Annotated in this window: 44 protein-coding genes; 23 read left to right on the top strand and 21 right to left on the bottom strand. The window is 39.9% G+C overall.

Translation table 11 applies throughout. The features are described from left to right. The 4 genes from FTT72_RS13700 to FTT72_RS13685 form a co-directional block, all read right to left on the bottom strand. Positions 1-140, bottom strand: a 140-nt coding sequence (locus FTT72_RS13700; RefSeq protein ID WP_151760684.1) for a transposase, incomplete at its 3' end; no start/stop codon positions are given. Between the two features lie 309 nt (positions 141-449). Then, complete coding sequence (locus tag FTT72_RS13695) at positions 450-2,315, bottom strand: SurA N-terminal domain-containing protein (protein ID WP_180090032.1); 1,866 nt, start codon at positions 2,313-2,315, stop codon at positions 450-452. A gap of 132 nt (positions 2,316-2,447) precedes the next feature. Next, entirely contained in the window at positions 2,448-2,720 is a 273-nt protein-coding gene (locus FTT72_RS13690) for an HU family DNA-binding protein (protein ID WP_078188662.1), read from the bottom strand. A 166-nt stretch (positions 2,721-2,886) separates the two neighbouring features. Continuing rightward, complete coding sequence (locus FTT72_RS13685) at positions 2,887-3,357, bottom strand: phasin family protein (protein ID WP_180178549.1); 471 nt, start codon at positions 3,355-3,357, stop codon at positions 2,887-2,889. A 207-nt stretch (positions 3,358-3,564) separates the two neighbouring features. Between FTT72_RS13685 and FTT72_RS13680 the strand changes: the two genes are divergently transcribed. From FTT72_RS13680 to fdx, 8 genes are all read left to right on the top strand, one after another. Continuing rightward, complete coding sequence (locus FTT72_RS13680; protein WP_180178548.1) at positions 3,565-4,212, top strand: hypothetical protein; 648 nt, start codon at positions 3,565-3,567, stop codon at positions 4,210-4,212. Positions 4,213-4,324: 112 nt separating this feature from the next. Beyond that, positions 4,325-4,798: an Rrf2 family transcriptional regulator gene (locus FTT72_RS13675; protein ID WP_180178547.1), complete on the top strand. Its 474-nt coding sequence runs from the start codon at positions 4,325-4,327 to the stop codon at positions 4,796-4,798. 1 nt (position 4,799) lies between these two features. Then, positions 4,800-6,017, top strand: a complete 1,218-nt coding sequence (locus FTT72_RS13670) for an IscS subfamily cysteine desulfurase (RefSeq protein ID WP_078188666.1) — start codon at positions 4,800-4,802, stop codon at positions 6,015-6,017. 104 nt (positions 6,018-6,121) lie between these two features. Then, the gene (gene iscU, locus FTT72_RS13665) at positions 6,122-6,508 is read left to right on the top strand and encodes a Fe-S cluster assembly scaffold IscU (RefSeq protein ID WP_078188667.1); all 387 of its coding nucleotides are present in this window, start codon (positions 6,122-6,124) and stop codon (positions 6,506-6,508) included. A gap of 37 nt (positions 6,509-6,545) precedes the next feature. Next, positions 6,546-6,866, top strand: a complete 321-nt coding sequence (gene iscA, locus FTT72_RS13660) for an iron-sulfur cluster assembly protein IscA (protein WP_078188668.1) — start codon at positions 6,546-6,548, stop codon at positions 6,864-6,866. A gap of 104 nt (positions 6,867-6,970) precedes the next feature. Next, positions 6,971-7,486, top strand: coding sequence for a Fe-S protein assembly co-chaperone HscB (gene hscB, locus FTT72_RS13655; RefSeq protein WP_078188669.1), 516 nt, complete (start codon positions 6,971-6,973; stop codon positions 7,484-7,486). Between the two features lie 39 nt (positions 7,487-7,525). Then, on the top strand, positions 7,526-9,385 hold the full coding sequence (gene hscA, locus FTT72_RS13650; protein WP_180178546.1) for a Fe-S protein assembly chaperone HscA: 1,860 nt from the start codon (positions 7,526-7,528) through the stop codon (positions 9,383-9,385). A gap of 16 nt (positions 9,386-9,401) precedes the next feature. Continuing rightward, positions 9,402-9,740, top strand: a complete 339-nt coding sequence (gene fdx, locus FTT72_RS13645; protein WP_078193483.1) for an ISC system 2Fe-2S type ferredoxin — start codon at positions 9,402-9,404, stop codon at positions 9,738-9,740. A gap of 174 nt (positions 9,741-9,914) precedes the next feature. Here fdx and FTT72_RS13640 read toward each other — a convergent pair whose 3' ends face one another. The 5 genes from FTT72_RS13640 to aspA all read right to left on the bottom strand — a co-directional run bounded on the left by FTT72_RS13640 (position 9,915) and on the right by aspA (position 17,888). Beyond that, positions 9,915-11,381 (bottom strand): adenylate/guanylate cyclase domain-containing protein, encoded by a 1,467-nt coding sequence (locus FTT72_RS13640; RefSeq protein WP_180073614.1) that lies wholly within the window; start codon positions 11,379-11,381, stop codon positions 9,915-9,917. A gap of 61 nt (positions 11,382-11,442) precedes the next feature. Beyond that, complete coding sequence (locus FTT72_RS13635; RefSeq protein WP_067762788.1) at positions 11,443-11,877, bottom strand: HIT domain-containing protein; 435 nt, start codon at positions 11,875-11,877, stop codon at positions 11,443-11,445. 223 nt (positions 11,878-12,100) lie between these two features. After that, complete coding sequence (gene mfd, locus FTT72_RS13630; protein WP_180178551.1) at positions 12,101-15,568, bottom strand: transcription-repair coupling factor; 3,468 nt, start codon at positions 15,566-15,568, stop codon at positions 12,101-12,103. Between the two features lie 179 nt (positions 15,569-15,747). Further along, entirely contained in the window at positions 15,748-16,104 is a 357-nt protein-coding gene (locus FTT72_RS13625) for a hypothetical protein (protein WP_180007827.1), read from the bottom strand. 335 nt (positions 16,105-16,439) lie between these two features. Continuing rightward, positions 16,440-17,888, bottom strand: a complete 1,449-nt coding sequence (aspA, locus tag FTT72_RS13620; protein WP_180178545.1) for an aspartate ammonia-lyase — start codon at positions 17,886-17,888, stop codon at positions 16,440-16,442. Between the two features lie 423 nt (positions 17,889-18,311). Here aspA and putP point away from each other — a divergent pair, with 423 nt between their 5' ends. Then, positions 18,312-19,814, top strand: a complete 1,503-nt coding sequence (gene putP / locus FTT72_RS13615; protein ID WP_180178544.1) for a sodium/proline symporter PutP — start codon at positions 18,312-18,314, stop codon at positions 19,812-19,814. Positions 19,815-19,875: 61 nt separating this feature from the next. On the opposite strand, the gene FTT72_RS13610 is transcribed toward putP, so the two are convergent. Continuing rightward, the gene (locus tag FTT72_RS13610) at positions 19,876-20,370 is read right to left on the bottom strand and encodes an Lrp/AsnC ligand binding domain-containing protein (protein ID WP_180063832.1); all 495 of its coding nucleotides are present in this window, start codon (positions 20,368-20,370) and stop codon (positions 19,876-19,878) included. Between the two features lie 133 nt (positions 20,371-20,503). Between FTT72_RS13610 and putA the strand changes: the two genes are divergently transcribed. From putA to FTT72_RS13590, 4 genes are all read left to right on the top strand, one after another. Then, the gene (putA, locus tag FTT72_RS13605) at positions 20,504-24,235 is read left to right on the top strand and encodes a trifunctional transcriptional regulator/proline dehydrogenase/L-glutamate gamma-semialdehyde dehydrogenase (protein WP_180178543.1); all 3,732 of its coding nucleotides are present in this window, start codon (positions 20,504-20,506) and stop codon (positions 24,233-24,235) included. Between the two features lie 230 nt (positions 24,236-24,465). Continuing rightward, positions 24,466-25,548 (top strand): tRNA (uridine(54)-C5)-methyltransferase TrmA, encoded by a 1,083-nt coding sequence (trmA, locus tag FTT72_RS13600; RefSeq protein ID WP_078193491.1) that lies wholly within the window; start codon positions 24,466-24,468, stop codon positions 25,546-25,548. Positions 25,549-25,800: 252 nt separating this feature from the next. Continuing rightward, positions 25,801-26,025, top strand: a complete 225-nt coding sequence (locus FTT72_RS13595) for a hypothetical protein (protein WP_168378613.1) — start codon at positions 25,801-25,803, stop codon at positions 26,023-26,025. A 263-nt stretch (positions 26,026-26,288) separates the two neighbouring features. Next, entirely contained in the window at positions 26,289-26,537 is a 249-nt protein-coding gene (locus FTT72_RS13590; protein ID WP_180041590.1) for a hypothetical protein, read from the top strand. A gap of 56 nt (positions 26,538-26,593) precedes the next feature. On the opposite strand, the gene FTT72_RS13585 is transcribed toward FTT72_RS13590, so the two are convergent. Continuing rightward, complete coding sequence (locus FTT72_RS13585) at positions 26,594-27,370, bottom strand: phosphodiester glycosidase family protein (RefSeq protein ID WP_257233437.1); 777 nt, start codon at positions 27,368-27,370, stop codon at positions 26,594-26,596. Positions 27,371-27,505: 135 nt separating this feature from the next. Between FTT72_RS13585 and FTT72_RS13580 the strand changes: the two genes are divergently transcribed. Further along, the gene (locus tag FTT72_RS13580) at positions 27,506-28,042 is read left to right on the top strand and encodes a lecithin retinol acyltransferase family protein (protein ID WP_111883727.1); all 537 of its coding nucleotides are present in this window, start codon (positions 27,506-27,508) and stop codon (positions 28,040-28,042) included. 139 nt (positions 28,043-28,181) lie between these two features. Here FTT72_RS13580 and FTT72_RS13575 read toward each other — a convergent pair whose 3' ends face one another. Both FTT72_RS13575 and FTT72_RS13570 read right to left on the bottom strand, forming a co-directional pair. Further along, on the bottom strand, positions 28,182-28,640 hold the full coding sequence (locus FTT72_RS13575) for an SRPBCC domain-containing protein (protein ID WP_372491103.1): 459 nt from the start codon (positions 28,638-28,640) through the stop codon (positions 28,182-28,184). Between the two features lie 83 nt (positions 28,641-28,723). Continuing rightward, the gene (locus FTT72_RS13570) at positions 28,724-29,785 is read right to left on the bottom strand and encodes an aldo/keto reductase (RefSeq protein WP_180178542.1); all 1,062 of its coding nucleotides are present in this window, start codon (positions 29,783-29,785) and stop codon (positions 28,724-28,726) included. Between the two features lie 95 nt (positions 29,786-29,880). Between FTT72_RS13570 and FTT72_RS13565 the strand changes: the two genes are divergently transcribed. Continuing rightward, positions 29,881-30,804 carry a LysR family transcriptional regulator gene (locus tag FTT72_RS13565; protein ID WP_180178541.1) on the top strand — a complete coding sequence of 308 codons (924 nt, stop codon included), beginning with the start codon at positions 29,881-29,883 and terminating at the stop codon, positions 30,802-30,804. 8 nt (positions 30,805-30,812) lie between these two features. Here the strand turns inward: FTT72_RS13565 and FTT72_RS13560 are convergent, their stop codons facing one another. Both FTT72_RS13560 and FTT72_RS13555 read right to left on the bottom strand, forming a co-directional pair. Beyond that, positions 30,813-31,724 (bottom strand): bestrophin family protein, encoded by a 912-nt coding sequence (locus FTT72_RS13560; protein ID WP_180022134.1) that lies wholly within the window; start codon positions 31,722-31,724, stop codon positions 30,813-30,815. 135 nt (positions 31,725-31,859) lie between these two features. Continuing rightward, positions 31,860-33,587: a glutamine--tRNA ligase/YqeY domain fusion protein gene (locus tag FTT72_RS13555; protein WP_180004641.1), complete on the bottom strand. Its 1,728-nt coding sequence runs from the start codon at positions 33,585-33,587 to the stop codon at positions 31,860-31,862. A 168-nt stretch (positions 33,588-33,755) separates the two neighbouring features. Between FTT72_RS13555 and FTT72_RS13550 the strand changes: the two genes are divergently transcribed. Together FTT72_RS13550 and FTT72_RS13545 are read left to right on the top strand one after the other, a co-directional pair. Next, on the top strand, positions 33,756-34,265 hold the full coding sequence (locus FTT72_RS13550; RefSeq protein ID WP_078193500.1) for a peptidylprolyl isomerase: 510 nt from the start codon (positions 33,756-33,758) through the stop codon (positions 34,263-34,265). Between the two features lie 87 nt (positions 34,266-34,352). Further along, positions 34,353-35,072, top strand: coding sequence for a UDP-2,3-diacylglucosamine diphosphatase (locus FTT72_RS13545; protein WP_180178540.1), 720 nt, complete (start codon positions 34,353-34,355; stop codon positions 35,070-35,072). A gap of 133 nt (positions 35,073-35,205) precedes the next feature. Here FTT72_RS13545 and FTT72_RS13540 read toward each other — a convergent pair whose 3' ends face one another. Then, a complete protein-coding gene (locus tag FTT72_RS13540; protein WP_111883736.1) occupies positions 35,206-35,424 on the bottom strand; it encodes a transposase in 219 nt (72 codons plus the stop codon). A gap of 329 nt (positions 35,425-35,753) precedes the next feature. Then, the gene (gene hpaI / locus FTT72_RS13535; protein ID WP_168379673.1) at positions 35,754-36,548 is read right to left on the bottom strand and encodes a 4-hydroxy-2-oxoheptanedioate aldolase; all 795 of its coding nucleotides are present in this window, start codon (positions 36,546-36,548) and stop codon (positions 35,754-35,756) included. A gap of 252 nt (positions 36,549-36,800) precedes the next feature. On the opposite strand from hpaI, the gene nfsB reads away from it, so the two are divergent. Next, entirely contained in the window at positions 36,801-37,454 is a 654-nt protein-coding gene (gene nfsB, locus FTT72_RS13530; RefSeq protein WP_180023792.1) for an oxygen-insensitive NAD(P)H nitroreductase, read from the top strand. A 115-nt stretch (positions 37,455-37,569) separates the two neighbouring features. Next, positions 37,570-37,803 (top strand): hypothetical protein, encoded by a 234-nt coding sequence (locus FTT72_RS13525; protein ID WP_078188692.1) that lies wholly within the window; start codon positions 37,570-37,572, stop codon positions 37,801-37,803. A gap of 337 nt (positions 37,804-38,140) precedes the next feature. On the opposite strand, the gene FTT72_RS13520 is transcribed toward FTT72_RS13525, so the two are convergent. The 4 genes from FTT72_RS13520 to FTT72_RS13505 form a co-directional block, all read right to left on the bottom strand. Next, entirely contained in the window at positions 38,141-38,995 is an 855-nt protein-coding gene (locus tag FTT72_RS13520) for an EamA family transporter (RefSeq protein WP_078193508.1), read from the bottom strand. 111 nt (positions 38,996-39,106) lie between these two features. After that, entirely contained in the window at positions 39,107-40,144 is a 1,038-nt protein-coding gene (fba, locus tag FTT72_RS13515) for a class II fructose-bisphosphate aldolase (RefSeq protein WP_078193509.1), read from the bottom strand. 122 nt (positions 40,145-40,266) lie between these two features. Continuing rightward, entirely contained in the window at positions 40,267-40,542 is a 276-nt protein-coding gene (locus tag FTT72_RS13510) for a hypothetical protein (protein WP_078193510.1), read from the bottom strand. 151 nt (positions 40,543-40,693) lie between these two features. After that, on the bottom strand, positions 40,694-41,881 hold the full coding sequence (locus tag FTT72_RS13505; RefSeq protein ID WP_180133083.1) for a phosphoglycerate kinase: 1,188 nt from the start codon (positions 41,879-41,881) through the stop codon (positions 40,694-40,696). Positions 41,882-42,021: 140 nt separating this feature from the next. On the opposite strand from FTT72_RS13505, the gene FTT72_RS13500 reads away from it, so the two are divergent. From FTT72_RS13500 to FTT72_RS13485, 4 genes are all read left to right on the top strand, one after another. Then, entirely contained in the window at positions 42,022-42,405 is a 384-nt protein-coding gene (locus FTT72_RS13500; protein WP_078193708.1) for a DUF2237 family protein, read from the top strand. After that, the gene (locus tag FTT72_RS13495; RefSeq protein ID WP_078193512.1) at positions 42,405-42,998 is read left to right on the top strand and encodes a nucleoside triphosphate pyrophosphatase; all 594 of its coding nucleotides are present in this window, start codon (positions 42,405-42,407) and stop codon (positions 42,996-42,998) included. The genes FTT72_RS13500 and FTT72_RS13495 overlap by 1 nt, the downstream gene beginning before the upstream one ends. A gap of 106 nt (positions 42,999-43,104) precedes the next feature. Next, entirely contained in the window at positions 43,105-43,650 is a 546-nt protein-coding gene (locus FTT72_RS13490; RefSeq protein WP_162689708.1) for a hypothetical protein, read from the top strand. 96 nt (positions 43,651-43,746) lie between these two features. Beyond that, entirely contained in the window at positions 43,747-44,913 is a 1,167-nt protein-coding gene (locus tag FTT72_RS13485) for a cupin domain-containing protein (RefSeq protein WP_180178539.1), read from the top strand. The last annotated feature ends 152 nt before the right edge of the window (positions 44,914-45,065 follow it).

The raw sequence follows: 45,065 nt of genomic DNA, 5'->3' as shown, positions 1-45,065 counted from the left end.
AATCCATGTTGCAAAGCGACTGAAGCAATTGAAACGTCCGGTGCTTTACAAGCCTGAACGATCTGCTGTTTAAATTCAGCACTGTATGTTCTTCGTTTTTTCGCAAGAGATGCGATGGATGTCTGATGATTTGTAGTCATAAATTTAAGTCCCCACTTGTTTCTAAGTGGGGACTAAATTAAGGCTTATAGGATGAATTCAGAAGGTGTGTTCAGCGGACGCTTACTTTTTAAAATACCGTTTAAATGATTCATCTTTTGCATAACACCCTCAAATCACATCATTATATTTTTTAGGAAACTGCCTTCCCAAACTCAATTTAAGAGAATTATTCAAATAGTCAATTTTATTTAATCTTTGTTTTTAAAAGTTTTTCTTAAAGTGTGATGCATTAAACTTAAACATAAAAAAACCAGCTCAAAAGCTGGTTTTTTTTAAAGCTGCCTAAATTATTTAATTTTGGCATGATCTTTTAGATAACGTGTGTAGTCATCAAATTCTTGTTGACCACGAAGCTGTTGATAAAGTTTTGTTAACTCATCTAACTGCTCACCCGTTAATGCCGCATCAGATTGTTTGTTCACTGCAGTCACAGCAACCACAACCAATTCATTTGGTAGATTAGTCGTAGTAACAGACCAATGACCTGCTTTCGGCGCTTTTACACTAAATGCAGCACGTTGAATTTCGCGTTTCAACAAGCCATCCGCACGAGTGAAGGTACCCGCATTTTCAAAGTTTAAACTGCCTTTCGCAACTGAAGCAGCAGGTTTTGCAGCAAACTCTTTTAATGTCGCTTGAATTTGGGCTTTTGCAGCATCAGACGCTTTCTTTTCAATCAGCTGAGTTTTCACATGCGCTTTCGCTTCAGCTAAAGTTTGAACACCCGCAGCATGATAGTTACGCACTTTCACCCAAACCACATCACCGTTTTTCAACTGAATGCTCGATGAAACATTACGTTCACCATTTTTAACATCATCGTTAAACAATTTAACTTTGACGTTTGCATCACTTAAAACTGGATGTTGCGATGCTAATGTTAAGCCATTCAATGATTGTACTTTTACGCCTTTCACTTCTTGACCCACGACATCAAGGGCATCACTGCTCACGACCATGTCATTGAGGCTGTTTACAGTGTCAGAAAAAACATTGGCTTTTTTCGAAGCAGCGACTTCTGCTTGTAGACGTGCCTTTTCCTGTTCAAATGAAGCCACTTTTACAGCTGGCGCCACTTTTTCGATCAAGTGATAACCACTGTCTGTTTTCACTGGAGCAGTCACTTGACCAGCTAGAGCACCTTCAACTGCAGCATCAAACGCATCACCAAACACACCTTTTTCATAAGCAACCAGTTCACCACCTTTTGCTTTAGATTCCGGATCTTCAGAGAATTGCGCTGCAGCTTGGTCAAAGCTTAAACCCGCTTTAATTTTAGCTTGAACACTTTCAGCCAGTTTTTTAGCTTCGGCATCTGAACGACTGTCTGCAGTGATCATGATGTGCTTAACGAGTGGTTTAACTGACTTCTGTGCATTCTCAACAAAGCTGTTATACGCTTCTTTCAATTCAGCATCAGTTGCAGCTTCTACAGGTGCAGTAATATTGGCAGGTGTTAATACGACAAAATCTGCATCAATACTGGTTGCTTGCTTAAATTTGTTTTTATGCTGCTCATAATAAGCGGCAATTTCGGCATCAGATACTTTTACATTTTTCTTGTAATTTTCAAGATTAATGCTCGCCAACTGAATACTACGTTGTTCCGTTTGTAAGTTCGCAATTTGCAAGATATCAAGCTTACTCACCAATGCATATTCCATAAATGTTGTAGACAACATTTTTAAAGCATGGTCTTTACGTAAGTTATCAATGAATGTGCGGTTCGTCATACCAATCGATTCGAGGTATCTCCCAAACGCTTCATCTGAAAATTGACCATTGACTTGGAAGCTTGGCTGCTGATGAATCATTTGCACAATTTGTGCATCACTCAAGCTAATGCCTAATTTATCAGCTTGTTGCAATAACAATTGGCGTGAAACCAAAGTATCCATCGCTTTATTGCTAATGAAATTTTGATTCAATAATGTTTCATCACCCTGAGCATATGCCAGATATTGTTCTTTTAATGAGTTCGTCAGTGCTTCGAGTTCTTTTTGCGAAATTTCAGTACCGTTTACAGTCTTTGCTGCATCTTTAGATCCACCACTAAAATATCCTTCAATACCTACAAGTGCTAAAGGGGTCAAAAACAAAACGAGCAAGACCTTGCCCAGCCAACCCTTAATGACTTTACGAAACGATTCCATAAGTATTCCAATATTTTATTTGCGGTGAATTTTAACCGAAAACCCGAGATGAATGAATGCGATATATCAATTAATCACATTTACCAATAAAAAACGCGCCAAATAATGGCGCGTCTCATGTGCTTAATAAGATTAAGCTACAGAATCTTTCAAGCCTTTACCAGCTTTGAAGCTAGGAACTTTGCTTGCTTTGATTTCTAAAGTCGCACCAGTTTGTGGGTTACGACCAGTACGTGCAGCGCGTTCTTTAACGCTGAAAGTACCAAAACCAACTAAAGTAACTGTATCACCAGCTTTCAATGCATTGGTAACTGCAGCAATTGTAGCATCTAAAGCTTTACCGGCATCGGCCTTAGATAATCCCCCATTTTCGGCAATTGCATCAATTAATTCTGATTTATTCATGAAAATTAAGTCCTCTTAATATCGTTTATTTAAGGTTCAAAAATTTGTATAAAACGCCATAACGCCTTTATAGCAATGCTTTAGGGTTAAACGCAATACTCCTCAACCTCTTTTTATAGAATTTTTTGACGAAAAAAACCTTGAAAATTCGATAATAGTAAAAAAGTTAGTGTTTTTTTAGTATTTCGGCCCTCAGTTGGGCATTTTCTTCGGCTAATTGGTCAACTTTAGTATGTAATTGAAGTATAAGCCTTTCTAAGTGCTGTAAATCCTTTACAGTCACCAATCCTAAACGGTTTAAAGAATGATTAACACTATTATCTAAAATTTTTTCTACTTTATCTTTCGTATCGGTTACAGATTCTTTGGCTTTTTCTGAAACCTTTTCTACAGTTTGATCTGCAATATCAATCGTTTTGGACTCAAGCTCCTCTCCAACTTTGACTAAAGAGTCAAAAAGCTTATTTCCTTCGCCTTCTGCACGTGAAAAAGCACCTAATCCAGCCAACCAAATCTGTTTGGTATATTTGCGAAAATCCATTTTAGAGCGGCGATCAGAATGACTACGTACCCGAGGTTTAACCTGCTTTCCTGATGTTTCCTGCACATCGTCAATTATGCTTTCTGTATTTTCCATAATCCGCACTTCTCCTGATTATTTTATGTGCACAGCAACATGTGATTCTTCATTTTAATAGCATAATAGCAAACATATGACTTGATAGATTGATTAAACTGTTCTACAAAGCTGGTGAATTACCAACTTTTTGGTATATTCTAAGTTCCTCTAGAGCAGGATGCTCAATTTCCAGTGCTTTCAGATTTTAACAAGGACATTTTTTTTATGAGTGATACGCAACAAACACAAGCTCAACCACATTTGTTGCTTACTATGACCCTGATTGTTTTAGAAACGATTTTTACTTTCATTTTAAAACATGACCGCGTTGTAGCATTACAAGCTAAAAAATTTGTTGATCAAAAAGTCGCACTTAAGATAAATAGCTATATCCCTTATTTTGATTTTTATGTTCAGTTTACTGAACACGGTATTCTTTTCGACACGAAATCTCCAGATAAAGCCATCGACCTTGATGTCCGCACGACACTAATAGATTTGGTAAAAATTTTTGTATTTGGTAATCGTAAAAGCATCAAAACCATGCGTATCGATGGTGATGTGGTTCTAAAAGATGAATTTCGTGATCTGGTTTCATTATTTAGTGTGCCCAAAATTTTATCTGACTGGAAACACTGGCTGTCTGAACCTGTCGAAGAAAACGATATCGTTGCGTCAAAAAAACGTATTGCCCCACTTTTAGAAAAAATCGAACAGCAACGCTCTAGAATCAACACACTGCAAGTTGAAGTTAAACAATATAAAAACCGTATTAAGCGTATCGAACGTCGTCAAAAGCGGATTAATATCGCTTTTAGTCTAATATCTGTTCTTTTAATAACGTTATTAGTGTATAATGTGTGGTTCGAATAAATACATAATTTTTCAGACAAAATAAAACAAATAAACAATCTCAAAAAAACTTGACTATTTTAGTCAGGATTCATAAAATCTGCACATCTAGACTTAACATGTGTATCGAATCATGCGCTTAACAACTCGCGGTCGCTACGCAGTGACTGCTCTACTTGATCTAGCTTTGCAGCCAACTGACCAAACGATCACTCTTGCAGAAATTGCAGCTCGTCAAACCATTTCAGTGGCCTATCTTGAGCAGTTATTTGCAAAATTAAAGCGTCACGGCTTAGTTTCCAGCATCCGTGGAGCAAACGGTGGTTATCACCTTGCTCGTAGTGCTGAAGACATCACTGTTTTGGAAATTATTGAAGCTGTAAATGAAACAGTTGATGCAACCCGTTGTGACCACAAAGGTAACTGCCAAAATGGTGCAATGTGCTTGACTCATGATTTATGGCAGGAACTCTCCCACCACATTGCCGATTATCTTGCAAAAATCACCCTTGCTGACCTTGTAGCACGCGATAACGTTCAAACCGTATCTATTCGTCAAAATTCAGCAAACTTTGATTCAGCCCTTTTATCGGTTACAGGTATTTGACATGAAGCGTCCTATTTATCTTGACTATGCAGCAACTACACCTGTAGACCCTCAAGTCGCAGAACGTATGATGGAATGTCTAACGTTTGACGGTACTTTTGGTAATGCAGCTTCTCGTTCTCATGCTTACGGCTGGCAGGCAGAAGAAAAAGTAGAATATGCACGTGAACAAGTTGCTAATCTAGTAAAAGCTGATCCACGCGAAATCGTTTGGACTTCTGGTGCAACTGAATCTGACAACCTTGCGCTTAAAGGTATTGCTCAGTTCTATGCATCTAAAGGCAAGCACATTATTACAAGTAAAATTGAACATAAAGCAATTCTTGATACTTGCCGCGAGCTTGAAGAAGAAGGCTTCGAAATTACTTATCTTGAGCCAGAAGCAAAAACAGGTTTAATTACACCTGAAATGGTTCAAGCTGCCCTTCGTCCAGATACGATTCTTGTATCTTTGATGATGGTGAACAATGAAATCGGTACAACTACAGATGTAGCTGCAATCGGTGAATTGACTCGTGCAAACAAAACTTATTTCCATGTAGATGCTGCGCAAGCTGCTGGTAAAGTAGAAATTGATCTTTCAACAATGAAAGTTGATTTGATGAGTTTCTCTGGCCACAAAATCTATGGCCCTAAAGGTATTGGTGCTCTTTATGTACGTCGTCAACCACGTGTACGTATTAAAGCGCAAATGCACGGTGGCGGTCATGAACGTGGTATGCGTTCAGGTACGCTAGCGACTCACCAAATCGTGGGTATGGGCGAAGCGTTCGAACTTGCAGGCAAAAACTTACATGCCGAACAAACTCGTATTCGTGTACTTCGTGACAAACTTTGGAATGGCTTGCAAGGTCTTGAACAAGTCTTCCTGAACGGTCACCCAGAATACAACGTTGCAAACTATCTAAACGTCAGCTTTAACTTCGTTGAAGGTGAATCGTTAATGATGGCACTTAAAGATTGCGCAGTATCTTCTGGTTCTGCATGTACATCAGCAACTTTAGAACCATCCTATGTACTTCGTGCATTGGGTCTTTCAGATGAATTGGCTCATAGCTCGATTCGTTTCAGCTTTGGTAAATACACCACTGAAGCCGATATTGACCATGTACTTGAAATTACCAAAGCAGCAGTTGAAAAACTACGTGATCTTTCACCGCTTTGGGATATGTACAAAGAAGGTATCGACCTTAATTCTGTAGAATGGGCTGAACACTAATTCATCCCGGTGAGATAGCTTTTATTTTAAGGCTATCTCATTGATTAACGTAATTTCACCCCCATATTAATCTTAAGGCTGACCCCGAGGTTTGGAGAAGCGTCATGGCTTATAGCGAAAAAGTAATTGATCATTACGAAAACCCTCGTAATGTTGGTGTTTTAGACAAAAATGCAGAAAACGTTGGTACAGGTATGGTCGGTGCACCAGCTTGTGGCGATGTTATGCGTCTACAGATCCAAGTTGATGACAACGGCGTAATTGAAGAAGCTCGCTTCAAAACTTACGGTTGTGGTTCAGCAATTGCATCTAGCTCATTAGTAACAGAGTGGCTAAAAGGCAAAACTCTTGATGAAGCTCAAGCAATTAAGAACATTGATATTGCAACTGAACTTGCACTTCCACCAGTAAAAGTACACTGCTCTGTACTTGCTGAAGATGCAATCAAAGCTGCTGTAGAAGACTACCGTAGCAAGAAAGTAAAAGCTTAATTGTTTACGTGTTTTAAAAAAGATTAACGGAGTTTTCATGATTCATTTAACTGAAAATGCTGCAACTCATATCAGCAATTACATCAAGAATCGCGGTAAGGGTGAAGGCATTCGCGTTGGCGTGAAAACTTCTGGCTGTTCTGGTTTAGCTTATGTACTTGAGTTTGTCGATGATATTGACACGCATGACCAAGTATTCGATCAGTTTGGCGTAAAAGTATTCGTTGACCCAAAAAGCTTAGTTTATCTCGAAGGTATGGAGATGGACTATGTGAAAAATGGATTAAACGAAGGTTTTGAATTTAATAACCCAAATAAAAAAGGCGAATGTGGCTGCGGCGAATCGTTTACGGTTTAAGCCTTTTCCACACTCCTTTTTCGCATTAAAACAGTGTAAAATTCACTGTTTTAATTGCATTTAAAGCAACACTTTTTGCACCTCTATTGCGGACACCATCTCCCATGAATCATTTTGAGTTGTTTAACTTACCTGTAGCACTCGATATTGATTTAGCAGTTTTAAAATCTGAATTTTTAAAGTTGCAGCAACAATATCATCCAGATAAAGCCGAAGACAAAGATCTAGCCCTGATTAAATCCAGTGAGATTAATCAAGCATTTAAAGCTTTATCCAATGTTGATAGCCGCGCTGCATATCTATTAAGTCTCAAAAAACAAGATTATCACCTTGATCAATCAATTAGTGATTTTGAGTTCCTACAAGATGCCTTAGAAATTCGTGAACAGTTAGATGAGGCAGGCTCTGCTGATGACCTCACTTCACTTAAAACTGAAGTTCAGCAATGGATTGACGGTTTGGTTCGTGAATTCAAGATTGATTATGACGACGAAGACTGGGCTGAAGCACGTGATACCGTACGTAAATTACGCTTCTTCCAAAAAGTAATGGCTGACATCGATAAAGCTGAAGATCGCTTCTTAGACGACGATAGCTTTGATTTAGACGATGATTTTTAATTTATTTTTTATATTTGACGTTCAAAGGATGTAACACACATGGCTCTCTTGCAAATTGCAGAACCTGGTCAATCAAGTGCGCCGCATGAACACCGCATCGCAATTGGTATCGATCTTGGGACTACACACTCTTTAGTAGCCACGGTACTTTCTGGTAAAGCGAAAGTGCTTAACGATGAACATGGTCGTGTGTTACTCCCTTCTATTGCACACTATGGCGAATCCACTACGCAATATGGTGACGACGCAAAGGCATTCTTAACGACTGATCCTAAAAACACCATCGTTTCTGTAAAACGTTTTATGGGGCGCTCTAAAGCAGATATCAAATTCCAACACCCGTACAACTTAGTCGGTGAAGCGAATGAAATGCCTGCTTTTGAAACTGCACAAGGTCGTAAAACACCCGTTGAAATTTCTGCTGAAATTTTAAAACAGCTTAAAGACCTTGCAGAAAGCAGCTTAAATAATCCTGTTAATGGTGCTGTGATTACTGTACCTGCCTATTTTGATGAAGCACAGCGTCAAGCAACGCGTGATGCGGCTCAGCTTGCAGGTTTAAATGTACTACGTCTATTAAATGAACCGACTGCTGCTGCAGTGGCTTATGGCTTAGATCAAGACACCAATCTTGCACATGATCAAAACTATGTGATCTATGATCTGGGTGGCGGTACTTTTGACGTTTCAATTTTACGTTTCTCTCAAGGTGTTTTTGAAGTTCTAGCAACGGGTGGCCACACGGCGCTTGGTGGTGATGACTTAGACCGTCTGATTGTAAAATGGGCAAAAAAACAACTGAATATTGAAACTTTAGATGATGCTGAATATGCACATTTCATCGTTTCTGCTCGTAAAGCAAAAGAAGCTCTAACCGAGGCTGAATCTGTAGAGCTTAAAGTTCTTGATCAATCATTGACTTTAGACCGCCCTACTTTTGAATCCATCATCAAAGTTGCTTTGGATAAAACCATCAGCGTTTGCAAACGTGTCATGCGTGATGCCAAGCTTGAGCTCAGCGATATTCAAAATGTGGTATTGGTCGGTGGTTCTACCCGTTCATATGCTGTGCAAAAAGCTGTTCAAGATGTCTTCAATCAAGAACCACTCTGCACAATTAACCCTGATGAAGTTGTGGCCATTGGCGCGTCGATTACAGCAAACCAACTTATTGGTAACTCTAAAGATGGTTCATTGCTTTTAGACGTCACTCCGCTTTCTTTAGGTTTAGAAACCATGGGCGGTTTGGTTGAGCGCCTTATTTCGCGTAATACAGCCATTCCAGTGGCGCGTCGCCAAGAATTCACAACCTATCAAGATGGTCAAACAGCGATGTTAATTCATGTTGTACAAGGTGAACGTGATCTGGTTGAACATTGCCGTAGTCTAGGTCGTTTTGTACTTCGTGGTATTCCACCGATGACTGCAGGTCAAGCACGTATCGAAGTGACTTTCCAAGTTGACGCAGATGGTTTATTGACGGTGTCAGCCAAAGAAACCACTTCTGGTGTGCATGCTCAAATTGACATCAAACCTTCTTATGGTTTATCTGATGCCGACACTGAACGCTTACTGGTTGATGGTTATAAGTTTGCTGAAGAAGACAAAAACTTACGTCATCTTCAAGAAACCAAAGTTGAAGCAAAACGTGAACTTGAAGCACTTGATCAAGCACTTAAAGTGGATGCTCAACTCCTCAGCCAAGAGCAACTCAGTTCCCTCACTTCTGCACGCAGTGTTTTAGATGCTGCACTTGAAACGACTGATATCAAAGCTATTGAACATGCTGTAGAACAGCTTAAAATACATAGCGATGCATTTGCTGCAGCTCGTATGAATCAGCACATTGATGCCGCACTGAAAGGCACAAAACTCGATGACTGGTCAAACTCAAATTAATTTATAGGTCAAGATTATGCCACGTATTAAAGTACTGCCTCACGCAACAATCTGCCCAAACGGCGCTGAGTTTGAAGTCGAATCAAATGCTAACCTTTGCGAAAGCATGTTAAAAAACGGCATCAAAATTGAGCATGCATGTGATATGTCTAAAGCATGCACCACTTGCCATGTGGTTGTACGTAAAGGTTTTGATGGTCTAGATGAAATGGATGATGTCGAAGCAGATCTTCTCGATCGTGCTTGGGGGTTAGAACCAGACTCTCGTCTGTCATGCCAAGTAAAAATTGAAGATGAAGATTTGGAAATTGAAATTCCCAAATACACCATCAACCATGCTTCAGAAAATCATTAATTTATAGATAATTTTCTATAATCAAAAAGCCAGTTCATCGTAACTGGCTTTTTATGCATAAAACTATTCAACAATTCAAAAAAAAGAAGACGTTTTGATAAAAGAATGAATTGAGTTATTTTTACAATTTAAGGCAATACGATTAGATCTAATTTATATAATGTATATGTGAAATTAAGAGTGCGATTCAGTTTTTTTGACTTCTTCGATCACTTCATCTTCTAAATTCAGTTTTACGATACCAGCAGAGTTGGTCATTCTTTGCTGAGTTTGTAAGCGTTGAATCATACGTTCTAAAACATGTATTAGTTCAGGATATTCAAAGTTTTGCACTTCATCTAAGTTCAATAATAGATTGAAGCCTTTATATTCGTAATCGAACCAACGTTGATAATCTGTTTTCTGTGAGGTGTATTTTTCCATCACTTGCCAAGTACGTACTGGGCCTTTGATACCTTTTAAGAAGATCGGTGCTTTAGGTGCACATAAATAGTCATTTTTCACTAAATGATGCGTATCGTCTGAAATCAAAATTTCATCGACTTCGGCAGCACTCTGTAATCTTGCAGCCAAGTTGGCATCACGACCCACGATGGTATAAGCCATACGGTGAGCCGCACCATAGTTCCCAACGTGGCAATACCCTGTAGAAATACCCATACGAATGTGTAGCGGCGGATAACCCATTTTAATCCAGCGTTCACGTAGCAACTTCATTTGCTGACGCATGACCATTGCCATCTCTAAACAAGTTTTTGCATCTTGCTCTACGCCTTGGCTATGTGGATCGCCAAAGAAGATTAGAATTGCATCCCCCATAAATTTATCGACAGTCGCTTCATACTGTTTGGCAATCTCAGTCATATGACTCAAATAGTCATTGAGTAGAAATGCTAAATCGTCTGGGATTAATGTTTCAGAAAGTTCTGTGAACCCTTGGATATCTGAAAAGAAAATCGTGAGTTTTTTACGTTTATATTCGATTTTAGCTTCAGACTCACCTTTCATAATCGATTGCCAAAGTTGCATTGGCGCATAACGACTCAATTGATTGGCGAATTCCATATAACGATTCATCTGATCATAATAATGGTTCTTTTTATTACTTAGAGACTGAACTTGGGTGTGCTGATAAAAAGTTCCTACACTGAAATAGGTAATGAGGCACAGAAAGCCAAGAACGGTTAATTCACTACTGGTCGATTCAAAATATTCTTGAAAACCAAATATATAAATATTACATAAATAGAATACAGTGACGCCTACAATCCCTGCCAACGACATCATTAAGAAATTGATCTTGTTATAGATTGTTGTGTATAGCAGCGCAAAAACCGCAAGAAAGGTTAAAACAAGACTTAAATGTACCGCAGACATCAGTACAGCAATAACGATGATATCGATCAGAAACAGCACATTGCGTTTAGTTTGATTGCTATATCGATAAATTAGCCAATGAGAAAACTTAGGAACGACTAAAATCAGAAAAAATAAAAATGCAGGAATATAGATTTGATAATGCGTATCTGGTTGGGTGTAGTGATAGACAACAATCACCAAAGACAGCATGATATATCCCATCAAACGATGAAAATATTCAAACTGTTTAGGCTCTTTGCTGATTAAATTGTCTAACGGCACTCGATCGCCCCCATACGGACACTCATTCTTCTACTATCCTGATATTGTCCGTAAATCGGGATTAGTCCATACGCCAATCAAAAGGCATATCACCTTGACCACGTAGTGCAAGCATTAGTGTTTGGCGCATGTGTGCCAAGACATCATTGTTATAAGGAACTGCTGGCGTACCCCAAACTGGTTTCGGCCAAGCCACATCATTTTGATAACGAACAACATGATGAAAATGTAATTGTGGAACCATATTACCCAATGCAGCTACATTCATTTTGTCTGCACGGAATACACGTGACAATTGGCTTGATAACCAGCTTGATTCACGTAAAAACTGTTCTTGGTCTGCCTGACTTAATTCATAAAGCTCTGTAATTCCCGGAACACGTGGAATCAAAATAAGCCACGGGAATTGCATATCATTCATCAAACGACATGTTGACAGAGGAAAGTCGCCTACATAAAACGTATCTTGAGCAAGTTGTGGATGTAAACTAAACATATCTTTATAAATGATGCAAAATTAGAATGATGGCTAATACTATCACATCCTTATGGGTGTGAATATTCTGTACAGAACGTTTCATTACAAATAAACTGCATTTGAATAAAACGTTGCTTGCTTATGACTCTAATAAATTTTTCAAAAAAATCAAGCGTTTCTTCTATATAAAAAACACGCAGAAAAATCTACTCATTCTAAACAAGCAATTTATACGCCAAATCTAGTGATTTGGCGCCAATTCCGTCAGCAAACTGTCTAATAAGTCATTTATAAATTGAATCCGTTTGTCATACTCTTCGAGCATGACCATCACTTTTAGACGCTGTCCACCTTCCATTCGGAAGAAAGTCGGATGCTTTTGCATCATTTGGATGATCGATATGGCTTGAACTGGTGTATCTGGTGAGAACTCAATACTGCCGCCATGTGAGCTGATATCAATTTTAGTGATACCCAATTGTTCCGCTTTTAAACGCAACTGATGGACAGAGAATAACTGCTTAACGGCTTGTGGTGGCAAGCCAAAACGATCGATTAACTCCATACGAATGTTATCGAGTTTCTCTTGAGTATCCGTATTACTAATGCGTTTATAGAACAATAACCGTTGATGTACATCACCTAAATAATCATCTGGAATTAAGGCTGGCATGTGCATGCTAATTTCAGCCGTTAATGACAATGGAGAGTCAAAGTTAGGCGTTTTACCTTTTTGAATGGCTTTGGTGGCTTTTTCAAGCATTTCCATATACAGGCTATAACCGATGGTTTGCATTGAGCCACTTTGCTGTTCACCCAGCAACTCACCTGCGCCACGAATTTCTAAGTCTTCTGTAGCCAACATGAAGCCCGCACCCAAAGTCGATGCACGAGAAATGGCATCTAGGCGTTTTTCAGCATCACCTTTTAAACCTTTGAACGAAGGCACTAGTAAATAAGCATAGGCTTGATGGTGCGATCGACCAACACGACCACGTAGTTGGTGCAACTGCGCTAGTCCAAGTTTATCTGCACGCTCAATCAAAATGGTATTGGCGTTTGGCACGTCAATCCCAGTTTCAATAATGGTTGAACACACCAGCACGTTATATTCTTTGTGATAGAACTGCTGCATGATTTGCTCTAGCTCACGCTCACGCATTTGACCATGTGCTACCGCAACTCGGGCTTCAGGAACCAATTCACGTAGAGTTTCTGCCGTACGTTCAATGGTCTCGACTTCATTGTGTAAGAAATACACTTGCCCGCCACGTAATAGTTCACGCAAGATGGCTTCTTTAATCGAATCCCCAGTGTGTTCTTGCACAAAAGTTTTCACGGCAAGACGACGTGCAGGTGGCGTTGCAATAATAGATAGATCACGCATACCACTAAAAGCCATATTCAGCGTACGTGGAATAGGCGTTGCAGTTAGCGTTAGCATATCAACATCGGCACGTAAAGCTTTAATTCGCTCTTTATCACGTACACCAAAACGGTGCTCTTCATCCACGATCATGAGACCGAGATTTTTAAATTGCACACTTTCCTGCAAAATTTTATGTGTGCCAATCACAATATCCACTTTGCCTTCTGCGAGGTCTTCAATGGTTTTGGTATGTGATTTTGATGAACCAAAGCGTGAAAGGACTTCAATACGTACAGGCCAGTCCGCAAAACGGTCTTTGAAAGACTCGTAGTGCTGCTGCGCCAACAACGTGGTTGGCACAAGTACAGCCACTTGTTTGTTATTTTGTACTGCCACAAATGCAGCACGCATGGCCACTTCTGTTTTACCAAAACCGACATCACCACAAACCAAGCGATCCATCGGCTTCGCTTGTTGCATGTCATACAGTGTCGCTTCAATAGCATTGGCTTGGTCTAAAGTTTCTTCATAGGCGAAGCCACTGGCAAACTGCATATACAGACTTTGATCCAGTTCAAATCCATAACCCGGCTTCGAGTGACGACGGGCTTGAATATGTAAAAGTTCTGCCGCCACATCATGGATCTGCTCTAAAGCCTTGCGTTTGGCTTTAGACCATGCATCTGTGCCCAATTTATGTAATGGTGCTAGATCTGGGTCACCACCACTGTATCGGCTAATTAAATGCAGGTTTGTTACAGGGACATACACCTTAGCTGCATCGGCATAGTCTAACTGCAAAAACTCATGGTCTTGGTCATCGATACTCAAGGTAATTAAACCTGCATATCGCCCCACACCATAATCAATATGAACCACAGGTGCGCCAATACTTAGCTCGGTTAAACTGCGAACAAGGAACTCTTCTGATACTTCCTGTTGGCGTTTACGACGACGTTGAACCACACGGTGTTCATAAAGCTGATTTTCAGAAATTACACTGAGCTTGTCAGTTAGCAATAAACCACGATCTAAGGGTGCATTGGTGATCGCAATCGCATGCATAGAATGCATAAAATCATCAAAACTTTCGACCGTTGGGATATCACCCAAACTTGGACGCAATGCATCTTTTAAAGTTTCACGTCGACCAGCGCTTTCAGCCACCAAAAGCACTGGATAATTTGCCGCATCGATATATTGCTTAACAGCATAAAATGGCTTTTCACGTTTTGGATCGACAGGTAAACGGGGTGGAATCTCAGCTACAAGATTGATCACGCCATTGCGTTCATCAAAAGCCTCAGGCGAAGCCACAATACGACGGCAGAGATTTAATTGTTCTAAAACCTGATTTGGTTGTAGGAAAATCTGCTCTGGCGGCAAAATCGGTTGGTCGACATTATGACGACGGTCTTCATAACGACGCACAATATCCGACCAAAACTGAATCAATATGTCATCAATAGCTTTATCTGTAATGACAATGCCACTCTCTGGTAAGTACGAAAATAGCGTACTTTGCTCTTTCATAGCTTGTTCAGAGAAGAACAACGGAAAATAAAACTCAATACCCGGTGAAGCTATGCCATCTTGTACATCCTGATAAATTGGATTTTTCTTTGGATTTGCCGTCGGAAAATTTTCCGCATATCGATCACGAAACAGTGACCGCGCTTCTTTTAATGGAAATTCTTTTGCAGGTAAAACCGTAAAATGATCTAAGTTTTGGGTGGTTCGCTGAGTTTCAGGATCAAAGAATTTGAGGGTATCGATTTCATCATCAAATAAGTCAATACGAATCGGTGAACTTTGCCCCGAAGCGTAAATATCCATGATGCTGCCGCGTACTGCAAATTCACCATGATCATAAACGGTATCCACCAAGTGATAGCCCGCTTGTACTAATCTTAATTTTTGTTGTTCGATATCAAATTTTTGACCTACTTTAATATCAAAGTGTTCACCTAATACCCAAGATGCAGGCGCAACTCGCTGCGCTAAAGTTGTTGCTGAAACCAACAACACACCTTGCTGTGGCATATTGGACAAAATCGCCAAGCGTTCAGAAACAATGTCTTGATGTGGCGACAGCCGGTCATAAGGTAAAATTTCCCAATCTGGGAAAATAGTTGGCTTAATTCCGTAAAATTCCAGCTCACTTTCTAACTGCCCGAGATGCTGATTATTACGTGCAACAATCACAAACAACTGTTTGGATTGTTTGCTAATTTCTTTAAATAATAATGCAGCAGATGAGCCTTGTAAGTTTCCGACCCACCGCTTTTCGCCAGCTTTGAGCTGTTTAAGATTGAGTTGTGAAATTTCTTGCTGGAACATGATGTAAATAGCTTTTAATGTTTTAATCACTTGGTGATCATATTAACACGATGCTTTTTACATTCCGAGATTTAAGCAACTATATACAGTGTTTTAACCAATGTGGATTTGTGATTGTATTTTCTATTGATGAGTACCCTTAACGCACACATCAAACTCAAACACTGCAGTCCATTCACTTACTTACGATCACGGATGAATTGACGATAATAATCATTCAATAGTTTGACATAATGTTTAAATTGCAACAGATTTTCTTCAGTATTGCCTAATCGTGCAACAAAGCGTTGATTTGCAATTTCCAAGTCTATTTTTTCATTGATAATCATTGCAGTCGCATAGAGCTGTTTTAAATCATCGAAATTTGTCATTTTTCTATTCGACAAATATTCCATACGTTCAGACAAAGTATTTAAAACTACGCCTTCAATGATATAGCCCTGAGTTTCATCATATTGAATGTGGTGTTGTTCTAAGTAAAGTTGCTCAGGCGACTCTTTAGCGCCTTTGAATAAATCGACTAACTTATTAAACATCTGACTATCTACAACATGATAAAAAACCTATTGTACTTCGATTACGTCCTTTTTTGGGCAAGTTAAAGCTTTTCTGACTTTATCTATGCACTAAATTTTTCATCCAAACCTTCATGACTATATATAGAACAATAATTACAATCCTAAGCAAATATAGCGTTTTATTCTCAACCCAATACTTTCTTTTAGAAATTAGGTTTCTAATGGATACTTAATACATGACTGTCATTAGTTTAGTTCTCTATATTTACCACTAATTTCTTCAAATAAAAAACGAAGGATTAACCTTCGTCATTTACTCATCATGGGGCTATTTAAAAGTCTTAAATAAGCATTTAACTCACTTGAGCGAGTGGCATACTAAATGGTGTAACTTCAGAAACTAAATTTTCAATCGAGAAAATTTCATCCAATTGACTTTCAGTTAACAGCTCTTGCTCTAATACCACTTGGCGAATGGTTTTATTTTCGGCAATACATTGCTTACCGATTTCATCACATTTTGCATGACCTAAATATGGATCGAGTAAGGTCACGATTCCTACACTACGCATGACAGCATCAAAACATGCTTGCTCATTTGCCTGAATCCCTTGTATGCATTTGCTGTCTAATGTTTTCACCGCATTCACCAAAAGCTCAATCGATTCATTCATGGACAATGCAATCACCGGCTCCATGACATTTAATTGTAATTGCCCTGCTTCTGCGGCTAAAGTGATGGTTAAATCATTACCCATCACTCGAAATGCAATTTGGTTGACCACTTCTGGGATCACGGGATTGACCTTTGCAGGCATGATCGACGAACCTGCTTGTAACTCAGGTAAACGAATTTCCGCTAAACCTGTTCGTGGCCCCGAACTTAAAAGACGTAAGTCATTACAGATTTTAGAAAGTTTGACAGCTAAACGTTTTAAGCAACTTGATAATAAAATAAATACGCCACAATCGCTGGTTGCTTCGACATAGTCTTCTGCACCTTGCAATTTTAGACCGGTCAAATGAGCTAGATTTTCAACGGCCTTCGCTGCATAACCCGCAGGAGAATTCACGCCAGTGCCAATTGCCGTCGCACCTAAATTAATTTCCAATAGAAGCTGTCGATTTTGCTCAATCAACTTCAAATCTTCTTTTAATAATGTTGCAAATGCTCGGAACTCTTGCCCCAAAGTCATCGGAACAGCATCTTGTAACTGTGTACGCCCCATTTTGATGACATGTTTAAACTCATCGGCTTTAATATGTAAGCTTCCAATTAGCTGATTTAAAACCACAAATAAAGCATCAAAAGCGCTAAATGTTGCTAGACGCAGCGCTGTTGGATAGACATCATTGGTGGATTGTGACTTATTAACATGATCGTTTGGATGAATCCGTTGATAACTGCCTTTAGCATCTCCGAGCAACTCAAGGGCAATATTGGCAATGACTTCATTGGCATTCATGTTAATAGAAGTGCCTGCTCCACCTTGATAAATATCAATTGGAAATGAATCTGCCCATTGTTCAGGATGATCAATCAAAGCATCACACGCTTGCTGAATCGCTTGGCGAATATCATCTTGTATTAAGTTAAATTGATAATTGGTTTCTGCTGATGCTTTTTTTACCTGAGCAATAGCGCGTACAAAGTTTACATTTTGTCCGACATGCTGCTTTGATATTTGAAAGTTTTCGATGGCACGCAATGTATGTATGCCGTAATAACATGACTGCGGGACTGCTTTATCCCCCAATAAATCATGCTCTATTCTCGTTTTTTCCATTTGAACCGTTGTCACTGCGTATTCCCTCTAATTACGCACCAAGACTATGCATACCTCATATTCGACCTGTTCAAATCATCTCACTACAGATGATGTGATGCACATTTGCAACCAAATATTTCAAATGCACATTTCTTGTTCACTATGTAACATTGTGTAATTTTTACCTAATTTCATTAGTTCTCTTTTTGTGATGAAAAGTCTTAGGTAGATTTACTTAACAAAATTTAAATTCCCTTCTGGACAACATTTCAACAGTACAATAAAAAATTCGATTTGTAATAAGAAAAAATAGTGTTTACACAAAATATACATAAAATATGCTTAAAGGTTACAGAGTGTAATTTTTAAATCGTGCTTGAATCTGCGACTTACGACAGAAGTACAAATTTTCATCTAGGACAGAGATGATTTGCTTTCATTAAGGACGAACCGCCTATGAGCCATTTAAACCCGACATTAGTCACCTTTATTTTTTATATTCTTGCAATGCTTGCCATTGGTTTGTATGCCTACAGAGCTACGCATAACTTTGACGAATACATTTTAGGTGGACGAAGTTTAGGAAGTGTTGTGACTGCACTTTCAGCAGGTGCATCCGACATGAGTGGTTGGCTACTCATGGGTCTCCCTGGTGCAATTTATCTATCTGGTCTTTCCGAAGCTTGGATTGCAATCGGCTTAATTATCGGTGCTTGGTTGAACTGGTTGATCGTTGCTGGTCGCTTGCGTGTTCATACCGAATATCAAAATAATGCCCTGACCCTGCCCGATTATTTCACGAGCCGTTTTGCAGACCGTAAAAAGATTTTACGTATCATTTCAGCTGTAGTGATTTTAGTGTTCTTTGCGATTTACTGTGCTTCTGGCATGGTGGCTGGCGCACGACTTTTCGAAAGTTTATTCGGTTGGAACTACACAACAGCACTGTGGATTGGTGCAATTGCAACCATCAGCTATGTCTGTATTGGTGGATTCTTAGCGATCAGTTGGACCGATACTTTCCAAGCGGGTCTGATGATCTTTGCACTGCTGATCACACCGATCATCACCTACCTTGCTTTAGGTGATAACAGTCAAAATCTTGCTGCTATTTTGGAAACAGCTCGCCCGCAAGCTTCCAATTTATTTGAAGGCTTAAGTACAGTTGCGATTTTATCCAGCATGGCGTGGGGCTTAGGCTATTTTGGTCAGCCGCATATTTTGGTTCGCTTTATGGCAGCCGATTCTGTTAAATCCATTCCGAATACACGTCGCATTGGTATGACATGGATGATCCTATGTCTAGGCGGTGCTGTAGCAGCCGGTTATATCGGTATTGCTTACTTCCAAGTTCACCCAGAACTGGCAAGCGTCGTTAATGCAAACCCTGAAACGGTATTTATGGAATTGACTAAAATTCTATTCAATCCGTGGATTGCTGGGATTATTTTGGCCGCAATTTTAGCTGCGGTGATGAGCACACTTAGCTGTCAGTTATTGGTGTGTTCAACCACCTTGACGGAAGATTTGTACAAAGGATTTATTCGTAAAAACGCATCGCAAAAAGAATTGGTTTGGATTGGACGTGCGATGGTCTTGGCAATTGCCGTATTTGCAATCACCTTTGCAATGAACCCTGCAAGTAAAGTTTTAGGCTTAGTGGCTTATGCATGGGCAGGTTTCGGTGCTGCATTTGGCCCGCTGATTATTCTTTCATTGCTGTGGAAACGTATGACGCTTAACGGAGCTATCATTGGCATGATCGTGGGTGCTGTGACTGTCATCGTGTGGAAAAACTACTTAGGCCACCTTGGTTTATACGAAATCATTCCAGGCTTTATTTTCTCTGCGATCAGTATCGTTGTCGTGAGCTTATTGGGCAAAGCACCAGAGGCGGATGTGGTTGAACGCTTTGAAAAAGCCGAAGCGCAATATCAAAAAGAAATGTCTGAAATCTAAAATTTTTGACACTAAAAAGGGGCTAAATGCCCCTTTTTAGTACTCAATTATTGATGATTAGCTACTTCGGCCGAGCCGCAGGTTTCAGCTTAATTTGCATACTTTCTTTGATTACTTCCATCACAGGATAACTACGCGTTTCCTTGATACCAGGTAGCTGCCAAAGCACCTGCCCTGAAATTTTTCTAAATTCTTCCATATTTGCACAGCGTATTTTCACTACAAAATCAAAACCACCGCTGATCATATGACATTCTACGATTTCTGGAATTTGACGCACTGCATCCGAAAAATCTTCCAATACATTGGGCGTGGTTTTATCTAGTAAAATCTCTACAAAAACCACAAATCCATTGTTGAGTAAGACCGGATTTAAACGTGCTTCATAGCCTAAAATAAAGCCCTCTTTCGATAATTTTTGCACACGTGCCAACGCCGCAGTGGGTGATAAATTCACCATTTCTGCAAGCTTAATATTGGACAATTTTCCGTCGTCTTGCAGCAGCTCTAAAATTCGAATATCTATACGGTCTAAGCTCAAATATGGGCTAGTCATCTGAATTTTTCTCTAAATATTATTAAAACTATAGTGAGTTATTCGCTAAATATTCTGTGATGATAAATTAAATAAAGGATCAAGCTCAAGATTTATTTGCTCGTCATAGAACTTTGACACGGAAAATTGAAACATGAATGGAAAAGTATTTGAAGTCACGGGAAGCGATGACTACATCATTGAATTTAAAGACAAGAATAGCTTTGAACAATCGATTAATACAGCATGGCGTCGTGCTGAAACTGAGTGCATTGAAAACTTATTAGCACACAGTGAAATCCCTTCCCCGATCAGCGATCAAATTCAACAATTGGCTTTTGACTTAGCCCATTCATTACGTGAACGTAAAAGCGGTACAGGTAAAGCAGGCATTGTACAAGGCTTGCTACAAGAGTTTTCATTGTCTTCTCAGGAAGGCATCGCGCTCATGTGTTTAGCTGAAGCGCTACTCCGTATTCCAGACAAAGCAACACGTGATTTACTGATCAAAGATAAAATCAACCAAGGTAACTGGAAAGATCATGTTGGCCAAAGTAGCCTCATGTTCGTAAATGCTGCTGCTTGGGGATTAATGCTGACGGGCAAACTGATGGAAACCCCTCAACAAAAAAGTCTGTCTAGCCTACTCACCGGTATTTTAGCACGCAGTGGACGTGGCATTATCCGTAAAGCTGTAGACGTGGCTATGCGTATGATGGGTGAACAGTTTGTTACAGGTGAAACCATCAATGAAGCGCTTAAACATGCAGAAGTATTAGAAGACAAAGGCTTCCGCTATTCATATGACATGTTAGGTGAAGCAGCATTAACTGAACCTGATGCAGAACGTTATTATCAAGACTATACCGATGCGATCCACGCGATTGGTCAAGCCTCTGAAGGTAAAGATGTTTATAACGGTGCAGGTATTTCGATCAAATTATCTGCCCTACACCCACGCTACCAACGCTCGCAGATCGATCGTGTACATAACGAGCTTTATGGCAAAGTGCTTGAACTTGCAGTATTAGCCAAGCATTACAATATTGGTCTAAACATTGATGCCGAAGAAACTGACCGCCTTGAAATTTCATTGGAACTACTTGAGCGCCTGTGTTTTGAGCCTAAATTAGCGGATTGGAAAGGTATTGGATTTGTGATTCAAGCCTACCAAAAACGCTGTTTCTATGTGGTCGACCATATTATTGACCTCGCTAAGCGTAGCCAAAAACGTTTAATGATTCGCTTGGTGAAAGGTGCATACTGGGACAGCGAAATTAAGAAAGCGCAAATTGAGGGTATGAGTGACTATCCTATATTTACGCGCAAAGTTCATACCGACCTATCTTATATTGCATGTGCTAAAAAACTCTTGGCTGCACCTGAGCAAATTTATCCTCAGTTTGCAACACATAATGCGCAAACCGTTGCTACGATCTACCAATTAGCACAGCCAGAGCTTTACTATCCAGGCCAGTATGAATTTCAGTGCCTTCACGGCATGGGTGAACCCCTCTATGAACAAGTGGTGGGTTCGAAATCTGACAACAAACTGGGTGTGCCATGCCGTATTTATGCACCGGTGGGTAACCATGAAACCTTATTGGCCTATTTAGTTCGACGTTTACTGGAAAATGGTGCGAATACCTCTTTCGTCAACCGTATTGCAGATAAAAATTTAAAAATTGAAGATTTAATTGAAAATCCAAGACAGACGATATTAGCGGCTGCTGAAAAAGAAGGTGTGACTGGCGCTAAGCATCCATCCATCCCATTTCCGCAAGATTTGTATGGCTCAGAACGTCGCAACTCAAAAGGACTCGATTTAGCCAATGATCGCGACTTATCTCAGCTCAATACCACGGCAGTACAGCATGCACATACCCAGTGGCATGCTAGTGCAATGGGCGCTAATTTAGAAGAAATTCATACTGCAAGTATCAACATTACAAACCCTGCAAACCATAGTGATGTGGTCGGCAGTGTCAGCGAAGCCAGCCTAGAACAAGCGGAAATCGCTCTCAATAATGCGGTAAATGCCCAAGCTTCATGGAAAACTTTAGACAAAGATCAGCGTGCAGCATGCTTAAACCGTGCAGCGGATTTGATGGAAGCACAATTGCAATCTCTGATGGTGTTATTGTCACGCGAAAGCGGTAAAACCTACGCCAATGCTATTGCTGAAGTCCGTGAAGCTGTAGATTTTCTACGTTATTATGCAGCTCAAATGATTGATCTAGCAGAAAATACGCATATTGAACCTCTTGGCACTGTGCTGTGCATTAGCCCATGGAACTTCCCGCTTGCTATTTTCACAGGTCAAATTGCGGCGGCCTTGGTTGCAGGTAATACCGTGATTGCCAAGCCTGCTGAACAAACACCGCTGATTGCTGCTCAAGCTGTACATATTTTATGGGAAGCAGGTGTTCCGTTTGATGTATTGCAACTCCTTCCTGGGCGTGGCGAAACCATTGGTGCCAAACTCAGTGCTGACTCACGTATCCAAGGCATCATGTTTACTGGCTCAACAGAAGTCGCACGTATCTTGCAAAAAACCGTGGCACAGCGCTTAAACCAATTTGGCGAAAGCGTGGTTTTGATTGCTGAAACTGGCGGTCAGAATGCCATGATTGTTGACTCATCTGCATTGACAGAACAAGTGGTATTGGATGTCGTTAACTCTGCTTATGACAGTGCTGGTCAACGCTGTTCTGCCCTGCGTATTCTCTGTGTGCAAGAAGATAATGTGGACGGTGTCCGTACCATGTTGCAAGGTGCGATGAAGCAACTTCGTGTCGGAAATCCTGCACTTTTAGCAACTGACATTGGCCCAGTGATCGACCTTGAAGCACAGCAAAATATTGAAAAACATATTGAGAAGATGCGTAGCAAAGGCTATCCAGTACATCAAATCATGTTTAATGCTGATAGCAATGCCTTAAGTACGGGTACTTTCGTTGCACCAACTTTGATTGAACTGCCAAATTTAAATGATTTAGAACGCGAAGTTTTTGGGCCAGTATTGCATTTAATCACCTACAAATATGGTGAGATTGAAAACCTATTAACGCAAATCAATGCCAAAGGTTATGGTTTAACCATGGGCTTGCATACACGTATTGATGACACGATTCAAAAAGTTATCGGTCATGCAGAAGTTGGCAACCTATACATTAACCGTAATATTGTAGGCGCTGTGGTTGGTGTACAACCTTTTGGCGGCGAGGGCTTATCAGGTACTGGTCCAAAAGCGGGCGGTCCTTTATATCTTTACCGTTTAATGCATCAAGTTTCTGAGAAAAAACTGGCTACACCTTATGCGGCTCAGGCAGAAACGCAAGCTGCACATTTCCCTGCATATGAGGCTTTTAACACTTGGGCGAAGCAGCATTTTTCAGGCATTGCTATTCAAGCACCGCAGGCCATAGCCGCTGGACAAAGTTTTGAGCTACAAGGCCCAACTGGTGAAAACAACCAATATGCCATTTTGGCACGTAAAGGTGTGCTTTCATTGGCTAATAATGATGCAGATCAACTGAATCAAATTGCTGCGATTTTATCGGTAGGTAGTCAGCCCGTCGTACTTGCAGACAATACTTTTGTGTTGAAACACTTAAATAGCATGCCAAAAATCCTCGTGGACCAATTTAAAGTGATCACTGATCTTTATCATGGTAATTTTGATGCGGTTTTACATCATGGTGAAAAAGCTGAGTTATTAAAAATTCAACAAGTCATCGCGTCTCGTAAAGGTGCAATTATTGGCATTACGCATTTAGCTTCAGGCCAATATGACATCCCTGTAGAACGTTTCGTGATTGAGCGTGCAATTAGTGTCAATACTGCAGCGGCTGGTGGTAATGCCAGCTTAATGACGATGAATTAAACATTCAAATGAACTCCAACTAATCAGTTCCTCACTTAGCTCAATCTTTATGAATGTTCCATAAAGATTGAGCATTTTTTTAACTTTCCCCTAGATGAATGAACTAATTTAAAGATTCAGACTCATTTTCTCGACAGATAAATACAGCCAAAAGTGGAATTAATTTAGTCTTATAAGGTGAATTTTGCTAACATGACTTTTTTTAATATGTTTGCGATTTTTTACTGCATATGACTTCAACTTATCAGCAACAACTTGATGCCAAAGTTGCCCGCATTACGGCTCAATTTTCAGAATACAACCCTCCCTCTTTAGAAGTTTTTCCTTCTGCTGAACAAAACTTTCGTATGCGAGCGGAATTCCGAATTTGGCATACTGAAAATGATATGTTCTATGCAATGTTTGAACGCAATGCAGACAATGAAAAACAAGTTGTAGAAATTAAAGATTTCCCGATTGCAGATAAAAGCATTAATGATTTAATGCCCGTATTATTAAATGAACTCAAGGCACAAGAGATCTTATCTAGCCGATTATTTGAGGTTCATTTCTTAGCAACGCTGAAAGGTGAAATGCTGGTTTCATTGGTTTACCGTTGCCCACTCAATGCTGAATGGGAAGTTGCTGCCAAAGCGCTGTCTGAAAAGCTCAATATCAAGATTTATGGTCGTAGTCGTGGTCAGCGCGTGATTTTAACTGATGACTATGTGGTTGAAGAACTCCAAGTATTTGACCGTAAATATCAGTATAAACAAATTGAAAGTAGCTTCACACAGCCAAATGCCGGCGTATGTCAAAAAATGCTGGAATGGGCGTGTCAGGTTGCGGATCACTCAGACAAAGACTTACTTGAGCTCTACTGTGGTAATGGTAATTTCACGCTGCCACTTTCTACACGCTTTAATCGCGTTTTGGCAACAGAATTAGCCAAGTCTTCAGTTTATGCAGCACAGTGGAATATTGAGCAAAATGGCATTGATAATATCCAAGTGGCTCGTCTATCAGCTGAAGAGTTTACCCAAGCCTACAATGCTGAACGTACATTCCGCCGCCTTGAAGAAGCTGAGATTGAAATTTCAAGCTATAACTTCGATACGGTATTTGTCGATCCACCGCGTGCAGGTATCGATGATGAAACACTAAAACTGTTGCAACGTTTTGAACGCATTATCTATATTTCATGCAACCCAGATACTTTACATGACAATCTTAAACTGCTTTCACAAACGCATAAAATCAGTAAATTTGCCTTGTTTGATCAATTCCCTTATACACACCATGTAGAGTCTGGTGTGTTTCTTGAGAAGATTTAAACAAATTATTTCAAGTCATGTTGTTGTCATAAAAGGAGCTTTCTAAAAGCTCCTTTTTTATATACTAAAAAAGCTTTATTTTCTCGCCACATGCGGTGTAATGGATGCCTTTTTATATCAATTAGGCAAAGATTCTAAAAGTCCAATCGAAAAAATGATGATTCAAGTGGCTAAAATTTCACTTTAGTAGTCTTGCTTTATTTATTGGATTGGTTATATTTCGTCCTATGTTAGGTCGCAAATGAAGGCTCTATGAGTTTTTGGCATAAGTTGTTCGCTAATGAACAGCAAAACGGGCATAAGAATCAAATTGCCTGTGTTGAAAATGATTGCTCTTGTAAAACCAATGAACAGCTTATTGCTGCTCTTACAAAGGCAACAGATGAAGATGTTATCCTCGGTATTAAAAAAGTGCTCGCTTCGCGCGGTTATAGCCGTAAGGAATTAAATGAAATCCAGCATCTACCTCTACAGTAGAGTCTGAACATTCAATGTTCAAACAAGGCATTCTGTTTTACAGAGTGCCTTTTTCATTTTTTAGTCTAATCAAAAGTATGCCGCTTATTTACAGATTAGGTTTTGTGGATTGGCCACATCGCTATTTACAGCTTTTATGCTATGCTCCAAGGCAACTCAGTGATGTCTAATTTTTAAACACACGACAATAAAACCTAATATTGCATCAAATATGATGCCGAAGACCTCTAAACAGCATTGATATAAAAACTAAAGGAATGAACATGAATAAATTAACAATTTGCCTAATCGCCTGCTGCATACTTAGTCTAAGTGCTTGTAGCCAAATTCCCAAAGAATGCGAAGAATCTTGGGATAAACTCGAAGCCTTATCGAAACAAATGGGCTTAAACGAAGAGCAAATCAAAGAACAGAAAAAACAGTTTGAAGAAAGTATCAAGCAACAATCTAAAGAACAAGCCATTCAAATGTGCCAAACCCAAAGTACCTTTTTAGGTTTAGTCGGCAAATAAACAGTAGTTGCTATCAATCTAAAGACTGTATACATGAAGCCCGACCATTCGGGCTTTTATTGTTTGCATTGAAATGCTGTTGTATACGCTACAATTGGCCCTAAAGCTTTCAAACTTGAATCATGTCTATTCAATGCTTGAATATCTGCACTAGACACAGATCCATCTAAATACAAGGCATTGTTAATCGATAATTGCTGCTTAAAATATTGTGCAAATGCATAAAACGACACGCCTTCACGACTGATCACAAAATACAACTTGCCGTTTTTGATCCCCACACCATTGCGGATTTTCAATGAATCTGACTGTGGGATAAAGTTTGAATTGATTTTTCCATCTACCACTAGCATCGGGCCTGACTGCGTTGCATAACGTGCCTTAAAATCTGTGGAAGCATATTTTTGTGTGGTTGATATCACCGCTTGCTTGCCATTCCATGCTAGAACACCATTCGGCTGAATTAAAAAATTACCAAAGCCTCGTGTTGCACGATTCAAGGCTTTTTTCTGCACTCCATTTTCAACGTATAGACCAACAGGTGCTAAGTCTGCATGATACATCCCGGCATTCATTGCGAAGTTCATCGTATTACACTTACGCGCTAATACCTGCTTTAGTCGCTGTAGGTCTTGATATGGCTGCTGCTGTGTATCATATAAATAGAGCTTCAGTTGACTCAGATCGGAAATTTCAACCACATCCACGGCAATAGGCTGACTGACACGTTTCGCTTGAATATTGGCATAGGAAATACTCGGTGAGAAAATCAGACCGAGCAGCATCATAAAGCGCATTTTTTTAAACATTGAGGTTAATTGAAGACCAAGCATGACCCTATCCATAGTGCACGTTAAAAATCGAACAAATTTTAGCTAAATCATCGCTAAAATAGTCGATTAATTCACAGATTAAAAGTAGACTAATCTTTAAAAATAATTCGGATTTAAAGTAGGACTGGTAAATTCATGCACGTGCAGAAAGATGGTTTTCCTCTTGGAACACATCTGATTGTTAAACACTTCGGTTATAGCCATCATGGCATATATGCCGGCCGCGGTAGAGTCATTCACTACTCTGGTTTTGCACACCTTTTCAAAAAACATCCAATTGAAATGACTTCTATCGAAAATTTCAGCCACGGCAAAAAAATTATCGTTCAGTCATATAGCAATCCAAAATTTAAAGGTCGTAAAGTGGTGCGTCGCATGCGCTCACGTATGCATGAAAACAACTATCATCTGATTATTAATAACTGTGAACACTTATGCACATGGGCTATTACCGGCGTTGAAAGTAGTCCTCAAGTGTTCCGTATGATGAACCGACTCACCACGATTGGCTATGTCAGTTCTCTGATGAGCTTTATGAGCAGTATGATGCTAACCGTGACCACCACTTGCTTTGCACTGGTGTTCTATATTAAAAAGAAACTGCGCGAAAAAGCCAAAATGCAAATGCCGGTTTATACCTATTTAAAGCGTGAAGAACATAAAAATCGTTAATTCACTGCAGCAGCATTGAACCGTGGCTTTATCAAATTTCAATACATCAGCACATTGCTTAGAAATCTTGTGCCAATACACAAGATTCTGCTTACCGCGTATCAGATGTCATGCTTAATTTTGGTCACTCTTCACATTGCTAAAAGTTCGCATTGCTAAAAGGTGGAAATTTATCTTCAACCAAATTGCTTTGCAGGCCATGTTCTAAATAAATTTTGGCTGCATCCAAAACCGTTGTAAAACCACCTGTACTATCGATAATAAAATCAATTAATGCCTGACCTTGCAGAGGAATCTTTGAATTTTTGATACGAACGTAGGTTTCCATCGGGCTAATCTGCTCAAAAATAAAATCGACTTGAGTTTTTGGTTCTCCCCACTGTATTTGAATTAATTTGTTTTCCTTAATACTCAGCACGTCTACATCGGCGACTGCATTATATTTCTGCCAAGTCCATTGCACGGTTTTACCTTCTTCTAGATAGCCACTCGATGCACTAAACCAAAAATGCTGTGTTATTAAAGGATCAACAAAAGCATTAAATACGATATTGATGGACTTACGAATTAACATCTGGGTTTCAATCACGACACTCATCAGCATTCCTACAGTATTTTAATTTTATTCAGTGATAGCACAGAGAACTGATTATTGCCTACCACTGAATTGTTATTGCCCTATTATGCTGTATGTTCTGTAATAAATGCTGATGTCACTAGCGTGGGATTCTTCTCTGTAAATTGCCCATTCCAATAGGGATAGTATGGATAAGGTGGATACACTGCACTGACTGCGTCTAATCGGGCTAACTGCTCTACGCTTAACGACCAATCTTTCGCCGCAAGGTTATCCAACAGTTGCTGTTCATTACGTGCGCCTATCAAAATACTAGACACAGTCGGTCTGGTTTTCAGCCAATTCAATGCAATCTGTGGGATAGAGTGCCCTGTTTCCATGGCAATTTCTTGCATTACATCTAACACTGCAAATAACTTTTCGTGTTGAACTGGCGGTGCGAATTGAGCGGTCTCATGCAGCCGGCTATGCTTTGGAATCGCATGCTCACGATCAAATTTTTCAGTTAATCTCCCCCAGCCCAGCGGACTCCAAACCACTGCACCAATCTGTTGATCATGCTGCGCAGGCATCAACTCCCATTCATAGTCACGTCCAATCAAAGAATAATAGACTTGATGCACACTTAGCTTTTCATAGCCATGCTGTTGGGCAATCGACTGTGCTTTCATAAGCTGCCAGCCTGAAAAATTCGATGCACCGATATAGCGAACTTTTCCACTATGTACCAAGTCATCTAAACTGCGCATCAGCTGCTCAAGTGGCGTCGTGCTATCAAACTGATGCAGCTGCAGCACATCGATATAATCTGTGCCTAACCGCTTTAAACTCGCCTCCACGGCTTGAATTAAATAGCTTCTAGAATATCCACCTTGATTGATTCCATCATTCAATCGGATACCCACTTTGCTGGAAATAATCACCTCTTGGCGTTTTGATTGAAGTAATGCACCGAGCATCTGCTCTGAGGCACCATTTGAGTAAGCATCTGCGGTATCGAAATAATTCACGCCTTGATCAATACACAGATCAATCATACGTTGGGCATCATTTAAACTCGATTGCCCCCATGCAGAGAAAATAGGGCCTTGCCCGCCAAATGTACCTGCACCAAAGCCGAACTCTGAAACTTGTAAGCCAGATTGCCCTAGGTTGTGATAGTTCATGGTGATTTCCTGTGTTTAATTTATACACAGAATAAGTACAGATGTTTATCAGAAAACCCTGAATATCGAGAAAGACTTTCTTGATTATATTGATAATGCTAACTGAAGATTTCGACTTATTCACACGAATGGCGGCACTGGGTTCAATCAGTCAAGCTGCCAAAGAAGCCAATCTCTCTGTTTCTGTCGCTAGTAGCCGTCTACACAGACTTGAACAAAGTTTAGGGCTGCGCTTATTTCATCGCACTACACGGCAACTACATTTAACACAGGAGGGTGCTGTTTTATTGCAACAAGGTTTTCCCTTACTCGAACAATTTAATTCTCTGCTAGGCCAATTTCAGCCTGAACCACAACAACTTAGTGGGGTATTAAAAATCACCTGTTCAGAAGTTTTTGGAAATCGTATCTTAGGGCCAGTATTTGCAGCCTTTGCCAAGTTGCATCCAACATTGACTTTGGATATTGAACAGACCGATCAAAATTTAGATTTGGTCTCCGCAGGTATCGATGTTGCGATACGTATTGGTCAACTAGAAGACTCATCGCTGATTGCTAAACCACTTAGCTTAAACCGTCGTATTTTGTGTGCCTCGCCAAACTATATCGAGCAACATGGCGAACCTCGCTCTCTAGAAGAGCTCTCTATACACCAATGCATTTTACAGAAATACCCTAAGGGTGTTTCGCAGCTTTGGACATTCGTCCAAGATCAACACAACATAAATATACCTGTTTCAGGACAAGTTCATATCAACTCAGGTGAAGGCGTACGCCAAGCAGCACTTGCAGGTTTAGGCATCTCAAACCACTCCATCTGGCATGTGGATGAAGATTTACAATCTGGCCAGCTCATCCAAGTTCTACCCAAGATCCCTGTTCAAAGCACAGCAATCTATGTGGTAATTCCGCATCGACATTTTGTTCCGCCTAAAGTACAGGCTTTTATGCGACACTTGGACGATTTTTTCCAGCATCAATATGCGTGGTATGTATCGCCCAATTTATCTGAAAATTAGGCCAAAACTTATCTTAGGTTACTGTTAAAAGTCTTAATCAGCGGTGGCAGATCCACCTCTAAACTACTAAATATTTCACGCTCAATATTCCGTACAATCGAATCCAGCGGTAAATCATTTTCCTGCAAACCAAAAGGCTCCTCCAGCTCTGCACTTAACGCATCCAACCCTAAAAATAAATATGCAATCAATGCCACAATGACAGGTGTCCATATCCCTAAACTGGCCTCTAAGCTAAATGGTAAAATCAGACAAAATGAATACACCGCGCGATGTAAAAGCACCGAATACGAAAATGGCAATGGCGTGGTCATAATACGGTCACAGCCTGCATGGATATCACCCATCGCTACGGTATGACGTGTGAGCGTGCTGTAGATAATGTCTGTAATCTGACCTTGTTTATAGGTTTTGACTAAATCTTTTTGAATAATTTCAAGTAAATACTGTGGTGCATTGATATTGTCTCGGCATTGCTGCCATTGCTGCTCCGTTAAATCTACACCGTCTTTAAAATGTACAATATCTTGTGATTCATAGCGTAAGCGATCACGTAACAAATTGCAAAACAGCATGATGCGGTACATCAACACGGTTCTTTGCTCATCTTCAAGTACATGACTATCCCGAATCATGTGGCGTGTATTGGCAATCAATGTGCCCCAAAGCTTGCGACCTTCCCACCAACGGTCATAACAGGCAGTATTTCGAAAGCTCAAAAAAATCGACAGAATTACCCCAAAGATAGTAAACCCGATGGCTGGAACTTCGGGCGTATTCAGGTAATGTGCAGCACTTAGATACACCAAAATCGCCGACAAACTCACCACGACGGCTAAAGCAGGCATGACTTTTGGGAGTATCGTGCCATGCCATGCAAATAAAAGTTTAAAGCTATTATTTTTATTTCGAATGATCACTTATTTCCCCTCTGTACTGCCTTAATGAACCATCTCAACAATGAAAAAAGCCCAACCGAAGTTGAGCTTAATCTTAACCTACTTGATCTTAACCTATTGGGGATTCAAAGATGAATCCCTTTAAAAACTAAGATTTTATTTACCCGGTTTAAAACTGTCTTTCAAATCTAAGATGCGGTTAAACACTGGTTTTTCAGCTGTATGATCAAACTGATCTGCAACAAAGTAACCTTCACGTTCAAATTGGAAACGATCTTCAGGTTTTGCTTCTGCCAATGCAGGCTCAATGACCGCTTGAACCACTTTAAGTGATTCTGGATTTAAGTTTGCAAGGAAGTCATCACCCACTTCAGGGTCTGATTCAGTGAATAAACGGTCGTAGATACGAACTTCCGCTGCAATACCCTTGCTTGCAGAAACCCAATGTACAACACCTTTCACTTTACGGCCTTCAGGGTTTTTACCTAAAGTTTCAGGGTCAATTGAACATTTCAATTCAACCACTTCACCGTTCTCGTCTTTAATCACTTCATCACACTTAATCACATACGCATGACGTAAACGCACTTCACCGCCCGGAATCAGACGTTTAAAGCCTTTAGGCGCAACTTCTTCAAAGTCTTTACGATCAATGTAAATGTCTTGAGTTAACGGAATGATACGGTCACCCATGTCTACGTTTGGATGACGTGCATGCACCAAATCCATCGCTTCAGGCAAGTTAGTTAAAGTCACTTTGAGTGGATTCAACACAGCCATGCCACGCGAAGCAGTATTTTCTAAAGACTGACGGATGCAGTATTCAAGCATTGCAACATCAACAATACTACCATCGACTTTAGTTACGCCAACACGTTTACAGAAGTCACGTAGACCTTCAGGTGTAAAACCACGACGGCGCATACCCACAACGGTCGGCATACGTGGATCATCCCAACCATTCACAAATCCACCTTCAACCAATTTACGTAATTTACGTTTAGAGGTAATGGTGTAATCTACATTTAGGCGGCTTGATTCGTACTGACGCGGTACAGATGGTGATTTAACTTTCTCGACAACCCAGTCATAGAATGGACGATGATCAACAAACTCTAGTGTACACAGTGAATGCGTAACCCCTTCAATGGCATCTGATAATGGATGCGCATAGTCGTACATTGGGTACATTTTCCATTTATCACCAGTTTGGTGATGTTCAGAATGCAAAATACGATACAAAATAGGATCACGCATATGGATGTTAGGTGAAGTCATGTCAATTTTGGCACGTAGTACTGCCTGACCTTCTCCCAACTCACCATTACGCATTTGTTCAAAACGCGCTAAGTTTTCTTCTACGCTAGCATCACGTTGCGGCGAATTTTTACCCGGCTCCACAAAATTACCACGGTTCAGTTTGATTTCTTCAGGGCTCTGCAAATCCACATAAGCATCACCTTGTTCAATCAATTGCACTGCCCAAGTGTAAAGCTGATCAAAATAGCTTGATGCATAACGTGGCTCGCCGTTCCACTCAAAACCTAGCCATTTCACGTCATTGGCAATACCGTCTACATACTCTTGCTCTTCGGCATCCGGGTTTGTATCATCAAAACGGAGGTTACATAGACCTGCGAATTCTTGAGCAATACCAAAGTTTAGGCAAATAGCTTTTACATGACCAATATGTAGGTAGCCATTTGGCTCTGGTGGAAAACGTGTTACAACTTGTTCAGTACGACCTGCAGATAAATCATCTGTAATGACTTGACGTACAAAATCTAAGCCTGGCTGTTGTTCCTGCTGCGCAGCTTCGACAGGGGCATTGTTCTTGGTTGTCGGATTGTTAGGCAGGGATGAAACAACATCGTTTGGCTTCATGGTAATAAAATCACTTCTATAAAGATAAAATTAGGATAATTAAAACGCTTTTCTTTATTTTTAACAAAGAAAGTAACGTTTTTACTTGCCTTGTAGTTTACAGTTTGCTTATGCTTCTCACAACCAAAAAACCCATGGCTTTCATGTCCATGTACAGGAGATTACACAATGAGTTTTCCTCAAGTCGAATTAAACACCAATAAAGGTCGTATTGTTCTTGAGCTTAACACTGAAAAAGCACCTAAAACTGCTGAAAACTTCTTACAGTATGTTCGCGATGGTTTCTATGACGGCGTGATTTTCCACCGTGTTATTGATGGTTTCATGATCCAAGGCGGCGGCATGGATGAAAACTTCAAAGAAAAAACAACTCGTGATTCTATTGAAAACGAAGCTGACAACGGTTTAAGCAATGATGTTGGTACGATCGCTATGGCACGTACTCAAGCACCTCACTCTGCTTCAGCTCAATTCTTCATTAACGTGAAAAACAACTCCTTCCTTAACCACACTGGTAAAACAGCGCAAGGTTGGGGCTATGCAGTATTTGGTAAAGTAGTTGAAGGTCTTGACGTTGTTGACGCAATCAAAAGCGTTCGCACTGGTAACCGTGGCTACCACGCAGACGTTCCTCTAGAGAACGTTGTAATTGAATCAGCTAAAATCATTTCTGAATAAGAATCCCTCCTAACCTCCCTTTATAAAAGGGAGGAAAAGTCCCTCTTTTTTAAAGAGGGATTTAGGGAGATTCAAAGGAAAAGATTCGTGACCTATCTGTTTATCGCTGATTTACATTTGTCACCTGAACACCCTCGACTCGTTCGGGGGTTTTTAGCTTTGTTAGAACAATACAAAACTCAAAATACCCAGCTGTATATTTTAGGTGATTGGTTTAATGCTTGGATTGGTGATGACTTTACTGCCCCATGGTTAGACGAAATCATTGCAGCGCTTAAAGATTTTACTGCTTTGGGAAATCAAATTTATTTCCAAGTAGGTAATCGTGACTTTGCATTGGGTCAAAAGTTTTTAGATAAATTTCACGGTCAATTATTACAAGACGTTGATTATCTCCACATTAGCAACTATAAAATTCGCCTCGAACATGGCGATTTACTTTGCACCGATGATGTGTCTTACCAAAAGTTTCGTAAAGTGATTCGTAATCCTTTGCTTTTAGGTTTCTTAAAGAGCTTACCGCTTAGCATTCGACAAAAAATCGCCAATGGCTTCCGCAAAAAAAGTACAGAAACCAAGCAAGTTAAATCTTATGAAATCATGGATGTAAATGCCGAAGCTGTAGAAAAAGCTTTAGAGCATGCCGATCTACTGATTCATGGACATACCCACCGCCCCCAAATACATGATGTGCATGGCAAACCGCGTATCGTTTTAGGGGATTGGCGTGCAGAGCAAGCTCAAATATTAGAGATTGGTGAAAACCCATCTGTAAGCGATTTAAAATTAAAAATTTGGTCTTACTAGCCCATAGCTTTCTAATCGTGAGCCTTTAGAAAAACTTACCATCATATTTGATTAATATACGTATCCAGACCATGCAAACGTAGACTTTTAATTAAGCACAAAAAAACAGCAGATGATCTGCTGTTTTTTGCTTTTAGGCTAGGCGATATAGCTGGTTTGGGCCAGTATAGAAGCTTTTGCCATCTAGATTCAGGTTAAAGGTTTCGCCTGTTTCTAATTCAATCATTTGCCCAACATCAACCCAAATTAAACCAGCATTGGTATTTTGTTGACGTTTCAAAGGCACCAGTTTTACATTAATTTCGTCGCCATTTACGGCTTTGGCAGTTTGCCAAGTATTTAAAATATTCAAAAGATTTACTCAACATGTGAGCTTTTTGTGACAGAACAAAGAGATTAATCAATCGGGTTTGGAATAATAATTCTGTAGTTACAAAGATAAGATTCAAGTCAGAAGCTTGAATACAGATAAATCACAATCAGCTAAATAAAAAAAGATAAGCAGGAACATTACCCGCTTCGAGTTAAGCAGAAGTATACAATATTGCGCTTTGATTAGCAAAAGTAGGACTTATATATACTCTAAGCCACTACTTTTGCTAAAATTATTGAATTAATTTTTTTAACCAACGAGTAAATTAATTACCCACACAGTAAATAATATAACCAAGGCTGTACCGCTTAGTAACCACCTTCTGTTTTCATTACTTGGGTATCGGTTTTATACTTCGATAAAAGCTCTCGTAACGAATTCATGAGCACACTGGTATCGACACCCACGGCAACAAATTCTGTGCCTAACTCGATATATTTCTGAGTCACATCATGTTGTGTCGACAAAATACCTGCGGCTTTACCCGCCTTACGTATACGCTGAATTGCATCAATCACGGTTTTTTGTACTTCAGGATGGTTCGAATTCCCCTGATAACCCATCGTCGCCGACAAATCCACCGCACCAATAAATACCCCATCGATGCCATCAATTTTCAGTATTTCATCTAAGTTTTTAATCCCCTCAACCGACTCAATCTGAATCAGTAAACAGATATTTTCATGTGCAGTTGCATAGTAGTCAGGAATACTGTTCCAACGTGTTGCACGTGCTAATGCTGCACCTACTCCACGAATACCTTCAGGTGGATAACGTACTGCCTTAACCATAAGTTGAGCTTGTTCAACAGTTTCAACCATAGGAATCAGCAAGGTTTGCGCACCGATATCCAACAATTGTTTAATCAGTTGCACACTACCAATTGGAGGTCGAACTACGGCTTGCGAAGGATATGCTGCAATACTTTGCAATTGCGACAATGTCGTCCGTAAGTCACTTGGTGCATGCTCGCCATCAATTAGCAACCAGTCATAACCTGCGTTTGCAGCTATTTCAGTCCCATAAGCATCGGCTAATCCGACCCATAAACCAATCTGCTGTTCGGTTTTTAATTTTTTCTTGAAATGATTGGTGTAATCCATCGCTGCTGTCTCATGCTTAAACTATGATTAACTACAATTGATTAAACGCCTTTTGGCAAAAACTACCAATAGCATTTATCTATCTTATGATTTTATATAACTCTAATTCGCACTTCATACAGCTTAAATCTGTTAATTTTTAGCCAATGAGTACAGCATATACGACTAAGATCTATCTTTGGAAAATTTTCTCCTTAGACCATTTGGCCATTTATCCGCTAAACTACAGCAAACTATATCTGGAGATATTCGATGGATCTGTTAAACGTATCAAAACAACGCTATACCACGAAAGCATATAATCCTGCTAAAAAAATTCCACAGGAACAATTTGAGCGTTTATTACAAATACTCCGTTTAACACCATCTTCCATTAATATTCAGCCTTGGCATTTTTTTATTGCAGATCATGATGCAGCCAAACAACGCATTGCCAAAGCCTTAGTAGGAAAATATGCCTACAATGCCCCAAAAGTTTTAGATTCATCACATACGATTTTATTCTGTACTAAAGCAGACATCACTGCAGAGCATTTAGATAATCTTTTAAATCAGGATGATCGTAGTGGTCGCTTTAAAGATGACAAAGCCAAACAAGGTCAAAAAGACAGCCGTACAGGTTATGTCGATTATTATCGTAATGAAAAAGGTGATATTCAACGTTGGGCTGAAAACCAAACATTTATTGCTTTAGGTCAAATGCTTTTGGCAGCAGGCATTGAAGGTGTGGATGCAACACCGATTGGTGGGTTTGACGAAGCGATCATCTCTGAAGAATTGGGCTTAGTTGAACAAAACTTGATTCCTTCTGTACTGATGACTTTAGGCTATCGTAGCGAAAATGATTTCAATGCGAAATTACCTAAATCACGTCTGAATGCTGAAGAAATTTTTACACATCTTTAAGCTTTCAATAAAACCGACGAAAGGGGCAATTTTGCCTCTTTTTTGTCATTTCGGGACTTATTATTTAAACAATTATCGCGTATATTCTGCTCAAAATATACTCAGGTCTCTCCCTATGCCTACAGCTATAAAACTACCCATGAAATTTCATTGCGAAGCGTGCAATACGGTTTATTTACAAAAATATGCGGGCGATATGCTCCATAGCTATCCAAACTGCCCAAATTGTAAACAACCGGGTCAATTACAAGGCACCATTGAAACTCAAGATTTTCTGAAGCACCCTGTTGCTGTGGGTAAATGTTATTTTGAAAATACCTTACAACGGTTTCAACAACTTACGCGTTAACTAAGCATCTAAAACCAAAAGCCCTCAAATCGAGGGCTTTTTTATAACGACATATTTAGCAACAATGTGAAAATAGAAAATTTATAAATTGGTCTGAACTTTGCTGAATAATTTGAATCAAAATAACAAATCAAGCAGAGGTGGGACATGTCATATTTACTACAAATGCCGATGAAGTTTGAATGCGGTCATTGCCATCAAATGTATCTGCATACTTATCAATATACTGATCATCACTGCCCTGAGTGTCCAACCTGTCGAGATCAAGGACTGCTCATGGGCGTGGCTGAGTGGGATGATTTGCTACAACACCCGATCGTTTTTGCTAAAACTTATCTTAGACAGACATGGCATATGCTAAGCAAACCACACTCATGATCCCTGCAATCAAACCAAATACGGTTGCGACTCTCAATTTTTCTTTAAAGATGATGAGGCCCGCAACCACACCTAAAACTACAACCAAAATATTCATGCCAGCAAAGACGATTGCAGGTGTGTCTTTAAGCAACATGTGGGCTTTCACATACAGTGCAATATTGGCAAAGTTTAAGAGACCTAAGCCCAATCCAGCGAGGATATTTTTGGTCTGCCCCAAACTGCCGTGCTGTACGATGTTATAAATACTCGAAAGTAAAAATGCACAAATAAACACCAGATTTAAAGTCACTGCAAACTGCATGCCCAAACCTGAGGCAAATTTTAATAACACATCAATCAGTGCATAGCCTGCCCAAACGCTTAATAAAAATAAAATCCCCTGCTTTCCATCAATGCTTCCCTTGCGCTGTGAAAATAAAATCAGCAATACCGCAAGTACACCAAGTGCAATACCAATGAGCTTAATAGCATTAAAATATTCACTGAAAATAAAATAGGCTGCGCTAAGAGAAAGCACAACAGATAAACGCTGAGCCAATTCGGTTTTTAAAATACCCGCTGTTTGCAGTGAGCGTGCTAAGCAATAAAAAATCGTCGGCAGTAATACACCCAAAGCCGCAATTAAAACCCACGGCGTTTTATTAATCGAAATATGGGCTAGATCCGGCTTAAACCATAGAAAACATAAAATACTCGCAGATGCATAATTCCATGTGATCATTTGTGCAGGGTTAAAACCCCGATCACGACAGAGTTTTAGAATTACTGAAACGAGAACACTGCAAATCGCGGCAGCAAAGATCAATTCCATGACACGCTCTTATTCTTGAGTTGTATTTAAAGCAATTTTTCTAAGTTCAAATCAAAGAAAAGCCCACTTAATTGTGGGCTTTTCTTCAAAAATAATCTATCTCAAGACAAATTATTTATAGTGACTCACCATTTTCTCTAAAGAAATTGGACGAATCTTGTCAGCATTACCCGCTGTACCAAATGCTTCATAACGATCGATACAAATTTGTTTCATTGCATCAACAGTTGCAGAGAAGAATTTACGTGGGTCAAATTCAGCTGGTTTTTCAGCCATCATACGGCGCATAGCACCTGTAGAAGCAAGACGTAAGTCAGTATCGATGTTAATTTTACGAACACCGTGTTTGATTGCGTCTACAAGTTGGTCTACTGGAACACCGTAAGTTTCGCCGATGTTACCACCGAATTCATTAATTACAGCCAACCATTCTTGTGGCACAGAGCTTGAACCGTGCATTACAAGATGCGTATTTGGTAACGCAGCGTGAATTTCTTTAATACGGTCAATCGCTAAGATGTCACCTGTAGGTGGACGAGTAAATTTGTACGCACCGTGTGAAGTACCCACCGCAATTGCAAGTGCGTCAACATTAGTATCGGCTACAAATGAACGCGCTTCTTCAACTGAAGTTAAAAGCTGAGAATGGTCAAGTACGCCTTCAGCGCCTACACCATCTTCTTCACCAGCCATACCAGTTTCAAGGCTACCTAAACAACCGATTTCGCCTTCTACTGAAACGCCACACGCATGTGCCATTTGAACAGTACGACGAGTTACGTCTACGTTGTATTCGTATGAAGTTGGTGTTTTACCGTCTTCACCTAATGAACCGTCCATCATCACTGATGAGAAGCCAAGTTGAATAGAACGTTGACATACGTCAGGGCTAGTACCATGGTCTTGGTGCATAACCACAGGAATATGTGGCCATTCTTCGATTGCTGCCAAAATCAAATGACGCAAGAACGGAGCGCCTGCATACTTACGCGCACCCGCAGATGCTTGTACAATTACAGGTGAATTTGTTGCATCTGCTGCAAGCATAATTGCACGCATTTGTTCTAAGTTGTTTACGTTGAATGCTGGTACGCCGTAAGCATGTTCGCCGGCGTGATCCAAGAGCTGGCGCAATGAAATAAGAGCCATAATATCCTCCCAGGTAATGCCGCATATTCTACATGCTCAATCATTTCAATTCAGCAACAAATAACACTATTTAAAAAAAAATCCCTGCATTTGCAGGGACTTTTTAAATAAAGACAACAATCTTAGTGAGCTGCTGCTGCTGAAGCGGCTGTTTCAGCGTCAGCTGTTGCTTCGTCTGCAGGTGCATTTGCAATTTCAGCAGGAACATCTTGGTTCTTTTCATCCAATACTGGCTTATCAAGTTCATCAATGGCTTTTTGTTGTTCTGGCGTTGTTTGAGCATTATCTACGGCAACAGCAGATGCTTCTGATTCCGTTGGTGCAGACTCTTTTTTAGCACAAGCTGTCAAAGTTAATGGTGCGATTAAAAGTACAGCAAGTGCAAGTTTTAAGTTCATCGTTGTTTCCTACTACTGCGAATTAGGTGTTGCGATGAATTTTATTGCAGAAATATTGCACTTTGATGACGACAAAATGAATGGGCGATAAAAAAAGGCTGACCGAAGCCAACCTTTTTTAATACTGTATTATCTTATTGATAATACTAAATTAAGCACGGTCAAGAAGCGCCGCTACAGCAGGAAGAGTTTTACCTTCAACGAATTCAAGGAAAGCACCACCACCAGTCGAGATGTAACCAATTTTGTCTGCAACTTCATATTTATCAATTGCAGCAAGCGTATCACCACCACCCGCGATCGAGAAGCCTTCAGATTCAGCAATCGCTAAAGACAATGCTTTAGTGCCTTCGCCGAATTGATCAACTTCAAACACACCTACTGGACCATTCCATAGAATAGTTTTTGAAGTTTTCAAAATCTCAGCAAATGCTTTTGCAGTTTCAGGACCTACATCCAAAATCATATCGTTGTCTGTTACATCTTCAACTTTTTTCACAACAGCTTTTGCAGCAGCTAATGAACCGAGGAAGTCTGCAAAATCAATTTCAGCAGCATCAGCAACAACCACATCTGTTGGAAGTGGTACAGATACTTTTGCTGCAATGGCTTTTGCTGTGTCGATCAAGTCATTTTCACAAAGTGATTTACCAACATTGAAGCCTGCAGCAGCTAAGAATGTATTAGCAATACCACCACCCACGATCAATTGATCACAGATGTCAGATAGTGAAGTTAATACATCTAATTTAGTAGAAACTTTTGAGCCTGCAACAATCGCAACCATTGGTTTTGCAGGAGTTTTAAGTGCACGGCCTAGTGCATCAAGCTCAGCAGCAAGTAAAGGACCTGCAGCAGCCACTTTTGCACAACGTGCTACGCCTTCAGTCGATGCTTCTGCGCGGTGAGCCGTACCAAATGCATCCATAACGTAAACATCACAAAGTGCTGCATATTTAGCAGATAATTCAGGATTGTTTTTCTTTTCACCTACATTGAAACGGCAGTTTTCAAGTAAAACCACTTGACCTGGCACAACGTCAACACCATCCAAATAGTCAGTGATCAATTGAACATCTTGACCCAAAGCTTCTGTTAAATAAGCGGCTACAGGTGCTAGAGACTGTTCTGCTTTAGGCTCACCTTCAACAGGACGACCTAAGTGTGAATACACCATTACAGCAGCACCTTTTTCTAAAGCTGCTTTAATTGTTGGCAACGCCGCACGTAAACGCGCATCGCTTGTAATCACGCCATTTTTAACTGGTACGTTAAGATCTTCACGGATCAGAACACGTTTACCCGCCAAATCTAGGTCAGTCATACGCTGAAAGTTCATGCATTACTCTCTTTTATTGATATCAAAACGCGACGATTTTAAATGATTATGCAGAAAAACGTTAGCTTCTTTTGCAGAAAAGCTATGTCGAGCCAAAGTTTTGTTATGATAGCGAAAAGCCTTATAAAGATTCAGCGCTTATGTCGATTCATCCAGACCCAAATATTAATCGTTTAAATGTTTTAGGCGAACCCTTGGCAAGCTGTTGTTTTGATCCGATTACCGGATATTTTAGAAATGGCTTTTGCCATACAGCAACAACAGACCTTGGTCAGCATACGATGTGTGCACAAATGACATCTGAATTTTTAAACTTTTCCCAAAAAGTTGGCAATGACCTAATCACACCCTTACCCGAAGTTGGTTTTCCAGGACTACAACCTGGTGACTTCTGGTGTATCTGTGTGACTCGCTGGGTGGAAGCGTATCAAGAAGGATTTGCCCCACCTATTAAAATACAAGCGTGTCACCAAGCGGTGCTGTCTTATGTACCGCTTGATGTACTTATGGAATATGCAGTGTAATGAGTACTTCCAAAATCATTTTGGCTTCTAGCAGCCAAACCCGTAAAGACCTAATGGACCGTTTACGGATTGATTACCTCTCAATCGTACCAGATATAGACGAAACACCTCGTGGTGAGAACCACGCTGATGAGTTAGCAAAGCGACTGGCATTTGAAAAAGCTTCAGCAATTGCAAACCAACACCCAGACGCGATTGTGATTGGTTCTGACCAAGTCGCATGGCGCGAAGGCGCACCAGATATTTTTATCGGTAAACCGCTTTGCGATGAAAAAGCCATTAAGCAGCTTCAAGCCAATTCTGACAAAATCGTTTATTTCAGTACGGCACTCAGTGTCCAACAAAAATCGACAGGTTTTGAACAAACCCTTGTCGAGCACTATAAAGTGAAGTTTCGCAAACTTAGCTTGCCTGAAATTGAACGTTATGTTCAGGTTGAACAACCGTTACACTGCGCTGGCAGTTTTAAATGTGAAAGTTTAGGGATTAGCTTATTTGAAGAAATGATCGGGCAAGACCAAACTACACTCATGGGTATGCCGATGATTAAACTCTGCAATATTTTGCGTGAGCTTAAGATCTTAGTCCCATAATTTTAAAATCTTTATTTGTTACAGCATAATAAACACATCATTAGCTCTTTATGGGCTAATGATTAAAAAGTCACTTACTTATTTATTACAACCAAGAACTGAAAACATGAAAACGTTTAATTTAATTTCATCTAGCCTCATTAGCATTAGCCTTCTATTTTGTTCGACAAACGGTCATACCAATACAGTGAATCAAACTGTGACCAACTCTCAGCAATACAACAAAAACTTAGTCAATGAGTGGGTTCAATATAAATTCATCTATGCTGAACTAGAACAACAAGGCGCTGCGATGCAGGAGCAAATCATTCAACAACTGGGCACTAAAACCAAAACCGGTGGTAGTAACACGCCAGAGCAACAAATCAATAAACTAGTTGCTCTAGGCAAACAAAAATTTGAAAGCATTCAACCACAAACAGTTGAAGTGAAAAAACTTCTAAAACTACAAACCGAAAATGTTGAAATGATGGCAAAAGTCATGCCGAATCATTTCAAATTAATGTCTGATAAAGAAAATACTAAAATTGATACCAATGCACATTTTGAGCAATTCATGAAATTTTCAGCGACTACGGCTGCTGCCAATAGCTATGATTTGGAAGTTGAAAAATTAGTCATGCAATATCTCAAAGACAATCCTTTAAAATAGTCTCAAGCTAATCGAAATAATTTAATGAAATAGAGCCTTGCTAAAAACTGGAATCTCAAGGGACAATATATCCATTGAAATTGTATGTATTTAGCTATGGCTCATTCTCTTGACATCCTCGGCGGTATCAGCGCTGAACAATTCCTTGCCGAATATTGGCAGAAAAAACCATTATTGGTTCGTAATGCACTCCCTGAAATTGCCCATATACTAGAACCCAAAGACATTCTTGAATTGGCTTTAGAAGATAACGTCACTGCACGTCTCATCAAACAAAAAGATCGTGATCCTAACCAATGGACAGTAAAATCTTCTCCACTACTTAAAGCCGATTTTCAAAAAATGCCAAAACTGTGGACTTTATTGGTTCAAGCTGTCGATCATTATTCTTTTGATCTAGCCGAGCTTTGGAAGCAGTTTTCATTTATTCCGCAATGGCGTCGTGATGACATCATGGTGTCGTATGCACAAAAAGGCGGCTCTGTCGGACAACATTTTGATTTTTACGATGTCTTCCTCGTACAAGGCTATGGTCATCGCCGTTGGCAATTGGGTCAGATGTGTGATGCAGATACTGCATTTGTAGAAGGTCAACCACTTCGCTTACTACCAGAAATGGACGTACATTTTGATGAAGTGCTTGCTCCCGGCGACTTACTTTATGTGCCACCAGGCCTATCACACTATGGCGTAGCTGAAGATGAATGTCTGACCTATTCATTTGGCTTCCGCATGCCAAATGTCACTGAAATGATGGATCGAGTGACAGACAAATTCACAGACAATCCTCTACTTAAAAATCCATTAACTGACATTTTACGTGACCAAATCAGTGCGATTGGCCAAGTGACTGAAAATGAACTTGAGTATTTAAAAGAAAAGTTATTTGAACAATTGCAAAATTCAACCGTACTTGAAGATGCAATCATGAGCTTAATGTCAGAACCTAAATATCCTGACAATATTCCTGAAGCCGAAGAAATCGGCACTGGTGATCTTGAAGAGGCCTTAGATCAAGGCTATCAACTCATGTTAGAACCGGCTTCACGCTTACTATATACAGAGCAAGACGGTGATATTTTGTTTTGGGCAAATGGCGAAGGAATCTGTATCTCAGACGAATTTGCAGTGCATTTAAAAACCATTGCCGATGGCCAAAGTCTAGCGCTAGACGAATCTTTATATGATGCTGATATCTTAGAAGATATTGCCATGCTATTAAATGAATCTGTGCTGATGCTCGTCCCAACGGAAGCTGAATAAACTCAATAAAAAGGGAGCGTCATGCTCACTGCTGTCCCACAATTTTTCACAAGAGGAAGCTCATTTGAGCTTCCTCTTGTTTTATGGGTATTTTATCGGGTGAAAATAAAGCTTTTAAAGTTCTTCTTTCAAACAAATTCACTTGAATTATT

It is taken from the genome of Acinetobacter sp. YH01005, assembly GCF_013420465.1.
In the GTDB taxonomy this organism is placed as follows: domain Bacteria; phylum Pseudomonadota; class Gammaproteobacteria; order Pseudomonadales; family Moraxellaceae; genus Acinetobacter; species Acinetobacter amyesii.
Note: the sequence above shows the minus strand (reverse complement) of the source record. Positions and strands in the feature narration are given on the sequence as shown.

Bases quoted from the DNA above. Each gene is read 5' to 3' on its own strand.
- FTT72_RS13695 (WP_180090032.1), bottom strand. From the start codon at position 2,315: ATGGAATCGTTTCGTAAAGTCATTAAGGGTTGGCTGGGCAAGGTCTTG.
- FTT72_RS13690 (WP_078188662.1), bottom strand. From the start codon at position 2,720: ATGAATAAATCAGAATTAATTGATGCAATTGCCGAAAATGGGGGATTA.
- FTT72_RS13685 (WP_180178549.1), bottom strand. From the start codon at position 3,357: ATGGAAAATACAGAAAGCATAATTGACGATGTGCAGGAAACATCAGGA.
- FTT72_RS13680 (WP_180178548.1), top strand. From the start codon at position 3,565: ATGAGTGATACGCAACAAACACAAGCTCAACCACATTTGTTGCTTACT.
- FTT72_RS13675 (WP_180178547.1), top strand. From the start codon at position 4,325: ATGCGCTTAACAACTCGCGGTCGCTACGCAGTGACTGCTCTACTTGAT.
- FTT72_RS13670 (WP_078188666.1), top strand. From the start codon at position 4,800: ATGAAGCGTCCTATTTATCTTGACTATGCAGCAACTACACCTGTAGAC.
- iscU (WP_078188667.1), top strand. From the start codon at position 6,122: ATGGCTTATAGCGAAAAAGTAATTGATCATTACGAAAACCCTCGTAAT.
- iscA (WP_078188668.1), top strand. From the start codon at position 6,546: ATGATTCATTTAACTGAAAATGCTGCAACTCATATCAGCAATTACATC.
- hscB (WP_078188669.1), top strand. From the start codon at position 6,971: ATGAATCATTTTGAGTTGTTTAACTTACCTGTAGCACTCGATATTGAT.
- hscA (WP_180178546.1), top strand. From the start codon at position 7,526: ATGGCTCTCTTGCAAATTGCAGAACCTGGTCAATCAAGTGCGCCGCAT.
- fdx (WP_078193483.1), top strand. From the start codon at position 9,402: ATGCCACGTATTAAAGTACTGCCTCACGCAACAATCTGCCCAAACGGC.
- FTT72_RS13635 (WP_067762788.1), bottom strand. From the start codon at position 11,877: ATGTTTAGTTTACATCCACAACTTGCTCAAGATACGTTTTATGTAGGC.
- mfd (WP_180178551.1), bottom strand. From the start codon at position 15,568: ATGTTCCAGCAAGAAATTTCACAACTCAATCTTAAACAGCTCAAAGCT.
- FTT72_RS13625 (WP_180007827.1), bottom strand. From the start codon at position 16,104: ATGTTTAATAAGTTAGTCGATTTATTCAAAGGCGCTAAAGAGTCGCCT.
- putP (WP_180178544.1), top strand. From the start codon at position 18,312: ATGAGCCATTTAAACCCGACATTAGTCACCTTTATTTTTTATATTCTT.
- FTT72_RS13610 (WP_180063832.1), bottom strand. From the start codon at position 20,370: ATGACTAGCCCATATTTGAGCTTAGACCGTATAGATATTCGAATTTTA.
- putA (WP_180178543.1), top strand. From the start codon at position 20,504: ATGAATGGAAAAGTATTTGAAGTCACGGGAAGCGATGACTACATCATT.
- trmA (WP_078193491.1), top strand. From the start codon at position 24,466: ATGACTTCAACTTATCAGCAACAACTTGATGCCAAAGTTGCCCGCATT.
- FTT72_RS13595 (WP_168378613.1), top strand. From the start codon at position 25,801: ATGAGTTTTTGGCATAAGTTGTTCGCTAATGAACAGCAAAACGGGCAT.
- FTT72_RS13590 (WP_180041590.1), top strand. From the start codon at position 26,289: ATGAATAAATTAACAATTTGCCTAATCGCCTGCTGCATACTTAGTCTA.
- FTT72_RS13585 (WP_257233437.1), bottom strand. From the start codon at position 27,370: ATGCTTGGTCTTCAATTAACCTCAATGTTTAAAAAAATGCGCTTTATG.
- FTT72_RS13580 (WP_111883727.1), top strand. From the start codon at position 27,506: ATGCACGTGCAGAAAGATGGTTTTCCTCTTGGAACACATCTGATTGTT.
- FTT72_RS13575 (WP_372491103.1), bottom strand. From the start codon at position 28,640: ATGAGTGTCGTGATTGAAACCCAGATGTTAATTCGTAAGTCCATCAAT.
- FTT72_RS13570 (WP_180178542.1), bottom strand. From the start codon at position 29,785: ATGAACTATCACAACCTAGGGCAATCTGGCTTACAAGTTTCAGAGTTC.
- FTT72_RS13565 (WP_180178541.1), top strand. From the start codon at position 29,881: ATGCTAACTGAAGATTTCGACTTATTCACACGAATGGCGGCACTGGGT.
- FTT72_RS13555 (WP_180004641.1), bottom strand. From the start codon at position 33,587: ATGAAGCCAAACGATGTTGTTTCATCCCTGCCTAACAATCCGACAACC.
- FTT72_RS13550 (WP_078193500.1), top strand. From the start codon at position 33,756: ATGAGTTTTCCTCAAGTCGAATTAAACACCAATAAAGGTCGTATTGTT.
- hpaI (WP_168379673.1), bottom strand. From the start codon at position 36,548: ATGGATTACACCAATCATTTCAAGAAAAAATTAAAAACCGAACAGCAG.
- nfsB (WP_180023792.1), top strand. From the start codon at position 36,801: ATGGATCTGTTAAACGTATCAAAACAACGCTATACCACGAAAGCATAT.
- FTT72_RS13525 (WP_078188692.1), top strand. From the start codon at position 37,570: ATGCCTACAGCTATAAAACTACCCATGAAATTTCATTGCGAAGCGTGC.
- FTT72_RS13520 (WP_078193508.1), bottom strand. From the start codon at position 38,995: ATGGAATTGATCTTTGCTGCCGCGATTTGCAGTGTTCTCGTTTCAGTA.
- fba (WP_078193509.1), bottom strand. From the start codon at position 40,144: ATGGCTCTTATTTCATTGCGCCAGCTCTTGGATCACGCCGGCGAACAT.
- FTT72_RS13510 (WP_078193510.1), bottom strand. From the start codon at position 40,542: ATGAACTTAAAACTTGCACTTGCTGTACTTTTAATCGCACCATTAACT.
- FTT72_RS13505 (WP_180133083.1), bottom strand. From the start codon at position 41,881: ATGAACTTTCAGCGTATGACTGACCTAGATTTGGCGGGTAAACGTGTT.
- FTT72_RS13500 (WP_078193708.1), top strand. From the start codon at position 42,022: ATGTCGATTCATCCAGACCCAAATATTAATCGTTTAAATGTTTTAGGC.
- FTT72_RS13495 (WP_078193512.1), top strand. From the start codon at position 42,405: ATGAGTACTTCCAAAATCATTTTGGCTTCTAGCAGCCAAACCCGTAAA.
- FTT72_RS13490 (WP_162689708.1), top strand. From the start codon at position 43,105: ATGAAAACGTTTAATTTAATTTCATCTAGCCTCATTAGCATTAGCCTT.
- FTT72_RS13485 (WP_180178539.1), top strand. From the start codon at position 43,747: ATGGCTCATTCTCTTGACATCCTCGGCGGTATCAGCGCTGAACAATTC.